The following is a 57,671-nucleotide window of genomic DNA, read 5'->3' on the forward strand; positions in this document are numbered from 1 at the left end:
CGGAGTGTCTGGCAGATACTCACTTACTATTAAACCTTTTTGAGCAATCTGTTCCTGCACATGACAATTTGTCATAGGATAAAAATGATTTAAACCATTACCTACCACCGCTATTGTTTGACCATGATATTTTAATGTTGTTTTGTGAGCCATTACATCTACGCCTTTGGCCAAGCCACTGGCAATAACATAGTTATTCTTTATTAAATTAGGTACAATCTTATTCAAAACAATACTGCTGTAACTGGTAGCCTGCCGAGAACCGACTATTGTCACAATGTTTTTCTGCAGCAATTGCACATTACCCTGTAAAAATAAAATTAGCGGTGGCTGGTATATTTGACGTAAGTTCTCAGGGTATTCAGAATCAAAAAAACTGATAATTTGACATTGCTTTTCTACTCTTTTAATCATTTTGTCTGCACGCATGTCATTATAAGCATTAATGCAGGTTTTAATCAAGCTGTTTGTCAAGTCCAAATTTCTGATAGTTTGAATAGAGATGTCTTCTTCATTTAACTGACTCGCAACTCGTAACATCTTAACATATCCAATGTTTTTTTGTAATTTCAGGCGCAAAAGAAAGTTGGTAATTCTCATAAAAAACCTCCTAAATACAAATACGTAAAAAGGAGGAATATTTTTTATTGATAAAAAGAATTTACAGGCGCAAAAGTCTTGCGGTGAATAGGACATGGCCCGTATTTTTTAAGAGCCTCAATATGAGTCTGAGTGCCATATCCAGCATTTTCATCAAAATGATATTCAGGATAAATTCGGGCATAATCTGCCATCAATTTATCCCTGAAAACTTTTGCTATAATCGAAGCCGCAGCAATAGAGTTTGATTTAGAATCTCCCTTAATTAATCGAACTTGGGGTAAATTGACCGGTACCTGCATGGCGTCAACCAGCAAAGCATCAGGTTTTACATATAAGTCCTTTACGGCTTCGGCCATTGCCAACCGGTCTGCCTCGTATATGTTTACCTCATCTATAATTTCAGGACCTTTAACTCCAACCGCCACATCAACTGCTTTTTCTAAAATTAATGGATATAATTCTAAACGCCGACTGGCGCTTAATTTTTTAGAGTCATTGACCTCAACTAAATCAAAACTGTTATCAATCACTACAGCCGCTGTCACCACGGGACCCGCTAATGGACCTCTGCCCACTTCATCTACGCCTGCAACTATTTGCTTTTTTGCCCAAAAAGTTTTTTCATAGGTAAATCTTTTTAAAAAAGCCGCTTTTTTCTTGGTTAATTTTTGCTGACGATTATTGTAACTAAGCAGAAGTTTCTGCACACTAACACGCGTATCATTTTTCAAGATACTCAAATCTTCAGGACTAACTGTACCTTTAGCAAGTAATTTTTTAATTTCTTGAATCGTCATATGCGATCTAATGTAATCCTTCCTACTTTTCCCTTGCGCAGCCTTTGTAGTAGGTACATGGAAAAGCGATCATAATCATTACGCATGCCATATTCTTCAGTTAATGCCAATAACAAATCCGTATCATTAATTCGTTCAATTTCAGTTTTTGGTGTGCGGGCAAACTTACTTAGACCGTTTAAATAGTGTTTGCGCAATTTTGATAAAACAAATAAAGCTACATCATCGGCACTAAAAACGGTATCCTTAATGGCACCAAGAGCTGCAAGCTTTAATCCAACTGTTTGATCTTCAAACTTAGGCCATAAAATACCTGGGGTATCTAAAACTTGAATATTTTCAGTAGTTTTTAACCAATTTTGTCCCTTGGTCACTCCCGGTTTATTACCAACTTGAGTCACATTTCGGCCCACAAGCCGATTAATAATGGTTGACTTACCACAATTAGGTATACCTGCAATAGCCACTCTAATCACTGGGCTAATTGCTCCTTTTTGCGTCAACTTATTAATTTTATTAGCAGCGGCTTTTTTAATCATTTTCACTAATATCTGCATATTAGTGTTATGAAGAGAATCCAAAGCCATAACATATTTTCCTTTGGTGGTGAATTTCTTTTGCCATCTTTTAGTCATTACTGGATCAGCTAAATCTGCCTTATTCAAAATAATTAAATGTGGTTTATCTCCCACCAATTTTTCGATCATTGGATTACGTGATGACTGAGGAATTCTTGCATCCAGAACTTCAACGATGACATCAATCAAACTCATTTTATCTTCAAGTTGATTCCGAGCTTTATTCATATGTCCCGGATACCATTGAATATTAACCATTCTCTGCCTTTCCCAAACTAAAATGGCTTCAAATTTCAAAGGAAGCCTTAAATTAATACGTCATCTTTTCACGATACATTTGATATGCTTTATCAAAAATGCTCATACTTGGTAAATAGCCAGCATTGAGCTCAAGATAATCAGATAATTTTTCATAATTCTGTTCTTGTTTAGGAAAAGTCTGATCATTTTGTGCGTTATTTGCAAATTGCGCAACTTCATCATTTGAATCAGCATTACGCTGAGTCATCAAATAACGATAAAAGCTTTCTCTATATGCCAATTTCTACTCCGTATAATACAAAATTGCATAAGCACCCATCCCTGCGTGTGTAGCAATAATAGGACTGGTTTCTCTCACCAAAACATCTATTTTTGAATTGATATCTTTTATTTTCTGGGCCAAATCAAGGAGCTTCTGCGGTGTACTACCATTAGCGACATATGATATGCCAACTTCTTTAATTTTTTCTTTATTAGCCTCGATCTCATCTAAAACTCGCTTATCAAAAGCTAAAGAGAACTTCTTGCCTCGACCTTTTTTAGCAATCTTCAAATGACCATTAGGCATTTGCAATTCAATTCTGATATTAAGCATATTAACAATTTTGCCGGCTAAGGGACCCAAACGTCCACCTTTAACCACATTTTCTAAATTGACAATAAGTAAATGCAAACGCTGAGTTTTTTTAATTCTTTCAATATGAGCTAAAATTTCAGGAACGGTCTTGCCTGCAGCAATGTCGCGCGCAGCAGCCAAAACCTGAAAACCTTCAGAACGATCCGTCAATTCAGAGTCAACAATATGAACCAGATCAGATTTACCCGTTATTTTCACAGCCTGACGAGCAGCATCAATTGTTCCGCTTAATACTTTGGCTAGAAAAATGCCGATCACTTCACTGCCATCTTTAGTCAGCTCATTAATGGTGTCAACTATTGTTCCGATTGGTGGTTGACTGGTGGTTGGCAACTTTTTAGACTCACTCATTTTTTGGACAAATTGCTGTCTGGTTATTTCTACCCCATCAATATAGGTATTGCCGTCAATTGTGACCGACAAAGGCACAACGGTAATATGATATTTTTTTATTTCTTCTGGCGTTAATTGCGCGGAAGAATCAGTCAAAATTTTAATTTCTGACAACGTACTCGCCCTCAATTCTGCTTAGATGTTCTCATTTTATGATAGAATGTGAACTGTATTAATTATAAATTATTATAGCAAAAAAACTTGTAAATAAAAGAAAGCGAACAAACTGTTTCATGATGAAATTGCAAAAATTGTGGCAGGAACCTGCTCAAAGATCTAAAACTTACTACTTAATAGATAACATTTTAAGTGCTGTCACCCATGGTATCGGCTTCTGTTTAGCAGTAGCAGGTCTGGTTCTATTAATCATTAAAGCAGTTTCAACTCATAGCCTTTTAAGAATCGTAACTTTTACTATTTATGGTTCCTGTTTGCTTCTTCTTTATTTATTTTCAACACTTTTTCATAGTTTAATTTTTACCCGCGCCCGCAATGTTTTTCAAATTTTTGATCACTCATCAATTTTTCTACTAATTGCGGGTTCATATACCCCTTTTTCACTAGTCGCCATTGGTGGCAAATGGGGTATTTTACTGTTTAGTTTGGTTTGGATCATCGCTATATTTGGTATCATTTACTATATTTTTAATAGGGGTAAGCATGTAATACTTGATACCATTTTATATGTCGCAATGGGCTGGCTTGTAATTTTGGCTGGCAACTACTTGTATGTTCGACTAAGTCCCACGGGATTCTGGCTTTTAGTCGGCGGGGGCGTAGCTTATACAGTTGGTGCCCTTTTTTATACAATGAAAGGTATTCCTTTTATTCATGTAATCTGGCATTTGTTCGTTATTTTAGGCTCAACCCTAATGTTTTTTTCTGTGCTGCTGTACGTCTGAATTACTTAATTTGCTCTAAATATTCTTGAATATCATCTTCAGAGTTGACTAATTCACCGGTAATGACTTTTTGCTTTATTTGATTAAGTATTTGTCCTAAGTTTGGTCCTGGCTTTACGCCATTAGCTATTAAAAATTGCCCGTCAATGGCAAGTTCAGACATTGATTTAATCGGCAATGCTGTATAACGATCTACTAAAGCTTCGGAGTTAATTGGTTGTCCTAAAATATGAGCTACATCAATAGTGTTAAGGAGAGTCTCCTTACCAGCATTGAATAATTCAAGGTCAGAAGGAGATTTTGCAGAAATTAAGTCAAACAAATTTACAATTTTTTTAACTTTTTCCGTCATAGCATTTGAATTTTTCCAATCACGCATAAACTGAGTTATCTGATTATCCGTAATTTTCAATAAAATGATTATGATAGCCCACAAACTAGTTTCCATACTTGGGTTAAATTTCAATTTGGGATAGATTGCCAGCAATTCACTTTTACCAGCAAAATCCGGCACACCTTCACTTAACTTCGTCCGTAAAAAAACTTTAAAAGCTGCGCGTGAGTTGATTCCAGTACCCATTTTAACAAATTCATCACGAATTCTTTCGACTGAAATTTTGGGCAATAGTTGATGCATATCCTTTACGGCTTTTTCAGTTTGAGGTTCAAGATCAAAACAAAGCTGACTCATAAAGCGAACTGCCCTCATCATTCGTAAGGCATCTTCATGAAACCTCTTCATTGGATCCCCAACTGCTTTAATGAGGTGCTTTTGTAAATCTCCTATGCCGTTGAAAAGGTCAATTATTTCACCTTTTCTATTCATCGCTAAAGCATTAATGGTAAAATCACGCCTTTTTAAATCTTCAGCTAAATTTTGCACAAAAGTAACATGATCGGGCCTGCGAAAATCCTGGTAACCTGATTCTGTTCTAAAGGTAGTTATTTCATAGCTTGAACCGCCATTCAAAACGGTAACTGTACCATGCTTAATTCCAGTATCAATTGTTTTAGGAAAAAGCTGTTTAACTTCTTCTGGATAAGCACTCGTGGCAATATCAATGTCGTGTATCGGCCTTTTTAAAAGCAGGTCACGAACAGAACCACCAACAAAATATGCTTCATAATTTGCTTGTTCTAGCTGTTGAAGTACCGGAAAAGCTGCTGTAAAAATAGCTGGTAAATTATTTATTTTCATCATTATTAAATCAACTCATTTATTAGTTTTTTTGTTTTTAATTTATGGTAGGCTAAAGGTAATGGTTTAGAAAAGAAAGTTTTTATTATGCAAAAAATTAACAAAAAAAGCATCATGGAACTGTTAATGATTATGATCGGCTGTGCTATTTATGCTCTCAGCCTTGACATGATTTCAGTACCAAATAAACTCACAGACGGTGGTATTAGCGGTATTACTTTACTATTACGACACTTCTGGGGCATTAACATGGGCCTGTCGTCCTTGCTACTTAATATACCGCTAATTATCCTAGGATACCGTTTTATGGGCAAAAGACTATTGGCCTATACTATATGGGGAACATTATGGTTGTCCTTTTTCCTATGGTTCTGGCGCTTAATTCCTATTATATCTCAATTAAACCTAGAACACGACCTCTTCTTATCAGCAATTCTGGCGGGTACCCTTTCCGGCATTGGTCTGGGGTTAGTTTTTCGTTTTAATGGCACTTCAGGTGGGACAGATATTATCGCCAGAATTATGCAAATGAAATATGGCATATCTTCTGGCAAAGTTTTGCTGTTTTGCGATACCATTATTCTATTATCTTCTTTAACGTACCTTGATCTTAAACATATCATGTATACCCTAGTTGCTGCATTTATTCTGTCACGTGTTATGGACGCGGTTCAACAGGGTGCATATTCTGCACGTGGTCTTCTTATTATCTCTGATCATTATCAAGAAATTGCAAAAATGATTGATTTAAAGCTGGATCGTGGCTTCACCTATCTTGAGGCTCGTGGTGGTTATAAAAAAACTAAAAGACCGGTAATTTACTTAGTAGTTTCTCCCAGAGAAATTCCCCTGGTAAAAGAGTTAATAGCTGCTGAAGATCCCAAGGCATTTGTCAGCGTTATTGAAGTTCATGAGGCTTTGGGCGAAGGCTTTACTTATAAACAAAAAAGCCACCACCTGCTGATTAGGAAATAGCTTTATAAATACTAAAATCCTTCTAAAAGATTAAAAATAAAAAGGCAAATAATTCAAGTTTTACCAACTAGTTTATTTGCCTTTTTAACTTATAAATTTAAAGTGAAATAATTAAAAAACTATTTTTTAAAAAATCCAAATACTTACATTAATTTGGCAATTATGATAGTAATTCATCATACATTTCTTGCATCTCAGTATCTTCGGGTTCGAGTTTTAGATACGCTTCTAATAATTCTTTTACGATATTTTGAGAATTGGGTTCGGTATTAAAGAATAGCAACATTTGCTTTAAAAAAGCACTATTATTTTTAAATTCAGGATAGGCTAATAAAAACTCACTTTTTGCTTTTGCACTTTGATCCAAATTTTGGTATGAAAGAGCTAAATTCCAGTGAACCTGTGGTTCCAAATCTTCATCGTCAACCTTGGCAAAAAGAGCAATGTTTGCTTCATTGTCGTTTTCTCTAACATAAAGATTAGATAACTGCAAACGCAAATCAAAGTTTTCAGGAAGTTTTTTTATTCCTTTTTGTAATAAATTTCTAGCTGTATCTAAGTCATTCAACCTAACGGCTGCTTGTGCTCCTTTTTGATAAAGAACGGGGTCAAGTTCGTTATATGCAATTCCTAATTGAGCTGAGCGTAATTCTTGTTCGCTATCATTTTTATGCTCATACGCTGTAGTCAACAACCTATAGGCATTAACATAATCAGGACTTTGATCGATTACCTCATTCAAATACTTAATTGCCTGGTCATCTTTATGCAGAGTTAACATTACTAAGGCAGCCTGATACTTACTGTCAATATCAAGAATATCATTGCCATTTTTAGCAATTACTTCCCCTGCCTCTTCATAACGACCTAATTTGGCTAAAGTTTGAAACAGACGGTCATTTAAATTGATTTCACTAAATGTTTGATGACGTTTCAACAAATCTTGGTATCTGGAAAGTGCTTGTTCATAATGGCCACTTAGATAATCCAATTCTGCCATGCCAAACTTCACGACATCTTCATCAGGTGCAATTTTTTCAGCTTCTAAAAGTTTTTTATAGGCCGTTTCAAGCAGACCGTTAGTCTGATAATAGTCAGCTTGAACAAGTAAACTGTCGAGATAGGCAGAGGAGTCAGGAGTAACGCTATAAAGCAAAGTTAAACCATCATCATCTTGACCGTCATTTAATAATATCTCAGCTAAATAAATCTTAAACAAGTCTTCTTTTGGAAAACGGGCAATTAAACTACGATAAATTTCCTTTGCTAGATCGGTAAATCCTAATCCTACCAAGTTCTTAGCTAGTGATGCTAAAATCTCTGGTTCATCTTTGTCCAAGGCTTTTTGCAATAATGATTTTTCTTGAGAAAAATCTTGCCGCTCAATTGCGTCAAGCAGCTTTTCAGAATAGCTCATTTTTCATTCCTCCATTATTTTTATTTTAGCCGATCAGATCAATTACACCTATAAATAATAACAAACAAAAAAGATGATGGCGAATTAAGCCACCATCTTTTAAATAAAGTCATTGAGCTATTTAACAGCTTCCTTAAGAGCTTTACCAGGTCTAAATGCAGGTACAACACTTGCTGGAATTTGGATTTCATCGCCTGTTTGTGGATTACGTCCTTTACGAGCTGCGCGCTTACGTACTTCAAAAGTACCAAAACCAATTAACTGTACTTTTTTGCCTTTAGCAAGATCTTCTTGGATTGAACTAAAAATTGCATCAACAGCTGTAGCTGCATCTTTTTTAGTTAACTTTGCTTTTGCTGCAACTTCAGTGACTAATTCTGCCTTATTTGCCATTGGGAATTCACCTCCTGTAACTTGAATCTCTTAGTAAGATCCTTATTTAATTCCTCAATAGAGGAACAGGGAATAAATGATTATTGGGATCACTTTTTTCCTTGATTTCAAAATAGCACAAAACCCTTGATACAACAAGCAATTACCTCTAAAAATGTGATTTTTGTGTCTTTGGTAGATACAAACTATTTTCTTTTTCGAGCAATAATTTTTATGGGAGTTCCAGAAAAGTCAAAGTTCTCCCTTAACTGGTTAATTAAAAAGCGCTGATATGAAAAATGCATTAATTCAGGATCATTGACAAACACGACAAAAGTTGGTGGATTAGTAGATACCTGTGTCATATAGTAAACACGTAATCTTTTACCTTTAATCATAGGTGTCGGAACTAACTTGCTAGTTTCTAGTAAGAGGTCATTTAACACGCTAGATTTAATTCTTTGTTGCTGATTATGAGAAACTCTTCGAACCAATTCAGGAATTTTAGCCAGATTTTGTCCCGTTTTTGCTGAAACAAATAAAATAGGAGCATAATCAAGATATTGAAATTCTGCACGAATAATTTGTTCAAAATCCTTGCCACTGTTGCTTGTTTTTTTAGGCAAATCCCATTTGTTGACAACAATAATAATCCCTCTGCCAGCATCGTGGGCATACCCAGCAACATGCTTGTCCTGCTCTCTAATGCCTGTGCTAGCATCAAGTACTAGGCAGACAACATCAGAATGCTCTATTGCACCCATTGCTCTCATTACTGAGTATTTTTCAGTCTTTTCGTAAACTTTTCCCCGTCGCCTAATACCAGCTGTATCAACAATTCTAAATTTAGTACCATCTGTTTCAAAAGGGGTATCAACTGCATCACGGGTCGTTCCCTCTTCGTTATTAACAATTACACGATTTTCACCAACAAGACGGTTGACAATTGATGATTTTCCTACATTAGGACGACCTATTACACTAAAAGAAATTTGCTCCTTATCATTTTGCTCCAAATCTTTAGGCAGACTTTGCACTATTTGATCCAGCAAATCTCCAATACCCGTGCCATGCACGCTTGAAACAGGAATAGGTTCGCCAAAACCTAAGCTATAAAAATCATAAATGTCCATACGCTGCTCAGGATTATCAGCTTTATTTACAGCTAAAATCACTGGCTTCTTAGTTTGATAAAGCATTTGGGCAATGCGCTCATCAAGATTTGTTACGTGATTAGCTACGTTAGTTAAAAAGATGATTACATCAGCTTCCTCAATTGCTATTTCAGCTTGAGCTCTTATTTCTTCTTCAATATTACTATTTTCCCAGGTTATGCCACCAGTATCAATCAAATCAAATTTGTGCCCTAACCATTCAGCTTGTGCATAATTACGGTCTCGAGTCACACCAGGTTTATCTTCAACTATTGCTAAACGTTGATTAATAATCCGGTTGAAAAGCGTTGATTTACCAACATTAGGCTGTCCTACAATTGCAACTACGGGTAAAACCATTTTTCAGCCTCCTTTTACAAATAAAAAAACCGACTTAAGAGTCGGCTTTTTTATTAAATTAACGACGATCTTTTAATTGGTCACCTATGATGTCACCTAAAGCAAAGCCGCTGTCATCATTGTTCATATATTTTTTATTTACTGAATTACGGTTATATGAACTGTGTGAACGGTTGCCTTCATTTTCAGAATTCTTAGGCTCAGCAGCCTTCATAGAAAGTGAAATGCGACGCTCACCAGGGTCAATGTTTAAGACCTTGACTTTAACTTTTTGACCAACCTTTAAAACATCACTTGGCTTGTCAACGTGTTTATATGATATTTCAGAAACGTGAACTAAACCTTGAATACCATCAGCAACTTCAACAAAAGCACCGAAGTTAGTTAAAGATTTAACTTCGCCTTCAAACACATCGCCTTCGTGTAAGTCAGCTGTAGCTTGTTCAAAAGGAGAAGGTTCAGTTTGCTTAATTGAAAGGGAGATGCGATGTCTATCATCATCAATACCAATTACTTTAACTTTAACATCTTGACCAGCCTTTAAAACATCGCTTGGCTTATCAACATGTTTGTATGAGATCTCAGAAATGTGGACTAAACCATCAACACCACCAACATCAACAAAAGCTCCAAAATTAGTTAAGCGGGAAACCTTGCCTTCAACAACATCACCCACAACTAATTGTGATGCAACCTTGTCAAAAGCTTCTTCGCGTTCTTCTTCAATTAAATCTTTGTGAGAAAGGATTAAGCGGTTCTTACTTGGATCAATTTCAGTAATTTTAAGTTTCATAGTTTTGCCGATAAATGGCTTAAGATCGGAAACATAGCGGTTTGAAATTAATGAAGCAGGCAAAAATCCTCTAGTGCCTACATCTACTAACAAACCTCCACGAACTGAAGAAGTAACTGTACCTTCAATGGTCTTTCCGGCTTCAAAATCTTTTTGCAGTTCATCATAAGCTTCTCTTTCCTTTAAACGGGTAACTGAGAAGAAGAATTCACCATTCTCTTTATCTCCGCCGGCTTTTCTTAAAACTAAAGCTTTGAGCTTATCGCCTGGTTTAACTGCTTCACGTAGGTCAACGTTGCGATCTGAAGTGTATTCACGACGAGGAATTACACCCTCAATACCGGCATTTTCAACACCAACATCGATTTGACCTTCTTCAACGTCTAAGACTTCAACATCTACAATATCTCCGACCTCAACTCCTTGCATTTGCTTTAATGCATCTAAAAATTGATTACTGTTTTCTGACATTATTTACCTCCCAATATCATACTCTAATTCTAAATGAAAGTTTGATATTTTTCTACTGTTTTATACCCTTTTTTTATAGTTTTTTTGACTTTTTTTAATTTCAGATAAGATTGCATTAACTACCTGGTCTATAGTCATAGAAGTTGTGTCTATTTCAATAGCATCAGGTGCCTTCTTTAATGGAGAAATTTTACGATGAGAATCTTTATAATCCCTTTCCGATATGTCTTGCTCAATTTCTTCAAGAGATTGGTTAGTTTTAATTCCTCTTTCTTTAAAATCAAGCATCCTTCTTTTGGCTCGAGAATGAGCAGACGCAACTAAGAAGATTTTAACTTCAGCTTCAGGCAAAACCGTGGTCCCAATATCCCGACCATCCATTACTACATTCATTTGACCAGCCATTTGTCTTTGCAAACTGACCATTTTAGCTCTGACAGCTGCCAAAGCTGATACTTGAGAAACGTGAGCAGAAATATCAGGTGTACGTATATCTTGAGATATATCTTTTTCGCCGGCAAAAACTTTTTGTTGGCCATTTGCACTTTTCAATTTGATTTTTTCCTGATCAATGGCAGCTAATATGCCTTTTTCATCACTATAACTAAGTTTGTGTTCACGTGCTAACCAGGTAGAAGCGCGGTACATTGCTCCCGTATCAATATACGTAAAGTTCAATTTTTGAGCTATAATCTTCGCTACTGTACTTTTTCCAGCTGAAGCTGGTCCATCAATTGCTATTTGCATTCAATAAAAAAGGGACTGCAGTCCCTATCCTTTCTAAATTATTTGATACGCAGTACTTGTCCGATATCCACCTGACTGTTAGGGCCAAGTTGATTTAACTCAGCTAATTGACCAACAGAAATTTTAAAACGGCGAGCAATACTACTTAAAGAATCTCCACTTTGAACTATATATTGTTTAGTTTTTGCGTGTTTCTTTTTACGCTTAACCTTAGGTTTCTGTTCTGCTTTCGGCTTGCTCTTAGTTTTATTTTCGACAAGTTTGTTTTTTGCAGGAGAAGCTTTAATGTTTGCTTTTTTAGCAGCTTTTTTATGGGTTTTGCGTACTTCAACTATTTTATTACTTGAATTATTATTCGCTGCTAAATGATGAACTACCGGAACAAGTCCAATTAGTATCATTATAAGTAAAACAATGAGTACAATCCAACCTTTAGAAACAGAGCTATATGTTTCAACTCTTGTTTTTTGCGGACGTTTATAATGTTGATATGGTCCCTTGGGATTATTAGTCATCTTAAAAAGCCTCCTTACCTAACCTGTTTAATTTTAGCATATTTAACATTTAAGTGGATAAAAAAATCGGTCATTTAATAGACCGATTTCATAATTTTTTATTTTAGTTTTTTAAATTAAAGTTTTTCCTGACAAATGGTTTGATTGTTCTCAAAACAGTTTCAAACAGTAAGTAAACAACTGTACCATTTATTGCGCCTTTTAATAAATTAAACGGCACAATAATGCCAAAGATATAAGCACTCATTGAAGGAATGTGTAGCAATTTGCCCAAGTATACTTTCTCAGTAAATGCCAGTAAACCTGAATAACCATGAATAGTTGGCAAATTGGGTACTGTAGTTGCTGCATAAAAAGGTGTTAGAACCAGCGCATTTAAAACTGACAGAACAAAAGCCATCGCTATAATTCCAAGGACTATACCTAGGATTGGTTTTAAATGTTTTTTAGTAAAACTCTTTTCATCCTTATTGATATTTCTAGTCAAATAATAAAACGGTAAAGCAAATGAAATTGATGCTAAAAAGGCCGCAGATTGACCCACTAAACTTGGTAAAGCAAAACCTTTATATATTAAATTAATTAGCATTCTCACAAAAGCAATGAAAATGCCTGGTAACGGACCGAATAAAAAAGTACCAATAGTAATTACAACATCAGAAAAATCAAATTTTAAAAAGCTGGTGACAGGTAATGGTATTTCCAAAAGCATTAATACATATGCAATTGTTCCAATTAAAGTATAAGCTACTATATTGACTAAATTATTTCTGCCTTTTCTTTGCAAAATTCTTACCTCCAAAAAACTCGGTCTGCTGCTTCTAGCAACAGACCGAGTAAAAGTAAGCTAAAGATCTTGGCTTTTAGTTTAGTCTGTCTTCTTTCATCTAGACTATAACTATCGGTATCACAATAGATTCCACCACTTTCGTGGGTCGCGGACTCTCACCGCCGGTCGGGATTTTCACCCTGCCATGAAGACAACAAACTTATTATTTAATTTTCAAATACCATCTTAATCTACGTCTTTTAATCTGTCAACTTCCTCATGGGATAATTCGCGAAAGCTTCCGGAAATCAGAGAATCCAGGGTTAAAAAGGCATATCTTTCACGTGCTAATTTTTTGACCTGATGATGAACGGCCTTAAACATTCTTTTTACTTGATGATATTGCCCCTCATGAATAGTTAACTGTACTATTTGGCTGTTTTTTTGGCGGTCAGTTCTAATTACTTTAACTTTCGCTGGAGCACATCTATGACGATCAATTTTTACTCCGTGAGTTAGCTGACTAATTTCTGCAGGAGAAAGTACACCCGTAATTTTAGCAACATATACTTTGGCTACATTATTCCGTGGATGCATTAATAAATTTGCAAGTTCTCCATCATTAGTCATCAAGAGTAAACCCGATGTGTCATAATCTAGTCTGCCAATTGGATATAAACGGTAGGGTAATTCTTTAAAGTAGTCAACAACGGTTTTTCTGCCTTTGTCATCGCTGGCAGTTGATACCACACCACGCGGTTTATAGAAAAGATAAGTGTGCAAACTTTCCCGCTCAATTGGTTCACCGTCAACAGTAATATTACTGAATGTATCCACCTTAGTGCCTAATTTTGTAACTACATTACCATCAACTGTCACCCGACCTTCTGTAATCATTTTTTCAGCCTTGCGTCGTGAAGCAATTCCAGCTTCAGCAATTACTTTTTGTAATCGTTCTAGCACCATTATGATTCTCCTTTTTGAGTTTTAGCAATATTCTTATCTGCTTGACCCTTAGCCGCAAATAAATCGATTTCTCCTTCAGCATTTACACTATCATCTTCAAAATCTTCAATTAGAGGTAAATCGGCTAAACTTTGATAACCAAAATACTGCAAAAAATAGTCAGTGGTAACATATAGATTAGGGTGACCTGGTGCTTCTTTTTTGCCATTTATCCTTACAAGACCTCGCCAAATTAATGTTTGTAATGCACCAGATGAATTTACCCCTCTAATTTCATCAATTTCAATACGAGTAATCGGCTGCTTGTATGCGATGATTGATAATATTTCCAAAGCGGACTGACTAAGACTTTTAGTTAAATCTTTTTGAAAAAAGTTTTCAATTGTTTTGCTTACTTCCGGCCTTGTTGTTAATTTATAAGAATCGTTCAGCCGCTGTATTTGCAGACCTGAATCTGGATTTTTCTGTAATTTTTCCTGTAAGCTTTTTGTTAATTCACGCAGTGCAGGCTTGCCAATCTGCAATAGTTCACACAAATTAGTGCTTTCAATGCCATTATCACCGGCCACATACAATAGAGCCTCTAACTGTGCAATTTTAGTCATCATTGCTATCAATTCTTTCCAAGTTCAGATCACCGAATGTTCTATTTTGTGTTACCCGCAATTCTTGCTTTTTACAAAGTTCAAGCAATGCTAAAAACAGGCCAATAATGTCAGATAAAGTGTTCATTTTTTGACAGCATGCAAAAAAACTGACCTTTTTACACTTTGCCAATTCGTTTTGCAAAAAAGTACCCATTTCTTTAACAGATGTCTCTTTCACTTCAACCGAAACAATATCAGGCTGTCTGATCTTCATTCTTTGTAGCACTAAAATAAATGTATTGGCTAATTCAGTGGAAGTAATTTGTCCCAGAGGTAACGGCTGAATTTTTTTACTAAGTGGCACACTTTCCTCTTTAGCAGCCGTAATTGGAACCTTTTCGTTGCGCTTTTTAAAGTAAACCGAGATTTTTTTGAATATTGAATAGGTAATAAGCTGCTGTATAAGTTCATCTCTAGGATCTTCCTGTTCCTCATCATTTTCAGTGAAATCATTACGCGGAAGTAGAGACTGTGATTTTATGCGTAATAACAATGATGACATGACAAAGTATTCACCGGCAATTTTCAAATTAAGACTTTGCATTTGATGTAAATAAGCTAAATATTGGCTGGTAATTTGGGCTATCGGAATATCATAAATATCAATTTTCTGTACTTTAATTAAGTGCAGCAATAAATCTAAAGGGCCTTCAAAATTGGGCAATTCCAAAGTAAGATTAGCACTCATATTTTTGAGTCCTTTTTTAAATATTTAATTAGATCAATATATTCTGGAACAGCCGTAATTCTTTTTTGGGGATTACTTTGAGCCAGTTCTTGCACTGCCTTAGCCTCATATTTAGCTTTGCGAAAATCAGGAGCAAATGAAATGTAACGAATAACAACAAATTGTTTATTCGCTTGCGTGCCAATTACACCAATAAAATTAGGGTCCTTAGACCGATAAAGGTATAGACAAAATTCAGCACTATTTTTATTTAATTGAATTTCATCCTTAAGATTTGCGAGATTTTTAAAATCTGGTAAATAGGATAATAAGCCCATTGCTACTTTTTCCGTATCATTTTTACATTCAATTAACATTTAATCACCTTAAATTCGAGGATGAGTTTTCTCGTAAACTTGTATGATATGTTTTTGGGACAAATTGGTATAAATTTGTGTAGTACTAATATCCGAATGCCCTAAAATTTCTTGAACCACACGCAAATCAGCCCCATTTTCAAGTAAGTGAGTTGCGAATGTATGTCTTAAAGTATGAGGGGTAACATTTTTCTGAATACCTGCCAGCTTGCAGTAGTGCTTGATAATTTGCCAAACAGCTTGTCGAGTTAGAGAACCTCCGCGGCTGTTAAGAAAAATAAAATCCGTATTTTTTCCCACTTTTAATATCAGAGGATCACGTACTTTTTCTTTGTAACTATCAATCCAGGACAAAGCAACTTTACTAATAGGAATCAATCGTTCTTTTGAGCCTTTACCAAAAACTTTAACTAATTTCAATTCTTCATGCAAGTCTGTAAATTTAAGGTTTATTAATTCGCTCACCCTTATGCCCGTTGCGTACAACGTTTCAAGTAAAGCACGGTCTCGTAAACCCAGCTTCTTTTTAATATCAGGTTGCTTAAGTAAATCAGTAACTTCAACTGTGGTTAAAGCAACTGGTAAAGGTCGACGTTTTTTGGGTGAGTCTATTTCAAGCATAGGATTCAATTTTTGAATATTTTGTCTTACCAGCCACTGGTAAAATTTCCGCAGACTTGATATTAGACGACTAATAGAACTTGTTGCTTTCTTTTGATCACGTTGCTCAGCCAAAAAAGCATCAATATCGATTGCTTTAGTCGGCCAAGAACTTAATTTTTCCTTTTGCAAAAAATTAATGAAAGAGCTTAAATCCTGCTTGTAAGCAGTAATTGTATTAGCACTTAATCCTCGCTCAATTTGACTATACCTTAAATAGTCCTCAACTTGTTCTGTTAAATTATTCATTTTTGTCTTCTTCGGGGTCATTAAGTAATGAAATTGTTCCAGTAGTTTTATCTTCCACTATGTATTTTCCCTTCAACAAATGTCCTAATGCTCGTTTAAAAGCAGATTTTGATATGCCAAAATAGCTTTTTATATCCTCTACATCAGATTTATCATAAAAAGGTAATGTTTTATCTTTTTTTCTGCGCAAACTCATCAAAATCATCTGTGCATCATCATCTATTTCTTCAAATGATCGCGGCAGGCTGCTCAAATTTAAGCGGCCATACTGACTGACACCAACAACTCTACCCTTAAACTGTTCACCTAAACGTAATGGCCGAGCCATTTGTGACGGATGAACAAAACCTAAATAATATTCTTTAGTAATTACAAATGCCCCTACTTCACGGGCTGAATAAACAGTCCCAAAAACATCTTTATTATTCATGCCGTCGGGAAAATGAGCTGAAAGTTGTTCAAAAATATTTTCATCCGCCATTTTTGCCCAAATACGATCTTTTTCATCAGTTTCAAGATGAACTAGCAGTTGATCACCGACTTCAGGCCAGCGCTCTTTGTCATAAGGGAGATCATCCAAGGAAATCACTATATCTTTATCTGGCAAACCAATATCTACAAAAACACCTAAGTTATACTTGACTTCAGTCACTTTGCTCCAAGCATATTGATCTTCTTGAGCAAAGGGTAGAAACTGGGTCATTTCACGATTATGCTGTTTATTATCGTACAGAAATCCTTTGATTTGATCTCCCAATTTTGGCTTTTCTTCCTGAGTAATTTCCTTTCTTTTCAATTCGTAAGTCAAACCTTCGACTTGAACAAAAAAAGAATTTTCATTTTGATCTATTATTTTTCCAGTTGCAATAGTGCCTAGCATGATTATTCTCCTAAGTCTAGATATTGGATCTGATAACAAGTATATCATTTTAATGGATTAAATTGATATCAGTCAAACCAAATTAACTAATGATTTTCATTTAATTCACCAAGATTAAAAGCAAACAAAAATAGCCAGTACTAGTTACTGGCTATTTTCACATTTTACTTTAATTAAAGATTTGAAACCTCACCTTGGTAAATAGCACCACGACGAGCATCAACAGTAATAGTAATACCACTGCCAATCTTTTCAGTAGCACCAGTAACACCGACAACAACCGGAATTCCTAATGATAAACCGACAACTGCAGCGTGTGAAGTCAATCCAGAAGCTTCAACAACTAAACCTGAAGCCTTCTTAATAGCAGGCATGTAATCAGGATCAGTAGTTCTAGCAACCATGATGTCTCCCTCTTTAACCTTGCTGATAGCTTCTTCAGCACTATTAACAACAACTGTCTTACCAACAACTGAGCCATTACCAACACCCAGCCCTTGAGCCAGTTTGCTACCAATGATTTGTAGTTTCATTAAGTTGGTTGTACCAGAGTCACCAACAGGAACACCAGCAACAATGATTACTAAATCACCATCTTTAACATAACCTTGTTCCTTGGCAACATTAGCTGCTACTTCAAACATATCATCAGTAGAAGCTGGTTTGTCAGTAAGCAAAGGTTGAACACCCCAAGAAATGCCAAGTGAGTGTTGGATCTTTTCGTCAAAAGTTAAGGCCAAGATATTGGCGTTTGGACGATATTTAGAAATCATTCTGGCAGTATAGCCTGAATTAGTTGCCGTAATAATGGTCTTAACACCTAATTCTTGAGCTGTCCGCACAACAGATTCACCAATAGCTTCAGTAACGTTTGAACCCTTGTATTCTTCAAATCTTTGAAGAGCCAAAGTATTACGTTTAAGAAGCTCTTGTTCAGTTCTTTCATCAATTTCAGCCATTGCAGAAACAGCCTTAACTGGGTACAAGCCGTTTGCGGATTCACCAGAAAGCATAGTTGCATCAGTACCGTCAAGTACAGCGTTAGCTACGTCTGAAACTTCAGCACGAGTTGGACGAGGATTTTCTTGCATTGAGTCAAGCATTTGGGTAGCAGTAATAACTGGCTTACCAAGTGCATTTGCTCTCTTGATTAAATCTTTTTGAACAAATGGCACATCAATAAATGGAATTTCAACACCCATATCACCACGAGCAACCATTAAACCATCTGAAACTTGCAAGATTTCATCTGCATTATCAATACCTTCTTGTGATTCAATCTTAGGATAAATCTTAACATAATCACAACCAGCATCTTCACACAGCTTACGGATATCAAGTATATCCTGCGCCTTACGTGCAAATGAAGCAAAGATAAAGTTAATGCCATGAGCTAAACCAAACTTGATGTCATCAGCATCTTTTTCGGTAATTCCTGGCAGGCGAATTTCAACTCCAGGTGCATTAACACCCTTTTTAGAACCTATAACACCAGTGTTTTGAGCTTCACAAACTAACTCTTTCTTTTCTTCGTCTTTTTCTTTAATTAATAAGTCAACTAAACCATCATCAATTAAAACATGACCGCCAACGTGGGTATCACCATAAAGACCTTCGTAAGTAACATGGATCATGTCCTTGTTACCCGGTTTGGAATCATCCATCGATACACGAATTTGGTCTCCAGTATTAATGGTAAACTTGCCACCTTCTTGATCAGTGGTTCTAATCTCAGCACCTTTAGTATCCAATGCGATACCAAGTACTAAGCCAGTTTCTTTTTCGACTTGACGAACCATTTTCATCCGTGACAGATGCTCAGCATGATCACCATGTGAAAAATTGAAACGGAATACATTTACGCCTGACTTAGCCAAAGCTGTAATAGTTTCAATATCATTTGAAGCTGGCCCTAAGGTGCTAACAATTTTAGTTTTCTTCATTATTTAAAAATCTCCCCAAAATCGACTAATTATTTAGTCATTTCTTCATTAATATCAATTAACGACTCTTCGCTGGCATGTTTTTCATCAAATAAATCCAGAATATCGTGGGTTTCCAGTTGGCCATTCTCCATGCCGACAGCTAAACCGCCTTTACCATCAAGAAGTAACTTAACCGCATAATTGCCCATTTTTGTAGCATTTATTCTATCCAAAACTGTAGGTGATCCGCCACGCTGCATATGACCAATAATATTGGCTCTGCAATCGAAATCGCCGTATTTTAAAAGTTCAGTTCTAAAATCAGCAGCATTCATGACACCTTCAGCCAAGATGATAATACCATTGTCTTTGCCGTCTTTGAAACCACGTTTTAATCTGTCCGCAATTGCTTTAATATCAAATTGCCGTTCAGGAACGACGATAGCATCTGCGCCACTGGCTAAACCAACGCGCATAGCAATGTCACCACAATCACGTCCCATCACATTCACAACAAAAACACGGTGATGACTGCTGGCAGTATCACGAATTCTGTCGATGGCCTGCATGGCAGTATTGCAGGCGGTATCAAGACCAATTGTATACTCAGTGTAAGGAATATCATTATCAATGGTACCTGGTAAACCAATAGAATTAATTCCCAAACGGGTTAATGCCAGCGCACCATGATATGAACCATCACCGCCAATTACAATTACAGTATCTATGTCATGCTTTTTTAATTGCTCTACTCCCTTTTCTTGCACTTCTTTTTGTGCAAATTCCGGGTAACGGGCACTGTAGAGAAAAGTACCACCTGCATTAATCATGTGATCAATATTTTCAGCAGTTAATGTTACAAAGTCACCAGCTACAAGCCCGGCAAAACCATAACGAATACCAACAACACCAAGTCCATGATGAATAGCGGTTTTAGTTACTGCCCTAACAGCCGCATTCATGCCAGGAGCGTCGCCGCCGCTCGTTAAAATTCCAATTCGCTTCATGAATTCACCTCATCAAGATTTATTGTGTAATTTCTCACATCCACTAAATTTTAACATTCTTTCACGAAAAAATCTCACAAAAAAGGATTAAAATTCTTGATTTGACGGTCTTTTTTGATGTTAGCGGTAACATCACTTATTTGTTAACGCTTAACCAAAAACTCTAGTCTTGTAAATTAACAACCTTTAAATTTGTTAAAATATATTGTTTTTTACTCGAATCGAAGCGATTATTCTGAACTCTTATGCCTAATAAATAAATATTACCCTCCTTTAAATTCGATTGAATTTTATCATAAACACCAGGAAAAATTACAATATCCTGCTTACTAGTCGTATCGGCAAAATTGCCAAAAGCCATGGTTTGACCCTTTTTAGTTCTGACTAACTTTAGTGACATTAATTTTCCTACAGCTATGCCGCTTTCATGAATTTGAAATTCACTTAGTGCTTTTGCATTAAATTTTTGCGCGTATTTTTCTACTGTTATTAACGGTGATGTTAACGTGGAAAAGCCCAAGGACTCTACCTCCATGACTGCTTTTTCCTGTTTGCTTGGTTCAGGGGCATCTTTGACAGGTATACCTCCCAACCCTTCTGATAAAGCTAAATTTTCTCCAGTCAATTTAACGTTTTCAATAGTTTCAGGGCAGTTCTGCAATAATTCGTTACGATTTTTGTTTATCCGGTCAAAACAGCCTGCTTTGATAAGGGTTTCAATGACATTTGTAATACTATTGGCATTAATAAATTTAATATCAATTTGCCGTAAAAAGCCTGCTAAAGAAGTAAAAGGTTTTATCTTGCGTTTAGCAATTATTTCTTTAAGAAAATCAATTCTGACACCTTTAATTGCTCTGAGACCAACTAAAATCTGACCATCAATTACCTGATACCATAAAGAGCTTTTATTAATATCAGGTGGCAAAATTTTAACGCCGTCTTCTTGTGCTCGCATTATATATTCACTTGCTTTATTTTGATTTCCGATATTGGAATTAAGCATAGCCGCATAGAACTCGGCGGGATAATGAACCTGCAAATAAGCCAGCCAAAAAGCAATCATAGTATATGCCACAGCGTGTGAACGGTTAAAGCCATAATTAGCAAATTGTTCAATATAGTCATATACCCGAGTGGCAACTTGAATACTATGGCCCTTTTTTACAGCACCAGAGATAAATTTAGATTTTTCCTGTTCAATAACTTTTTGGTCCTTTTTTGACATTGCCCTGCGTAAAATATCTGCTTCGCCTAAAGAGAAGCCCGCCAAAACCTGAGCAGTCTGCATAACCTGTTCCTGGTAGACTAAAATTCCATATGTTGGAGCCAAGATTGTTTTTAAACTGGGATCAGGATAAGTGACTTTTTGTTTACCCCTTTTACGAGCAATAAAAGTGTTAATATTCTGCATTGGACCTGGACGATAAAGTGCATTGACTGCTACCAGGTCTTCAAAATTATCTGGGTGCAGTTCACGAAGCACATTACGAATCCCAGCAGATTCAAATTGAAAAACAAGTTCTGTTTCGCCTTTTTGAAAAATATTTAAAGTTGCGGGGTCATCCAAAGGAATCTGATTAAAATCGATTTTTTTACCTTGTTCACGAATCATTTTTGCTGTATCACCAAGGATAGTCAAATTTCTCAACCCTAAAAAATCGATCTTTAATAAGCCCAGAGCTTCAACGTATTTCTTAGTTTGCTGCGTTAACGGTATCCCTAGTTGGCCAGCCTGTAAGCCTGCAATGGCAGCAATAGAATTATCACTGACAACTAAACCAGCAGCATGAATTGAATAGTGTCGTGGTAACCCTTCTAAGCCACTGGCAGTTTCAAAAAGCAATTTGTTGGTATCACTAGTATTTACCAACATTTGCATTTTTTTAGATTCCTTATAGGCTTGAGCAAGACTAATTTTACCTTTGGCAAAAGGCACACTTTTCGACCATTCACTCAATTGCATTTCCCGCAAGCCAAAAACCCGTCCGGTATCACGCAAAACTTGTTTGGCCGCTAACGTACCAAAAGTAAGAATTTGAGCCGAGTGATCCATACCATATTTAGTAAACATGTACTTAATGACATCGTCACGGCGATTGTCTGGAATATCTAAATCGATATCGGGCATTTCGTGGCGAGCTGGATTAAGAAAACGCTCAAAAAGCAAATGATATTCAAGCGGATCAACTTCTGTAATGTACAGTGCATATGAAACTAAAGAACCACATGCCGATCCTCGTCCAGGACCCATCACAATATCACTTCGATGACAATAGTTTACAACATCCCAAACAATCAAAAAATAGTCGTTAAAGCCCATTTGATCGATCACCTGCAACTCATAATTGAGCTGCTTTTGATAACTTGCAGGAACTTGGCCCTGCTTAAAACGACTCTTTAAGCCATTTTCGGCTAAATACCTTAGGTAATCCTTTGAACTTGTATATTTTTTTTGTTTATATTTAGGTAAAACTGGAGTTTGAAAAATAACTTTAGCATTACATAAGGAGGCTATCTTTCCAGTATTACTTAAAGCGTCATCCAAGCCTAATTCATGGTACCGCTCACTTAATTTCTGAACGGATGGTAAATAATGTGAGCCTGACTGTTTTGCTAATTCTGCAGTATCTTGTAACACTTCTCCTTTTTTAATGGCCTGTAAAGTTTTTCGTAAAAATTGATCACGCGGTTTTAAATAGCAAGTATCTTCAACGCTAACTAATGGTATTTCAAATTGCTTTGACAAAGTCTTAACATATTGAATGTATTTTTTTTGCTTTTCGTTACCATAAACACCAATATAAAGAGAACTAGACTTAGGTACTAAACTGATTAATTGACGCAAAAAATCTGTACCTAAATTTTCATTTTGTAATTGCAGATTCAACAACTCACTGTGAGAATTTGCAGGTATTATCAAAATCAGTTCATTCAAATCCTTAGTCAAATCTGTTAAAGTCAAAATTTTTTGCTTATTGCCATTATCCGTTAAAAGGTTAATTCTACTTGATAAACGCAAAATGTTACGGTAACCCTCATCAGATTTTGCCAGTGCTATTAGATCATATTGGTGAGCACTGTCAATTAAGCCGTTTAATCTTAATTGCATCCCTAAGAGAGGTTTAATACCGACTTTTTGGGCTACCTCAAAAAAGTTAACCAGACCGTATGTAACATTCACGTCGGTCAATCCGATAGCTTCATAGCCTAACTTTTTGGCAGTAGTAACCAAGTCAAAAATTTTTACTGGACTTTCTAAAAGTGTAAAAGAGCTAAGATTCTGTAATGCAGCGTATTTCATTTTTCGGGTCACCCTCCATATAATTTAGTATACCAAAAAGCTATCTTTTGGATTGAAAACCTGCATAATATTTGTTAGAATTCAAGGGTATGAAAGAAGGAAACGCTATGGGTCGATATATTGTAACTATTTGCTGGAGCGTTGTTTACATGCTAATTGTAGGCTTTATTGCAGCTCCGTTAACCCAACATGTTTTTAATTTTGGCGAGGCTGCTATTGTAGGCTTGATCTTCGGCTTGCTATTTGCAGCAATTATTCCTACAATTACAGCACATTCTCATAAAGACAAGAGCAAATATTCAAAACTTAAGTAAACAAAAGTCATTAGCTTACCCGCTAATGACTTTTTTCTTTATTTAAAATAATAGTTATGTGTTACTTTGCTCTTAGGTCGACCTTTGGTTAAGTATTCCTGAAGCATTTCTATATAATCTTTATCACCAATTTGCTCAATTTTACTAATACTGTATTCTGGATAAAATCCTCCACCCATAGCACGATAGTTATTAACAGCCAAACGATATGTTTTGTTTGCTAAAATTGCTCGTCCGTGTAATTCAAACTTTGTCAAACGTTCACCTTCTGGCTTTTTGATATCAGCTTCATAAACAAGCGGATAAAACAAATCAAAATTAAAAAGTTGACCACGATATTGAGGGGCAAAGCTAACATTGCCTTTTTGGTCTTTAGTTAAAAATTTAAGTGAGTATTCAACAATATGGCGTAATTCTTTACCGATTACTTTAACAACACATAACTGATTAGCAAAAGGATAATTTAACAAGATATCGCGCATTGAAACATTTTTGCCAAAGCCCTTGGCAGTTTCACTCATTAATGCAGTTGCTGAAATATCAGCGTGGGTAAAATAAAGCTGCATATTTTGCAACAAATTAATAAAAGAGGAGCCCTCAATTCTTGCCTTATTAGCATTTGCTACAGGTGCAGGATTATCTAAATGAGCAATTGGCTGATCAAACCATTTTTGCGACTTTTTTTCTAAAGATAGGCTGACTGAATTAATTTCGGCAGCAGGCTTATAATCACTTGCATCAATTAACTCAGCTGACATAGCTTTAATCTTCTTACTTTGTTTGTCAATCTCCAGCACTATCTTGCCAATGGCTTCTCCACGATAACCCGGCTGGACAATCGCAGTTTTATTTATCACCGCGTTCATTTTGCGATGCTGATGCCCAGTTAACATTACATCTATTTCCGGAATTTCTTGTAAAAGGCGGTAGCCCTCATTTTCTCCAGTAGCTGGTTCAGTTTTACTTCCTGATTCAATATCAGCCTCGAAGCCACCATGATAAAGAACAGCTAAAACAGCGACTTTTGGCCTTAAGAAAGGTATTAAACGCTTAACCTGTGCAAAAGCAGACCTAAATTCTAAGTTTGCAACATGTTCTGCCGGTTCCCAAAATGGTATTCTCTGCGTAGCAATTCCAATAATTCCTACTTTTATACCATTTTTATTTATAATGATATAATCTTGACCAAAAGCTGGTCGACCAGTTTTTCTAGCCAAAATATTACTGTTTACAAATGGCGCTCTGCTATATGAGAGATACTGTTTTAAATAATTCAAGCCAAAATTAAAATCATGATTACCCAAACAGCGCGCGTCATAGTTAATTAGATTGTAACACTCTGCAAACTTTTTTAATGCGGAGTTATTTTTGCTCTCGTGAACATAAGCTGCTAAAGGTGAACCCTGCAAACTGTCGCCTGCATCAGTAACTATCACGTTTTCAGGACCATATTTTCTTTTTTGTTCTTCTACTATGCTTTTTAGTCGGCTAAGTCCGAAAGGAGCTGAATAATCATTCTGGTTTTGATAGTCAGTAGGCATAATAAAGCCATGGATATCGCTGGAGTGTAAAATTACTAATTTCATTTCGTCTTTTTAATCTTTCTAATCAAACCATGCAAATAAAAATCAGTATCTTTTTGCATAAAAAAAGACACCGCTTCTTGGTGCCTCTTAATTATTGATTGTCATTTGAGTTAGTTTGACTAACAACTTGACGACCCTTGTAATATCCTTTAGGTGAAACGCGGTGGCTTAAACGATATTCACCAGTAGTTGCATCATAGTGCATTGCTGGCACAGTTAACTTAATATGACCACGACGTGAACGTTTCTTTTGCTTAGAAGTATGTCTTTTAGGAACTGCCATTGAACTGATCTCCTTTTTTGTAGAATTACGATTTTAGGTGCTTTTAGTCGCCCAAAATACTTCACGCTTGTTAATGATACTATTGTATCCCAAATAAATCAAGCTATATTAGTTATTCTTGTCTTGATTATGACCATAGGAGCCCCAGAAGTAACCAATCAAAACTCCAATTATGATCATTAATACTAAAACAATGATCAAAGGTAACTTAAGTTTGAATAAACCAAAATTAATAGCCACATTGTTAGTATTCAAAACAACGAATATAACTGCCAATAACGTTAAGATTAACGTGAAAATAAGTTTAATCTGACTAGTTTTACTTTTCATAATCCGCACTACTTTCTGGAAGCAAACTTAAGGGACAGCTTATCACCAATCTTAGGAAACAAGTTATATAATTTTGCTAAAACAGCCAGACTGACAGGCAAATTCAGTTCCCGTTTATTACTACCGAAGAAATGAACTACTTGCCAAGCAACATCATCGGGATCAAGCATAAATTTTTGCACGTTGTCGACATAATGGCCACTGGTATCTGCAATATTGAAGAAATTGGTGTAAACAGGACCAGGATTAACCGTCATCACCTTAACACCAAATGGTTTTAGCTCCAAGCGCAACACATTTGAGAACTGAATCACTGCAGCTTTTGACGCGCTGTAGGCTGCAGATTTCACAGTAGGAATTTTGCCGGCAATCGAACCAATATTGATGATTTGACCCGATTTTTGTTCCATCATTAGGCGACCCACTAAACGACTAAAATACATTAATCCTAAAACGTTAACTTGAAACATCGCAGTAACTTCGCGCCGATCTGATTCCACAAAGTTTTCAAATTTACCAAAGCCAGCACAATTGACTAAATAATCAATATGCTTAGCTAATTTAATAATTTCAGTAAATGCAGCATCAATTTGGTCACTTTGACTCATGTCCGTAGCTATTGTATAAGAAGCAGCTCCCGACAATTCATGGGCTTCAGAAGCCACTTTTTCCAATTTGGCTTGATTTCTGGCAATTAGAATAACCGTTGCACCTCTACCAGCACTTTCGAGCGCAATAGAGTGACCTATTCCACTGGAAGCGCCAGTAATTACCACTACTTTATTTCTAAGAGAATCACTCATTTTTTTCCCCTTTCATAGGAATTACAATCCGATCAAAATCGTTAGCTAATTTAGTGTTTGAAAAAACTTTTTGTGCCTGATTTTCTAATTTTTTAGCCTTAACACCCAAATACCTGGCAGAAATATGATTCAAATATAAATATTTAACATTATTATCACGTGCAATCTTTGCTGCTTCAACGGCTGTGGAATGGTAGTACGAATGGGCTAAATTAGTTTCATTACCTGCAAAAGTTGATTCATGTACCAAAACATCCGCATTTTGTGCCAACTGCGCTATTGCAGGAGTTGAGCGCGTATCATAGATAATAGTAACTATTCTGCCCTTTTTATCAGGTCCTAAAAAGTTCTTACCATCTAATATAGTACCATTTTCTAGAGTTATTTCTTCCCCATTCTTAAGTTTACCAAGTAATGGACCATTAGGTACATTATATTGCGCTAATTTATCCATTAAAAGTTCTCCCGGTTTATCGTCTTCAACTACACGATAACCAAAACTAGGTATTCGATGGGCTAATTTTTCTGTATAAACTCTAAAACCTTTTCCTTGATAGATTAATCCACCTTCGTCCAAAACGACAAATTTGATCGGATAGCTAATTTTTGTACGAGAAATTTTCAAAGCCGTCCGCACGAATTGCTCTAAACCAGCAGGACCATAAATAGTAATTGGACCCACATCACCTTGAAAAGATCTCGTTGCTAGTAATCCTGGTAACCCAAATATATGATCGCCATGATTGTGGGAAATAAATATTTTGGTTACTTTACGCAACCTAATATTAGTTCGCAGTATCTGATGTTGCGTTGCTTCACCGACATCGAATAACCAAATTTCATTAATCTCATCGAGCATTTTTAAAGCAATACTTGATACATTACGTTTCTTTGAGGGTTGTCCTGCTCCAGTTCCTAAAAATTGTAACTCCATCTTATTCCTATCTAATACTTAGCATTTTCAACTATTTTTTTAACTATTAATACACTATAATGCTTCGATCCCAATGGCGTAGGGTGAGTTTTATCTTCATAAAACCAGTCAGGATGTTTTTCTGCATAAGCGTGCCAATCAATTACTACAAAATTATGATATTTTTTGGCAGCTTTGGCTAATAAGCCGTTAACCTCATTTTGCCACGGTTTAGCAGGTACATAGGTATTAATCCAAAATACTTGTCTTTTATTTCCCAGTTGATTCATTAAATCATCTATATCGGACATTTTGAAAGGCCCATTGGTTCCTAAGCCGATTAAGACATTTTTACCTAAAACTTTTTTATTTTGATATTGTTTTAATAAGCCAAACGAAACATTTAGCTGACGGGAAATTGCGGCATCAATCACAGCTTTGGGCAGCAGACGATTCAAATCTGCGCTTGAACCCGCCATGACAGAGTCACCAATAGCAGTTAATTCTACTTTTCTTGCCAACTGTAACTCTGTTTGTGAAATACCAAATTTTATAAAAGACTTATTAACGGGATGTTTTTTGGCAGCTCGCTCAGCTTCTTTTAATAGTTTAGCCTTTTTTTGTTCTTTAGGTTTGATTTTTTGGTATTTTGCTATTAATTCATTATTATCTCTTTTTTGCTGTTTTCGATTAGCTTTAATTCTGCGCGCTAATTGGCTTTGATTAAAGTTTTGTGCTTTAACAGCCGGTGAAATTAAAATTGCAATACTTCCTGTTAGAAAAATTAAACCTGCCAGTACAGCTTTTGCCTTAATTAGATAATTTTTAGTGTTTTTATCACAAATTTGTTGCCAGCATTTTTTAACTTTTTGCCATGAAATTCTTCCGCATGGTTTTTCTACCAGTCTATATGCAGCTTCACTTAAAAAAATGATTAGACCAATCTCAATTAAATGGTAAAGTTGCACATGATCGGCCATGTCAAAAACCTTATCTTCAAAAAATATCATTACGGGAAATTGGTAAAGATATATTTCATAGCTTCGGGATCCAATCCAATTAAAAATTGGATTGGTTAACCACCTGTTCCAGCGACTTGCTGGATGAGCAATTATACCGACAAGCACAGTTACAAGGAGTGTATATAAGAGCATTCCCCCACAATATGTAAAGGGCTTTTCAGCAGCCATTAACGGGTTAAAAAGAAAAGTTACTATGCCAACAAGACAAATCATCCCGATGGTGTCCATAATGATTGAATCATTATGCTTTATAGTGGTTTTTAATTTATCCATTGGCCAAATAACAGCCAAAGCTGCACCTAAACCCAAAGAAAAAAATCTAGTGTCGGTGCCATAATATATGCGATTGATATCGGTACCAGTGCTATACAATACCGTCATTTCAAGTGCAGAAAGTAAAGTGAAAAACAAAATAATTTTAAAAATGTTTTTCCGCTTTTTACCGTACTTCACTAATAAAAAAATAACTAGCGGCCATAATATGTAAAACTGACCGTTAATGGACATTGTCCATAAATGAACAAAAGGTGATTCATTAGCTGCAAAACGTTCAAAATAACTTTGTCCGTTTAAAATCTGCCAAAAATTATAAATATTGAGTAAATTAGTCACAACTATTTGACTCAACTTGGCCAATAAATTGCGCTGAAAAAGAATTATATATGCCGCAGACAGCCATAATACCGCAATTAATGGTGGATAAATCTTTTTTAATCGGCTCAAGTAAAATTTTTTAGTATCGTAAAAGCCACTTTCTTCATATGACTTAAGCATCTGACACGTAACTAAATATCCTGATAGTACGAAAAAAATCGGTACACCAAGATAGCCACCTGCAAAAGTATTAGGGTCAAGGTGATAAAGTATTACACCGATTACCGCTAAAGCCCTAAGTCCAGAATATCCTGTAATGTATCGATTTTTTGCCATATTTTTCAAAACTTTTCTATTTTTTATTGGACAAATTCAAAATTGAATGAGCCAATGATTACATCATCGCCGTCAACGGCTCCTTTTTTACGCAGAGCGTCATCTACTCCTAGATTTTTAAGCTTTCTAGCTAATCTCATGACACCATCCTGGTAATCGAGATTGGTTCGAGCTACTAATCTTTCCAGACTCTCACCTTTAATTTCAAAAACATGGTCTTCCAGTTTTGTGACTGTAAAAGTGTTCTTTTGCTGCGTTTGATACTTATATTCTTTTACAACTTGCTGAGATTGTGGTTCTTGCTTCTGCTGCTCTTTTTCTACTTGCTCAATTAGGGATGCTGTATCCTGCATTAACTGATCAACGCCTTGATGTGTCACACTGGAAACTGCATATATAGGTTTTTTAATTTGCTTATCTGCTAAGTCGTGTTTAAATTGCTGCAATTTTTCAGCAGAACCCGGAAGATCCATCTGAGTAGCTACAATAATCTCGCGCCTATTTTTTAGACTTTGATCATATTCAAGTAGTTCTTGCCTAACAGTTTGGTAGTCTTTGATTGCATCACGCTCATTGTTAGGATCCATGCTCACTAAGTGCAAAATCACTTTTGTTCTCTCAATATGACGCAAAAACTGTAAACCGAGCCCGACTCCCTGACTGGCTCCTGCAATTAAGCCGGGTAAATCAGCCATTGAAAAATCACGACCGTCAGGTAAAATTACCATGCCCAAATTTGGTGTTAAGGTAGTAAAAGCATATGCTGCAATCTTGGGCTTAGCCTTAGTTACGACTGATAATAATGTTGACTTACCAACTGAGGGAAAGCCCACCAGTCCAACATCAGCCAAAACTTTCAATTCCAGGCGTAAAACACGATCTTCTCCCGGCTCTCCATTCTCTGCAATTTCGGGCGCAGTATTGACACTCGTTGCAAAGTGAATGTTGCCTCGACCGCCACGGCCACCGCGAGCTACAACTAATTCTTGTTTATTCTTAGTTAAATCACCAATTTCTTCATTAGTGTTGAAATCATAAACAGTCGTTCCAATTGGCACTTTTAAATATAAGTCCTTAGCTCCGCGTCCGTATTGGGACTTAATACGACCATTTTCACCATTTTCTGCTTTAAACTTACGGCGATAGCGAAAATCCATTAAGGTTCTAAGGCCACTATCGGCAACAAAAATAATGCTTCCACCCCGGCCACCATCGCCGCCGGCAGGGCCACCATTCGGGACATATTTTTCATGGCGGAAAGCGACCATGCCGTCTCCGCCTTTACCAGCTTGGACTTCAATCTTAGTTTGATCGACAAATGTAGGCATATAGAATCTCCTTCCGTCTTTCTTAACTACATTACTATACCACACTATTATGTTTAATATCACTTGTTATAAGGTTAGCTTAACTGTTTGCGCCTGGGGCAGAGTTAAACCAGCAGAACGCAACTCGTCAATTGAAGCTTCCTTAATCTTCTTTAGAGAGCCAAATTGTCTTAAAAGCTTATTTCTACTTTTTGGACCTATTCCTTTGATCGCATCTAATTTACTGGACAAAGCATTTTTAGCATGTGTTCTTCTGTGAAAGGTGATTGCAAATCTGTGTACTTCATCTTGAATTCTGGTCATTAAATAAAAGCCTTGAGATTTAGGATCTAAAGGAATTAATTTTAATGGTATGCCGTTAATAGGATCACCATAAAGTAAATGATTAGTCCTGTGCTTGTTATCCTTTACCATACCGGCAACAGGAATATTAAGGTTTAATTCATTGCGTAAAATATCCTCACAGGCATCTACTTGGATCTGGCCGCCATCCATCAAAATCAAATCTGGCATGGGTTTGTGTTCTTTAAGTAGTCTGCTGTATCTTCTGCGCACCACTTCACGAGTATTGCGCACTTCATCACCACCATTTTGGTGTTCTACTTCACCCTTTAGTTTATATTTACGATAGGAATTTTTATCTGGTTCACCGTCTTTAAAGACAACTAAAGCAGAAACGGGATCGGCTCCCTGAATATGCGAATGGTCAAAGCTTTCAATCACATGTCCATATGGCAACCCTAAAGAATCGAAAATTTCTTTTTGTGCTCCTTTAGTTTTCCTATTGCCCAGCTCTAAGAGACGAAACTTTTCGTCTAATTTAAGTTTGGCATTGTCCTTGGCCATATTTAATAAAGACCGTTTCTGTCCTCTCTTAGGCGTCCTAACCGGTACATGCAAAACTTCACTTAGAGCTTCATTATCAATCTTAGCAGGTACTAAAACTTCCTTAGGCACTATTCTGTTTCTTTGCCCGTAAAATTGAACAATAAATGAGGAAAACGTATCTTCGGGGTCATTAGTATCGGTCAAAGGATACATTCTGGTTTCACTTCTAAGCAATTTTGCCTGCCTTAAAAAGAAAATTTGAATAGCTATCCATGATTTATCAACGTAGAAATTGAAAATATCACGTTGAGTATTATCATGAGAAATAATTTTCTGCTTTTCAACTGTTTCTTCAATGTAATTAAGTTGATCACGAATTTCGGCAGCACGCTCAAATTCAAGATTTTTAGATGCAACAGCCATTTTTTGATTAAGATCTTTTTTAACCCAGCCAATATCTCCGTTTAAAAAGCTTTTGATCTTTTTTATTTGAGCTTCATAAACAGACTTTGGTACTATTTTAAAACATGCACCTAAACATTGTCCCATATGATAGTACAGGCAAGGCCTGCCCTGTTTACCATGACAGCGCCTTAAAGGGAAAACTTTTTGAATAAACTTAAGAGTTGCCTGTGCAGCGTAGACATTTGGATACGGTCCGAAATAATAGCCTCCGTCTTTTCTAATTATACTAGTTAATTTGGTCTGGGGATCCCGCTCGTTAGTAATCTCAATATAGGGATAGCCAGTACCCTGCTTTAACTGCACATTATAATACGGTTGGTATTTTTTAATTAATGTTACTTCAAGTAGAAAGGCCTCTTTATCGGTTGAAACAGTGATAATATCATAATCGCGGATATTTTCAACCAGTTCTGCTCGTCTGCCAACTTGGGTACTTTTAAAATATGAACGTACACGGCTTCTAAGATTTTTCGACTTACCGACATATATTACCTTACCGTTAACGTCTTTCATTAAGTAACAGCCAGGTTTAGCCGGCAAAAGTTTTAATTTGTTTTCAATTAACTGAGTTGCCAAAAAATCACTCCTCCAAATTCGCTATCATATTTTAACATACAATTCGCAATTTGAAATTTGCTTTTGCTTAACAAAACAGATCATGCAAAGGATAAAAAAATTCTTCATAGATTATTTTACATAAATTTAATTATTTCAAGTTAATTAACACATGTTTTTCTAGCTTGTTAATTCTATTTTTAATATAATAAAAATAGAAAGGAAAATTATTATGGGTTTAACTTTTAAAAAACAAGATGAATTAGAAAAATTATTTGATAAATTCGCTACTATTCCTGAAGATAAAAAGAAGAAAATATCTAAAAACAATCAAAAAGTCAAAGATAATAATAAATAAAAATGGTTCTGCAATGAGAACCATTTTTTCTTACAAATTTACAGATTTTCTTCTATCCATTGCCATACTTCTTTTACATGCAACTTTTGGACAGAACTAAAAGTAATTACACTTACATTGTCATAATTTAAGTTAATCTTTTGTTTTAAAGTATTAATAACTTGATTTTGTTGATTTTTCTTTACCTTATCAATTTTGGTACAGATTATTAAAATGGGTAAATTAAGATAAAGTGCATAATTATACATGGCCACATCATTTTTGGTAGGTTCATGTCGTGAGTCCATTAAGATAATTAACCCTTGCAAGTTTGCTCGCGTTTCAAGGTAATCCTGAATCATAGTTCCAAACTGCTGTCGCTTTTTTTGCGAAACTTTAGCATAACCATAGCCAGGGACATCAACTAAGTAAAACTCTTGGTTTATCAGATAAAAATTAAGTGTTTGTGTCTTTCCTGGCTGTGCAGAAGTTCTTGCCAAGTTTTTACGATTCAGTAGTGTATTTATTAAGCTGGATTTACCTACATTTGAACGACCTGAAAGCGCAATTTCAGGCAAATTATCTGCTGGATACTGATCTTCACGTACGGCACTAATCGCATACGAGCTATTTTTAATGATCATTGGCTGCCTTAATTTCTTCTCCGTCATCTTGTTCATCATTTGAACGGCGAGTTACTACCGGATCGGCATTGTCTTTTATCACTTCTTTTGTAACTTTAACGCTCGCAATATCAGGTTCACTGGGTGTTTGATACATAATACCCATCATTGCATTTTCTATAATGGTTCTTAAACCACGGGCACCCATATTGCGTTCAATTGCCAAATCTGCAATAGCGTTCAAAGCACTTGGTGTAAAGTCCAAATTAACTTGATCAAGTGACAGCAATTTTTTATATTGTTTTACTAAAGCATTTTTTGGTTCGGTTAAAATTCTTACAAGATCGTTTCTGTCAAGTTTATCAAGGGTCGCAATAATCGGAATTCGTCCAATAAATTCTGGAATCAAACCAAATTTGACGAGATCTCCAGTTGTAAGGTGTTTCATCCAGGAATCATCCTGAACTTTGTTTAGTTCTTTTTCAGCACTGAAACCGATTATTTTTTTGCCCAGACGACTTTTTACGATTTGCTCAATACCATCAAAAGCTCCACCAACAATAAATAAAATATTAGTAGTATTTATCTGAATTAATTCTTGTTGAGGATGCTTACGCCCGCCCTGAGGAGGAACAGAAGCAACAGTTCCTTCCAAAATCTTCAGTAATGACTGTTGAACGCCTTCACCTGAAACATCTCTTGTAATTGAAACATTCTCAGATTTTTTGGAAATCTTATCAATTTCATCAATATAAACGATTCCTCTTTCTGCACGTTCAATATCGTAATCTGCATTTTGCAATAGCTTAAGCAAAATATTCTCGACATCTTCACCGACATAACCGGCTTCAGTTAAAGTGGTTGCATCAGCAATCGCAAAAGGCACGTCCAAAATCCGTGCCAAAGTTTGTGCCAAATAAGTTTTGCCGGAACCGGTTGGCCCTATTAAAGCGATATTCGATTTTTGTAATTCTGTTGAAGAGTCAACATCCATTTGAGTAATCCGTTTGTAATGGTTATAAACAGCTACTGAAAGAATCTTTTTGGCACGTTCTTGGCCAATAACATATTGGTCAAGCTGCTTTTTGATTTCCATTGGTTTAGGTAAATCTTGTGCTTTTTTTAAAGAATCAGATTTCAATTCATCATCAATTATTCTTTTAGACAGATCAACACATTCATTACAAATATAAACCCCATTACCCGCAATCATCTTTTTAACTTGATCTTGTGTTTTGTCACAAAAGGAACATCTAATTTCCTCTTGATCAGTAAATTGTGATGCCATTCTTATCCTCCCTAATATCTACAAGTCCTAGATTAGCATAAATTGCGCTGTGTATATGAATTATTTGCTCGGAGAAAAATAAAAAGGCAGTTTGACACCACCTTTTTACTTAGATAAATTAAAATCCTATTTTTCGTCAGACTTTTTTTCATCTTTTTTTGTTTTGGATTTTGCAACTTGCTTTGCGCTGTCAGCCACAATTTTAATAGCCTTACGAACATTGATATCATGTGAAAGCATATCATCGGTCAAAGTATTGCGCACAGTTTTTTCATCCATGTTGTATTCGGCTGCCAAGTCCTTAATTTCCTTGTCAATTTCTTCTTGTGAAGCTTTAATATCTTCTTTCTTGACAATGGCTTCAAGGACAAGGTTAGTTTTAACCCTTTCTTCGGCATCCTTAGCAAATTGTGAACGCAATTGTGCTTCTGTCGTATTAGTTATCTTGTAATATGTTTCAGGGCTGATGCCTTGGCGTTGCATATTGCCTAAATACTGATTCATTTGCGTATCGATATCTTCTTGAATCATAGCATCTGGAATCTTATCAATAGTAGCATTGGCAACTGCGCCTTCAATAGCAGCTTGCTCAATTTCGTCTCTTGCAGCCTCTTCTTTTTGAGACTTTAAGTCCTTCTTGATTTTTTCCTTTAAATCATCAAGAGTATCAACTGAATCATCCACATCTTTAGCAAATTCGTCATCTAGCTTAGGCAATTGCTTAGATTTAACTTCATGAATCTTGGTAGCAAAATGAGCTTCTTTACCAGCCAAGTCTTTTGCACCATAATCTTCAGGAAATGTGACAACAACATCAACTTCGTCACCGGCTTTATGACCAACCAATTGATCTTCAAAACCTGGTATAAAAGTATTTGAGCCTAAACTAAGTGAATAATCATCTGCTGAGCCGCCTTCAAATGCCTTACCATCAATCGTACCCTTATAATCAATAGTAACAGTATCTCCGTTAGCAGCTGCGCTCTTCTTCAATACTAATTCAGCGTTCTTTTCACGCTCTTCTTTTAATTTAGCATCAACATCTTTAGCATATACACGAGTGTTTTGTTTTGGAACTTCAACTCCCTTGTATTCACCCAATTTTACTTCTGGCTCAACAGTCACAGTGGCTTTCATTTGCCAATCTTGGCCTTTTTCCATTGAAACCGGCAAAATTTGGGGTTGACCTACAGCAGCAATACCAGCTTCTTTAATCGCTGCAGAATAAGCATTTGGCAGCACAATGTTTAATGCATTTTCATATAAAGATTCCTCACCGTAATATTGATCAAAGATCACACGAGAAACATGTCCCTTTCTAAAGCCGGGAACGCGCAGGCTGCCCTTTACCCTTTTAAAGGCTTGATCTAGCCCACGCTTTACATCAGCTTGGGGAATATCAAAAGTAAGTTCACCGGTAGTTTTATCGGTTTTATTCCATTTTACAGACATTAATTAAATACCTCCAATGTCAAGTTAAATTGCATCGTTACATACTAAATTATCTTACATTAAACGCTCGCAAAAAACAAACTTAGGCAAAAAAAGATGTACTTCTATGAAGAAGTACATCTTTTTAAACTGTTTTTAACGAACTAGTCAAGAATTTCAGTAACTTGACCAGCACCAACAGTACGACCACCTTCACGGATAGTGAATTTAGTACCCTTTTCAATGGCTGCTGGTTTAATTAATTTAACAGTAAATTCTGTGTTATCGCCAGGCATAACCATTTCAGTACCTTCTGGTAATTCAATTTCTCCAGTAATATCTGTAGTGTGGAAATAGAATTGTGGACGGTAATCTGAGAAGAATGGGGTATGACGTCCGCCTTCCTCTTTCTTCAAAACGTAAACTTGGCCTTTAAACTCGTGGTGAGTTTGAATTGAGCCAGGTGCAGCCAAAACTTGTCCACGAACAACTTGGTCACGGTCAATACCACGAAGCAATACTCCAACGTTGTCTCCAGCTTCACCTAAGTCCAAAGTCTTGTGGAACATTTCCAAACCAGTTACAACTGATTTAAGAACTTTATCTACCAAACCGACAATCTCAACTTCATCACCAATCTTAACTGTACCACGATCAATACGACCAGAAGCAACAGTACCACGACCAGTAATAGTGAAGACATCTTCAACTGGCATCAAGAATGGCTTATCAGTTTGACGTTCAGGAGTTGGAATGTATTCATCAACTGTGTCCATCAACTTCATGATAACTTCTTCTTGTTCCTTGTCACCTTGTAAAGCTTTCAATGCTGAACCACGGATAACTGGAATGTCATCACCAGGATAATCGTATTCAGTCAACAAGTCACGAACTTCCATTTCAACCAAGTCAATTAATTCTGGGTCGTCAACTAAGTCAGTCTTGTTTAAGAAAACAACAATGTAGTTAACACCAACTTGACGAGCAAGTAAAATGTGTTCACGAGTTTGTGGCATAGGACCATCAGTTGCGGCAACAACTAAAATAGCTCCATCCATTTGTGCGGCACCAGTAATCATGTTCTTGATGTAATCGGCGTGACCTGGGGCATCCATGTGGGCGTAGTGGCGATTTTCAGTTTCGTACTCTACGTGAGCGGTATTAATAGTAATACCACGTTCCTTTTCTTCTGGAGCTGCATCGATTTCTGAATAATCTTCTGCCTTAGCCAAGCCCTTTTCTGATAAAACTTTAGTAATAGCCGCTGTTAAAGTGGTCTTACCATGGTCAACGTGACCGATAGTACCAATGTTTACGTGTGGCTTTGTTCTAACGTAATGTTCTTTTTCTGCCATTAAAATGACCCTCCTGTAAATTTGCAAGAAGTCCGTTGAGTAAGTAACGGATAGTTCTCTGTTGAATATTGTACTACTTTCATAGGCAAATGCCTAGTATTTTAATGCATAGAGCCATGCCTAATGAAAACGTCCTTTGCTATTATACTAAATACTTTGAAAAAGTAAAGACATTTTATCCAATTTTATTCGGATATATTATGATCGATTTTCTCAAACAGTTTTTGATTGCTTCGGCCATCATGATTTTCAATATAAGAAGCAATATCGCTGGCAAAACTGTCGGGATTATCAACATACTTATATAGTTTAGGATAAAGACTGCCTAAAATCAAATTTACTTCACCTAAAACTGCAGGAAGTTGGCTTGGTTTATGATAATACCGAGAGCCGATGCCTGATACAACTTCTCGATATATCGCATCTTTTTCGAGTAAATTTATTTTTTGAGGAATAAATTGCTCTTCCTGCCCCAATACCAAAACCCTAAATGTTTCCTGAAGTCCCAGTCGAAACAAATCCTCAATTAAAACCAGACGAATTGCAAAGTTTAAACTGGGATCCAGCAACAAACTCTGAGCAAAATTTTTAAAATTTGGTAAATCTAACTTAAATAATTGTTCGTAATCAAATTTTGTCGGCTTGCTTTTTTGCTTGAAAGTAACCATTATTTGCTGCTGCTTCGTCTTACTAACAGGTTCAACTAAATCCGGTAACTCGTATGAGGTAATATTTTTTACCTCTAATGCTTCAATAGAAAAGTGATTCATTTTCAGAATTCTACTGTATTCGCGAAAAATTTTAGGATTAGTAAACAAGTCTTTTTCTTCTTTAATTAGCTCATAAGCTGAATAATTTTGTTTATCTTTGAGATAAAGCTCGCAAAGACTAAGTATGACTTCATTACTTGGTCCGTCTCTTAGTGCTTCTTCAAGATTTTGTATTGCTTGAGCAAAATCTCCTTTTGCTGCGGATTTTTGGGCTAAACTAAGCAGATTTTTTTGACTTAATGAGGTCATTTATTTATCTTTCTTGATAATTCTTTGACCAGTTTTATTGACATCAACAGGATGATGAGTTTCTTTCTTGGGCAACTCGCTCTTGCTGTTTCTCTTCTGCATAGCACGATGGCGGTTTTGGTTAACCTCCATTACTACTGGTAAAACTACTGGGCGTCTATTCGTTTTGCGGTAGAGAAACTTTTCCAAATCATTTCGAACATCCTGCTTAATTTCAGTCCAATCAAATTTTTTATGTTCAAAGTTATTAGTGATAGTTTTTTTAATCAGTTCAATGCTGTCACGCATCAGTTGCTGATTGGCCTTAATGTAAACAAAGCCTCTACTGGTAACTTGTGGTTGAGCAATAATCTTTTTCTTACGGCGATCAATTGTGACAACAGCAATAAAGATACCATCATCTGATAATACTTCTCGGTCGCGTAAAACAATATTACCAACATCCCCGATGCCAGAACCATCAATCATCGTATCCTCACCTGGTACTGGATCTGTTAAATACAGGCGCTTTTGATTGAAATCGTAGTTTAAGCAATCACCATTCTTGGTAATAAAAATATTATCTTTATCCAGTCCTGCCCTAATAGCTAAGTCTTTGTGTACTTCAAGCAGTCGATATTCACCAATAACGGGAATTAAAAATTGCGGCTTCAAAATATCAATAAGTAGTTGTAAGTCACGACCTGTTGCGTGTCCACTCGTATGCTTTGCCTTACCTAATTGAATAACGGTTCCACCAGCACGATAAACCAGATCACTGGTTTGTGCCACAACCGTTTCCACAGAATGAGAAGGTGTAGTCGCAATAAAAACTAGGTCTCCCTTATGAATTGTGATCATGCTGTGACGGTTCTTAGCCATTTTTTGCAATGAATTTAAGGGCTCACCCATTTGACCAGTTTCCAAAATAACTGTCTTTTCATCTGGAGTTTCTTTTAAATTCTTAACCCTCATTAGTAAACCTTTAGGGACATTTAAATAACCCAGATTCATTGCGGTACGAACTATTTTAGCTAAATCTCTACCTGTTAACAAAACATGCCTACCCGTTTGATAGGCCGCGTTTAAAACTTCTTGAATTCTAATTAGATTAGAGGCTTTTGCAGCAACAATTACCCGACCATTTGCATTACGAAAAACATTTGTAACATAGTCTCCAATGTCCTGTTCAGCAACATTTGGTAAAGATGCCTCTGCATTTGAAGAGTCACTTAACAAAGCCAATACTTTTTTTTGACCAATTTCAGCTAATCGATCTAGATCAGTACGGTATTTGGGAGCAGCGGAAGGGTCAAACTTAAAGTCGCCTGTGTAAACAACCTCTCCAGCTGGAGTATGCACATCAATGCCAAGAGAATCAGGTATGGAATGCGTAGTTGGGAAAAAAGAGATATTAGCATTTTTAAATTCAATCTCTGTTTCCGCATCGATCACATGAAAGAGACTGTTTTTACACCGCTTGTTCTCACGTCTTACTGTTATTTTGGCCAATTCAATTGTTAATTGGGAGCCAAAAACCGGAATATCATATTTTCTTAAAATATAAGGCAAAGCACCAATTGAATCTGCATGTCCATGTGTTAAAAAGATGCCGACTACCTGATCACCATATTGCTCGAAAAAATCAAGATCTGGAATAACCAGATCTATTCCAAACAACGTACTGTCGGGATATTTAAGGCCGGCATCAAGAACAAAAATTTCATCATTAACTTGAACAGCGAACATGTCTTTTCCTTGCTCACGAACACCGCTCAGAATCATAATTTTAACTTGATCAGTCATTATATTTCCTTTTCTTTAATTGCTATTCAGTTGTTATTTATGGATCAGATGATCACAACGTAAAAAGTATCTTTTTTTATTCTAGCATAAAATGGTATTATGACAAAAATAAAAAAGCCGATTCAATACTCGAACCAGCTTTTTTAGATCTCAATTAAAATTAACGACGTAAACCTAACTTCTTAATTAATTCACGATAGCGATTAATATCTTTGTTTTGTAAATAACGAAGCAAGTTACGACGGTGACCGATTTTCTTCAGCAGGCCAACATAAGAATGGTGGTCATGTGAGTGGTTTCTCATATGCTCAGTCAGATTATTAATATCTGTAGTCAAGATTGCCACTTGAACCTCAGTTGAACCTGTATCACCTTCGTGAGTCGCAAATTTTTGAATGATTTCATCTTTTTCAGCTTTTGAAATTGCCATATTATTTTCACCTTTCACTAAAATAATTGCCGTTAACAACGTTAACCGTCAGGTGTGAGCGTGCAAACAGCGTTAACGGTTCACAACAATAGTATAATACAGACAATTTTTTTAAAAAGCAAGTATAATTTATCTTGCATCTGCAATTATCTTTCAGTATAATCTATAAAGTAGAATTACGATCAATGGAGGTGAATTTTATGCCACAAATCAAATCAGCTATTAAGCGTGTTAAGACTCAAGATGCTGCTAGAAAGCGCAATGCTGCTCAAATGAACAAGTTAAGAACTGCCGTTAAGAAGTTTAAGACTGCTCAAGCTGCTGGTGCTGATAACGCCTCCGAATTACATGTAGCTGCTGCTCGTGCTATTGACAAGGCAGCTTCAAAAGGACTTATTCACAAGAATAAAGCTAGCCGTGATAAGAGTCGTTTAGCTAAACTTGCAAAATAATAATTTTGATTAAATGATAATCAAAAAGACAGAAGTGAAAATCATTTCTGTCTTTTTATTTACCAGAATTTTTACATAATCAGACATTAAGAATAAAGAGCTTCAAAAAATTATCTGCTCGATATTGACCGTTTTTATACTTATAATCCAGCTTAATTGCTTGCTCTAATAACTGTGCTACTTTTTCTTTTGCTAACTTATTTTTAAGGGCCAACTTAACACGATAAGGATGAACACCTAGTTTTCTTACAATTTCAGCTTCACTTCTTCCTCTTGCTTTAAGTATTTTAACTATCAAGATCATTTCTAATTGATTTTCAAAAACGGCAAGTATTTGAACTGGATTATTCCCATTTTGAAGCTGATTATTTAACCGAGCGATAGCTTCTTGGTAATTTTGAGCTAAAGCTGAATCTAAAATTGCAAAAATATTTTGTGCCAGTGATAAATCAACATTCTTTTCAACTAATTCACTAGTAATATTTCTGTCAACAGCTACCATCTTCAGCTTATTATAATTACTTAAAACAATATCTAAAACTTGGTCACTGCGTTCAAGCAACAATGTGGCAGCAGTATTGGTAATATGATAGCCTTCAGTCGTTATAATTTCTCTAACTATTTTATTCAAATCATACGGTCGAACTTGAGTACCAACAACGTTAAAATTTTGCGTAATGCTCTTCGTTATTTTTTTGCGCCGATCTAATTTTTCATAAGAGGCGACAATAACTATGACATCATCAAGTTCTGTTGTATTTATAAAAATATTTTGCAGTTGAGTGACCTGCTTTTGATATTTTTTGGGAACTTTTGACGTTAAGAAAAATGGGTTCTTAATTGTTATTACTTTTTTCTGGCTAAAAAGACTTGATTCAGTGAGATCTGCAATTAATTCATCTAGCCCCTCTGCTTCGCAATCAACGGATACTTTTTCATAATCTGCGAAAATTTTATCATGTATATACGAGTTAGTAAGATATTCATTTAAAAAACTATCATTTCCATTAATTAAAGTATTCAAATTTTTCTTATTTGAGTTTTTAAACAAAGAAAGCAATGTCATTTCTTAATCACCGGTAAAAATCTTTTAAATTTTGGTTTTATTAAAACACCATAGTTCCAAGTTATCATACCACAGTCTTGAGTTGAAGCCCATGGAATATGTTGACTTCGAAGAGTGGCAATAGTTTCTGGATGAGGGTGGCCAAAGCGATTCTTACGGCCAGCAGAAATAAAGACTCTTTCTGGTTGCAAAGCTTGCAAAAATTCTTTATTGGAAGCGGTTCGACTACCATGATGCCCTAACTTAAAATAATCAGCATGTAAATGATAACGGCTCAATATTTCCAGTTCCCCTTTTTGTCCCAAGTCTCCAGTAAACAGCCAGCTTTTGTTTGCTAATCTAAGTAATAACGAAAGTGAATCCTCATTTTTACCAATACCTGGCTTAAAGGGGTATACAACTTTGAAGGAAATTTGTGGCTCATTTATTGTTTCATCGGCTAACAACTGTACAATCTGCCCTTTTTGAATCAGACCTATTATTCTTTTACGAAATGAAGGATTTCTTATCAATCCTTCTGCCATATACAATTTCTTTACTCGAATTTGACTCAAAAGTGGCCTTAAGTCCCCTACGTGATCGGCATCCTGATGGCTGATAAAAATGCCATCAATTTTATTTATTCCTTGTGCTTTCAAAAAAGGGACAGTAATTTTATTGATCTGTGGGGTTATTTTTTTACCATTAAAATTCAATTTTCCACCAACATCAATAAGATAAACGTGCCTAAAAAGGGGCGTAGAAATTAAGATACTATCTCCCTGTCCTACATCAATAAAAGTTACTTGACCTTTGAGAGGGAAGTGAATCGTTAAGAAGATTAGTCCATACATAATTAATGTAAGGTTAAAAAAACGTATAATTAATTTTTGACTTTTAGGCTTTTCATTTATTAATAATAACAGTATAGAGGTTAACAATAATAAAAGCAGGCATTGCCACCAATTAATTTTTCCGAATGTTAAAAGACCAATTTTACTATTAGAAACTCTCGCAATTACTTTCTCACCTTGTTCAAGTATCTTTTCAAGAAAGTAACTGCATCCTGGACTAATGTTAAAGATAATTAAATTAAAAAAAGTTAAAGGCATAACAACCCAGTTAAAATATGGTACAACCAGCAAATTAAAAAAGACCGTTAGAAGATTAAACTGAAAAAAATGAAATAAAAGTAGTGGCAATAATAAATTGTTTAAAGCCCAGGACTGTCTAAACCTAGTCAGGCTTTTAGTCATCTCAAGGCCCAAGGCCAAAATGTAACTTAAAAGAGCCCCGGTACTCATCATGAGCCGAGGATTGACAGTCAAATGCAAAACAGCCGTTAATCCTAGTAGATCAGACTTATTAATCTTCAGCTTATTCAACGAAAAAATTTGCCCCAAGACATAGGTTAAGCTCGCTCTAATAAATCCAGCTTGACCATTACTCAGACAAATACCGACTAACAAGATAAACAAGCAAAAAATAAAAGTTTCCTTTTCGGTTAATTTACAGTAATAGCACATTGTACTTATTACTAGTGTGTAAATACCAACATGCAAACCGGAAATGCTTAGAATGTGAATTACCCCGAGGTCACGATAATTACTTAGTATATTCTGAAACTTCTGATCGGGACTTTCTCCTAATATAAGTTCATTACTAAAAAAAGATAAAATTGGTGGTAACTTTTGCAAAAATTTCTTTAACTGAAAACGCCAGTAATGCAGGTAATTTGATAATCCTCCTTTCTTAATTTGGATCTTAAAGCTCATTAATTTAATTTGCCGAGTAATCTTTTTACTTCGATAATATTTTTGCTGGTCAAATTCACCATAATTCGAAGCTGGTTCAATTGGATTAACATCACCAGATAAATCATATAATACGACCTTATAGCCATAATTTAATTGCTTTAGCTGACCCGGGCTCAATTTGCCAGAAACTAAAATTTTACTGCCAGCTGTATGCCCTTCAACCGTGAACCAATCATCGGAAATCTTCATTTTGTCTGGAAAAAAGGTAATAAGTGTATTGGGTTTAAGTACAAAGTCAGCTTTCCGCATGTCAAAGTGAAACCTAAGAACAATTGCAAAAAGAATAATAAGAATTAGCCATTTTAAAGAATTAAATTTACATAAAAGTAAAAAACCTAAATAAAAAACTATTAAAAAGCAAGTAAATTTTTGTACAAAGGTATAGCATTGATATTTCAAAAAGCTTAAATTAATTAGTAATAAGGCAAGTAACAGGAAAAACCCTGGTCGCAATATATCAAATTTCCAATTGGTCTTTAAGCGCCGCAAAAGTCTTTTCTCCAATTCCCGATACCTGCATTAAATCTTCAAGAGATTTAAATTCACCGCTTTTTTGACGGTAAGCAATAATTTGTTGAGCCTTTTTTTCACCGATACCATTTAGTTGTTGCAGTTGGCTTACGTTTGCAGTATTAATATTCACCTTGTTACTGACATTAGTTTGGTCACTTGTTGTCTCAGGGGCAGAAGTAGAACCATTGGAAGAAACCGATTCAACAACTTGCTCTGCTTTAAGTTTTTCACCTTTGTATGGAATGTGAATTTTGTCCTGATCTTTCAATATTAATGCTCGGTTAACATTTTTTAGCTGAGCATTGTTCTTAATCCCCCCTGCAGCCGCAATTAAGTCGTTTAAACGTGCTCCACTTTTTAAAGTATAGACGCCTTGGTGGCTAATCGCGCCTGAAATATCACAGGTAACGTCTTTAGGCTTAGTCGCAGCCACTTTTTTGGTAACAGCTTCAGTATTTGACAACTTTTTACTTGGATTACTGCCAGCCTTATTTTCATTTTGCACAGTATTCTCATTTTCATAATCAAATTCGTCAAAATTGTCATTTGAGTTTGGCCTTTTAGACCAAACTAATAGAACAATGACCAAAAGAACCATTCCAATAAAAAGATATTGTTTGTGTTCTTCAATAAAAGCTTTAATTTTTCCCCAATTCATTTTTTCAACTCCCATTTATAAGTACGCAAAAAAAGCCCAAAAATTTGGGCTTTTAGTATTTAATGATAATTTTGTTTTAAATAATGGAGTGCATCATCAAAAGTACGAACGGGAACGATTTTCATTCTAGTTCCAATCTGCTTAGCTGTTTTTTTAGCTAGTAAATAATTGCTGGTGACTTTTTTCATTCCTGCAGTATCAGTCGGAGCAAAAAACACTTCAGCGCCAGCTTTGTCAGCAGCTACTACTTTTTTATCAACGCCGCCAATCATGCCAACTTTTCCACTAGGACTGATAGTACCGGTCCCAGCTATTTTATGTCCTTGAGCTAAGTGTTTACCTGAAAAAACTTCGTAACTGGTCAAGGTAAACATTAAACCAGCTGAAGGGCCGCCAATTGCGCCAGCATTAATCGTTACTTGAGGATTGGTTTCTACCTGTAAATGTTCGACCAATTGAATGCCAATACCTGGCTTACCAGTTCCTTCAACTTTAACGATTTTCCCTTTAAAATTTATTTTTTTCTGTTCACGCAGAGCATTAATCACAACTTCAGAACCAATCTTTTTCTTTTGAAAGTAATTGATCATTTCTTCAGTTGAGCGAAATTTATGACCATTTGCACCCAGCACGGTATCTCCGATTTGTAACTTATTTTTAAAACTGGAACCCTTTTGCACCTGCATAACATATACGCCTTTATAATGCAGTTTAGGCTTAAGGCCGGCTTTTTTAGCCGCACAATAAAGTGCATTTTGTTGACTTGTTTGCATATACCAATTTTGGAGTTCCTGATACTGGCTGTTACTTGAATTACCCAGTAATTCAGCTTTAGGGATTCGACTTGCATATTTTTGAGTATAACTAAAAAGATATTCCCACACAGATGCTGGCTGGCTAGTTTCACTAACTGTAACAAGATAGAAATTATTGGGAGCCTTGGCCTTGCTTTTCACAAATTGTCCTACTGGAACTGCGCTTCCCGGCATTTCAATATAATAATTTGTCGGCCAGTTCAACCCAATAAAAATTAGAAAAATAGTCAGAATAAAAAGCAGCCATTTACGTGTCCTACTATTTTTTTTAGTATGTTTTTCTACTTTATTCATAAGAACTTTTCCTTTAAAGCCTTGGCAGCCTCGCTGGGCAAGAAACTACTAAAATCACCATTAAATTGTGCAATTTCTTTAATAATACTAGAGGCAACATAACTATTTTCCGGTTTAGTAAAAAGTAATACTGTACTAATGTCATTTGCCATTTTTCTATTCATTTCCGCAATCTGTTGTTCAAATAAAAAGTCTGTAGTGTTTCTTACTCCCCGAACAATAGCATTTGCGTGTAAATCTCGTGCTACATTAACTGTCAGCTGATCAGGCTTTAGCAGAACTTCAACATTCGGCAAGTTTTTAACAGCAACCTGGCATAATTTTTGCCTTTCTTTTTCTTTAAAAAGATATTTTTTTGCCGTATTAACCATTACCACAACATAAACTTTATCAAAAATTGCAGCTGCCTGCTCAATAACATCAACATGACCATTAGTAACAGGATCAAAACTGCCAGGAAAAATTGCTACACTCATTATTTTCTTATTCCTTTCGATAAAAACGGATAATGGTTTTACCCAGGTGCTTTTCTTTAATAAGCTCAAAACCCGCAACTGCTTCTAAATCCGTTTGATCATCTGTTTCAGCTACTATTATTGCTCCTCGATTTAGCAAAGCTAAATCACGCATTTTTGCCATATCAGACGCAATTTTTTGCCTAGCATATGGTGGATCCAAAAAAACTAAGTCAAATTTCTGTTGATCTCCAGCCAATTTACTTAAGGCAGCTTTACTGGACATTTTATATACAGAAAAACGATTTGGCTCTTTGGTCAAGGCAATATTTTTACGAATAATCGCTACGGCCTGGTAATTAATATCTATTATCACAGCATGCTGACAACCGCGAGAAACGGCTTCTATTGCTAAAGCACCACTTCCGCCATACAGATCAAGAACCTCACCACCGGAAAAAAATTGACCTAATGAATTAAACAATGACTCTTTAACTTTATCACTAGTTGGTCTAGTCTTTTGACTCTTTAAAGTAAATAAATTTCTTTTTGCGTATTTTCCAGAAATGATTCTCATAATAGTTGTTCTGTATTTTCCTGACGTTCTTGTAACTTTCTTTCAGCATCTGCCGCTAAAGCTGTAATTTGTTGTTCAATATGATCACTTGAAAGATCAATTTGATCCCATTTTGATTTTTCAACCCTGTCGACAAAATCAAGTGCATTCAGATTCTGAATAACTTGGTCAATCTCATTTTGATTTACATATAAAATACAATAACCTAATTTCTTAGAAAAATATACTATATCACCATAATGCCTTAGCTTATATTGGTTGCTGACTGAATTTAAATAAACAATAATGCTCATCCTTTGAGTAATATTTTTATTGCTTAAATCTTGCTTGACGCTCATTTAAAACTTCCTTCTTGTTCGATTCGTTCATTTGCTGATATATTCAGTACAATCCCAATAGCGGCTGATAAGATAATTAAAGAAGAGCCACCATAGGAAATAAAAGGTAATGTTACCCCGGTTATAGGCAATAGACCGAGCACGGCGCCTACATTAAACAGAGTTTGCGTAAAGATAATTGTAGTAACTCCAAAACATACCAGAGCATTAAATTGAGAACTGGCATGGATACCAACTTCCATGATACTCCATATAAGATAAAACATGAGACTTAGTACGATTAAAGCACCAATAACACCAATTTCTTCTGCAATTATGGCCAAAATAAAGTCTGTGTACGGTTCCGGAAGATATCCCCGTTTTTGCATGCTGTTGCCTAAACCTACTCCGAGCAAACCACCGTTATGAATAGCATAATACGAATTAACTAGCTGTGCACCACCCTTTTGCTCAAGTTCAAAAGGGTGCAGAAAAGACATAAAACGGTGATATTGATACTTATTTTGTAAAAAAGCAGGATTCAATTTGATAACCAGGAAGACAAACAAATATATTCCAACTGCAATTCCAATTAAGCATAATACTGCATTTTTAGCAGGAACACCAGAAACAGAAAACATGATAATCACAATCATGGCTAAAATAGCAGTACCACCAAAATCCGGTTCAAGTATAACCAAAAGCATCATAAAAGCAGCTAAAATTGCTGGCCTATACAAATTATGAATAATTTGGCCTTTTTTGAAGGCTCCATCATGACGGTCTAAAAAAAATGCTAAATATATTATCAGCGAGAGCTTGGCAATTTCTAATGGTTGAATCTTTATTATCTTTAAATCAATCCAGCCAACAGAACCATTTACGGCTGCGGCAGATCCCTTAAAAATTTTTAAGAGAATTAGGTAAATGAGCAGCAAAAAACTAAGTCCTAAAAACCAGATAACAAATTTGCGACTCTTAAAAATTTCAAGTTTTAAGAAAAAGCACAGAGCACAGCAGACAAAAACAGCAAAGAATGCATACATGGCTTGGCGAATACCATATATTGCAGGATTAAAGCCATTGACCAATAAAATATCAGAACTGGCCGAATAAACCATTACTATTCCAAAAACGACTAGTAGAATATAAGGTATGAAAATATTGTAATTTAAATGGTGAAGTTTTTGCCGCACAAGCCGACCTCTCCTTCTGTAACTTAATCTACCTTTATTATAAGCATTATAAAACAAAAAGAGCACCACTTCATTAGTGAGTGCCCTTCTAAAACATTTATTTATTTTTTATTACGTTTCTTATCAGCTTTTTGTCTTTCTGAAGTATTGAGAATTTTCTTTCTTAATCTAATTGAATCAGGAGTTACTTCACAATATTCATCATCATTTAAAAATTCAATTGCCTCTTCAAGTGTTAAAGTCTTAGGAGTTCTGATTGCGGCAGCATGATCTTTACCAGCAGCACGAGTGTTAGTTAAGTTTTTACCTTTAATAACATTGACAGCAATATCACGATCACGGGAAGATTGGCCAACAATCATCCCTTCATAAACTTCTACTCCAGCACCAATAAATAATTCACCACGTTGTTCAACAGTCTGTAAAGAATATGTGGTTGATTTACCCTGGCTAATCGATACTAAAGCACCATTTTGCCGTCCCGGTTCCCAATTTTTGACAACTGGCTTATATGAATCAAAACTGTGGTTCATAATGCCGTAGCCACCTGTTTGGGACATAAATTCGTTATTATAACCAATTAAGCCACGAGAAGGAACCAAAAAGTCTAAACGTGTTTGATTATTACCGGTTGAAGTCATATTCTTCATCTCACCTTTTCTTTGTGAAAGAGAATCAATGACAGAGCCAACATATTCATCAGGAGTATCAACCTGGACAGCTTCAAATGGTTCACACATTTTGCCGTCAATTTCACGATAAATTACCTTTGGTCTTGACAATTGTAATTCAAAACCTTCTCGCCGCATTTCTTCAACTAAAATTGAAAGATGCAATTCACCACGTCCAGAAACAGTCCAAGCATTTAATTGGTCTGTCGGCTCAACTCTTAATGACACATCAGTACGTGTTTGCTTAATTAGTCGATCCTCTAACTTCTTAGGCGTAACTTTATCACCTTCACGACCAGAAAATGGTGAGTCATTAGCAACAAAGTCCATTTGCAAAGTTGGTGGATCTATTTTAAGAAGAGGCAAAGCTTCTGGATTTTCAGCAGAAGCAATAGTCTCACCAACAAAAATATCGTTAATACCGCTGATGGCAATGATATCCCCTGCTTTAGCTTCAGTAATTTCATTACGCTTCAAGCCAAAGAAACCGAACAATTTCGTAACCCGAAAGTTTTGTGTAGAACCGTCTCGCTTCATCACAGTGATATTATCGCCAACTTTAACTTTACCGCGATAAATGCGTCCAACTCCAATTCGACCAACATAATCATCCCAGTCAAGCATAGTAATTTGGAACTGCAAAGGCTCATCAGCATTGTCAATAGGTGCAGGAATAGCCTTAATAATAGTGTCAAAAATAGGATTCATCGTTTCTTCCTGCTTAGCAGGATCTGGATCATAGGATGAAGTACCATTCAAAGCAGATGCATATACGACTGGAAAATCAAGTTGTTCATCGTTAGCGCCAAGTTCAATAAATAATTCTAAAACTTCATCAAGAACTTCTTTGGGACGAGCACCTGGACGATCAATTTTATTGATAACCACAATGGGCTTAACTCCAGCCTCCAATGCCTTTTTTAGTACGAAACGAGTTTGCGGCATAGTTCCTTCATAAGCATCAACCAGCAATAAAGCTCCATCGACCATATGCATGATTCGTTCAACTTCACCACCAAAGTCGGCATGCCCTGGAGTATCCAAAATATTGATGGTAGTGTCACCATACTTAACCGCTGTATTTTTAGATAAAATAGTAATACCACGTTCACGCTCAATATCGTTGGAGTCCATTGCCCGATCTTCCAGAGCCATATGTTCAGGGAGAGTGTCGGATTGCTTCAATAATTGATTAACCAAAGTAGTTTTACCATGGTCAACGTGCGCTATGATAGCTATATTTCTAATATCGTTTCTTCTTTTTTCTGACAAAAGTATTCCTCCTCCACTCCTCAATAAAAAAACTGTGACGTGGTCACAGTTTCGGCGGCACGTCAAAAACATGCTGATCGAAGTGTTTCATATCTGTATATTTACGCTCATTGATTTTACCACCTAACTGTTTAAGGGTCAACGTTTATCCCTCTTTTTCAAATTAAAAATTTAGTATAGAATAAAAAGCAGACAAATTAGTTTATTTTATGTTACAAATATATCTATAAACTTTTATGAAAGAGTGAATGTAATTGATTTTAATGAAAGATATTATCCGCGATGGAAATCCGGTATTACGCAAGGTAGCTAAACCACTAACTTTTCCTTTAAGCGAGCATTATCAAAATTTAGCAAAAGAAATGATGGAATATCTGGTTAACTCTCAAGATCCTAAAATTGCAAAAAAGCACCAATTACGTGCTGGTGTTGGTTTAGCCGCACCACAGGTTGGTGAGAGTGTCCAGATGGCTTCATTATTAGTACCAAATGATAAGAATGAAATAGTTTTCAAGGAAACTTTTGTTAACCCGGAAATTTTATCCGAATCTGTCAGACAAGCTTGTTTAAGTGAAGGTGAAGGTTGTCTAAGCGTTGATAAAGTAATTGATGGTTATGTGCCCCGACCTGATAAATTGAAAATACATTATTATACTGTTTCAGGTGAAGAAAAAACAATTCGGTTAAAGGATTATCCTGCAATCGTAGCTTCACATGAAATTGAACATTTGCGGGGTCACCTTTTTTACGACCGGATCAATAAGCAAGACCCATTTAAATTAGATGAAGATACCGTAGTCATCTATTAATTTTTCACAGATATTTATGTCACAAGCTGTCGTTTTGACGGCTTTTTTAATAAAGCTAGCAAAACTTGATTCTATACTTGTTTTTGCATGTATGGTAGAATTTTACTAGCTATTGGAAGCTTAATGCTGTCCAAAATTAGAACGTTTTATTAACTGAATAAGGAGAATACAAATATGATCTACAAAGTTTTGTATCAAAAAGACAAGGTTGTCAATCCTAGACGGGAAACAACTAAAACTCTTTACCTTGAGGCAGAAAATTTGGTCGCCGCAAGGACTATGGTTGAGGAAAATACCCCCTATAATATTGAACTCATCCAAGAATTAGCCGGCAATTCACTGACTTATGAAAAGGAGCATGCCGATTTTAAGCTAACTTCTTTTGAAAGTAAGAAGTAATATCTGTGCGAATAAAAAATAATGAAGTTGCCGTCGTTGCAATCGGGGGGTTGCACGAAATAGGCAAGAATATGTATTGTGTACAATACCAAGACGAAATTATTATTATGGATTGTGGGATTAAGTTCCCTGAAGATGATCTTCTTGGTATTAATTATGTCATTTCTGACTACTCATATTTAGTTAAGAATCGTAAAAAAATTAAAGCACTTGTTGTTAGCCACGGACATGAAGATCACATTGGTGGCATACCATTTCTGCTTGAAAAGATTCCGGAAATTCCCGTATATGCCACCCCATTTGCTTTAGCTTTAATTAAGGGCAAACTTGAAGAACACGGTATTTTACGAACAACAGAATTACACGAAGAGCATGAAGACACTGTACTTAAATTCAAGAAACTAACGGTTACTTTTTTCAGAACCACTCACTCTATTCCGGATACTTTAGGCATAGCTGTGCATACCCCACTAGGTGCAGTCGTGTTTACGGGAGATTTTAAATTTGATTTAACACCAGTAATGAACCAACCTGCTCCAGATTTTCAAAAGATGGCTAAATTAGGTAACGAAGGAGTTTTGGTACTATTATCCGATTCAACTAACGCTGAAGTTACCCAATTTACTAAGTCCGAGCGTTTTGTAGCTAAATCATTGCATGACATTATTACGGGAATCCATGGTCGCATAATATTTGCTACCTTCGCCTCTAATCTTTACCGCGTATCGACTGCTATCCAGGCAGCAATAGATACTGGACGTAAAGTTGCCATTTTTGGACGTAGTATGGAAAATGGTGTGCAAAATGGCATTGATTTGGGCTATTTGAATGTTCCTGATGGTCTGATTGTAGATGCTAATGAAATAAATCACACACCAGCTGAACAAGTAATGATTTTATGTACCGGCTCACAAGGCGAACCTTTAGCTGCTCTTTCCAGAATAGCAAACGGAACCCACAGACAAATTAGTCTGCAACCCGGTGATACTGTGATCTTCTCTTCCAACCCAATACCTGGCAACACATTAAGTGTCAATCATTTGATTAACAAGTTGATGGAAGGTGGAGCCAGCGTGGTTCATGGCCGAATTAATAATGTCCACACTTCTGGACATGGTGGTCAAGAAGAATTAAAGATGATGGTTCGTTTAACAAAACCTAAGTACATGATTCCGGTTCACGGTGAATACCGCATGCAGGTCATTCATACCGAACTGGCACAAGCAGCAGGAGTTCCAGCCGCAAACACATTTGTTTTGGAAAATGGTGAAGTCATTTGTTTTGGACCAGAAGGCTCCCGCATAGCTGGTCATATTCCAGCAGGCGATGTCTATGTTGATACATCTGGCACGGCCGATGTTGGCAATGTAGTTGTTCATGATCGGCAGGTCTTATCCGAAGACGGTTTAGTAGTTGTGGTTGCAACAGTTGATTATAAGCACAAACGCGTTTTGGCTGGACCCGATGTTTTGAGTCGTGGCTTTGTTTATATGCGTGAATCCACTGAATTAATCAACCAGGCACAAAAGCATATTTATCACTTTATAAAGTCTGAAATGGATAAAGCTGAACATCCTAAAGACAGTGTAATTCGCAATGCCATTATTGCTAACCTTTCTGATTTTCTATATTCTAAGACAAAAAGACGGCCGATGATTTTACCAATGTTAGTTGAGAAAAAATAGCGAAAGGCCCTTTTTAAGGGCTTTTTATGTACTGAATGAAATTTTATGGATAACAAATTAAAAATACATCTTTTGGTTAATGAAGTAGCTGGTAACGGTCATGCCAAAAAAGTACTCAAGAAGACCACGGCTTTATTAATCAATGAAAACATTAACTTTGACTTGCGAAAAAGTACTTATGCTGGGGAAGCTATTTACATTGCGCAAGAATATGGTGACAAAAAGCACTCGCCCGCGGAAATTTTGTTAGTAATCGGTGGTGATGGTTCTCTTAATGAAGTGCTAAACGGAATTAAAAGATCTAAAAATCCGAAAACCCCTATTGCCTACCTACCTGCAGGAACAGGTAATGACTTTGCGCGGGCTGCCAGCTTAACTAATGATCCGAAAGTTCTTATAGATCATATGAAACAAGAATTTAAACCAGATCGGATAGACTGCGGGACTTTTATTTTTCCTGACATTGCCCCTAATAAAAAGTATTATTTTGCCAACAGCTTTGGCATCGGCTTTGACGCATTTGTCAACCATAATAGTAATATTTCAAAATTGAAAAAAATACTGAATCATCTTAGTGAAGGCAAATTAATTTACGGCTGTAATGTTTTAGCCACTGTTACCAAACAAGATACTTTTATTGTAGATATTGAAAAGAACGGTCAGAAATTCCATTTTGACGATGCCTTCATGGTTACCACAACGAATCATCCTTATTTAGGCGGGGGGCTTCCCTTGTTACCCAGTGCTAAACTTGATAGTCATAAAATCGATACAGTTGTAGTGGAAAAATTTGGTTTGGCCAAATTGGTTAAACTATTTATTAATCTCCTAAAAGATGGCTCACATGTTAATGATCCTCAATTTCATTATTTTGAAGCTGATAAAGTTAAAGTAACAACAATTAAAAAAGAATATGCACAAGTAGATGGCGAAGAAATCAAACGCAATAAATTTAATATTGAATTCTCTGTTTCAAGTTTTAACTTATTACGCTGAAAAATTTAGTTTTGCTAATACTTGCAAAAGCAAAAATACCGAGCATTTGTTATGCTCGGTATTTTGTTTTTGACTACATTTGCCTTAATAAGATATATACTTTTTAATATCAGTCTTTTTTGCACGTTAGTTTTTTAAAATTTTATACTTATAGCAATTAAAACTCATATGATCAAGCAGTTGACTTAAACTACGTTTTTTAAAGTGTTTATCTGAACTTAAAATCGAATAGCGGCCTCCTTCATCAACTAAATTATCTTGAGTTAATTTGAAACCATTATGTTTGTAAAATAATAATCTATTGATCCTTTCAGAGTAGTTTTTTGCTGTTTTAGTAACTGGTTCAATGTCCAAAACAATTTCCTGACCTGGATGGTTTCTTTTCATTAGATTTAAAATCTCACTACCGTAGCCCTTGCAACGCCAGATTGGATCTACTGCCAAATAGCCAATATAAATGATTTGCTTCGCATACGTCCAGAAAATTAAGCCTATAAAATTTTTCTGATCATAAATGGCCTGAAAATTAAGCCTATAAAATTTTTCTGATCATAAATGGCCTGAAAATTTACTCTTTTTTGCAGATCCATTGCAAGCAAGCCAATAATTGGAAACCGCTCCTTTTTTGGAAATGCACTTAAATATAATTTTTTTACTTTAAAATAATTTTTCGTTCCCCATTTAACATTTTCAAACGTTAAAATAAATATCACCTTTCTCTAACTTAAAATGCGTCAAATGAACCGTTTTTGCGCTCTTTTTTTATACAATAATTGAAAATTAAAATGCCAAGCAAGAACCAAATTACATTTACCACTATAAATAACATCAGTTTCGACAATGAAACTCCATGGCCAAGAAATATTTGCCGCACTATTTCTATGCCGCCCACGTAAGGAATAACCTCCTGAAAAGCATTATATACTGGAAAATAAACATTTGACAACATTAGCAATAAAGCCTGCAAAATAGTAGCCCACTGTCCCATTCTTTTAAATCTAATGGAGCCAGAAGCAAAAATCATTCCGATGCCAAACATTCCTAAGTTGGAAATTAAGGAAAAAGCAAACGTCAATAATATAGCTTTTAATAATTCCGCTACTGTAAACATTGAAAAAAACGAGGCTACAAGTCCTATAATTAAGAGATAGATCCAAACAAATAAGTTTTCTGCCAAAGTTTGAATAAAGTATAGGACCCACAAGGGAAAGACGGATTGAGTTTCACTTTCAAGCAGACCAGTTCGCTCATCAGTCTCCACCCCATTACTACATCCACCCAATGAGGCAATACCAATACTCCAAAACAAAAAGCCAACAATGGTAAATAAAACCCCTTGTTTGGTACCATAGGCCTGACCCAATTGGGCAGGATTGGTGAAAAAAATAACAATTAGGAATGCACCGGCATATAAAACAAGCGAACTAATAGCAGAATTAACATAACGAATTTGTAGTTTTAGCTCTAAACATAATTGTATCCAAAAAATATTAAATAGCTTTTTGATTTTTTTCATTCTACTACCTACTTTCGCTTATAAATTCCACGGTATTCAGAAATTAGGTCATTTTCGGCCATTTTATGTTCAATATTTTTCTCTATTTGGCCATCTCTTAAGAACAGATAATGATCAACAACTCCAGAGAGCATCTGAGTGTCATGCGATGAAATAAAAATAATATTGCCATTCTTATTTTTTAAATCAAGAATAAAAGAGGCTAAATCCTCTTGAGCAGCTATGTCCAACCCGTTTGAGGGTTCATCTAAGAGTAAAACTTCTGTTCCCATTGCTGCTCCCACCAAAATAGCAGCTTTTTTCTTTAAGCCAGTGGACAAGTTCTGAAAAAAAGTATTAAGTTCATTTGAAAAATTAAAATCTTGAGCCATTTTACGAATATTATTTTCCGTTCTTTTAGTACTAATTCCCTTAAGTGAGGAAAAGTACATTCCGTTTTCAAGGGTATTTAGTCTATACATAAGACCCCTCTCTCCGGATGCAACAAAACTTGTGTGCAAGCAAGCCCACTTAAAATAGGATCCTTTCGTTTGATCATTCCTGATCGTGCCCTTAGTTGGTTCTAGTACTCCTGCAAGTAGTCTTAACATAGTCGATTTTCCCACACCATTAGGTCCAACCAAACCAATTACTGTAGGTTCCAAAGGGATTTTAATGTTAATATCATGTAAAACTGGCTTTTTACCGTAATTTTTCTTTACCTGATCAAACACTATTGCCATAGACTTTGCTTCCCCTCAGATTAAAATAAAATAATATCACTAATTTAACCATTATATTTTAAAAAAAGCAATGGAAATTATATTTGAAAAATATTTTTAATTAAGATATGAAATATTTACTTGTAGTTGCGCTAAACGCATTATGGTGTCGATTAAATTTTGTCTGTCAGCTTTAGCACTGATAACCCCATTTTGGAGATTAAAATCAAATTC

59 protein-coding genes and 1 riboswitch (2 of these 60 only partly in view) are annotated in these 57,671 nt (G+C 35.8%); of the genes, 9 read left to right on the forward strand and 50 right to left on the reverse strand.

What is annotated here, in order from left to right:
* The 5 genes in view from dprA to AAA915_RS01110 are tightly spaced (at most 52 nt apart) and all read right to left on the reverse strand, a layout consistent with a single transcriptional unit that may run on beyond the window.
* On the reverse strand, positions 1-600 hold the 5' portion of the coding sequence (gene dprA, locus AAA915_RS01090; protein ID WP_338199116.1) for a DNA-processing protein DprA. It extends 231 nt beyond the left edge of the window; 600 of the gene's 831 nt are visible here — the first part of the coding sequence; the start codon lies at positions 598-600; its stop codon lies beyond the left edge, outside the window.
* Positions 601-644: 44 nt separating this feature from the next.
* Positions 645-1,400 (reverse strand): ribonuclease HII, encoded by a 756-nt coding sequence (locus AAA915_RS01095; RefSeq protein ID WP_338199118.1) that lies wholly within the window; start codon positions 1,398-1,400, stop codon positions 645-647.
* The gene (gene ylqF, locus AAA915_RS01100) at positions 1,397-2,236 is read right to left on the reverse strand and encodes a ribosome biogenesis GTPase YlqF (RefSeq protein WP_338199120.1); all 840 of its coding nucleotides are present in this window, start codon (positions 2,234-2,236) and stop codon (positions 1,397-1,399) included. The genes AAA915_RS01095 and ylqF overlap by 4 nt, the downstream gene beginning before the upstream one ends.
* A gap of 52 nt (positions 2,237-2,288) precedes the next feature.
* The gene (locus tag AAA915_RS01105; protein ID WP_046324806.1) at positions 2,289-2,519 is read right to left on the reverse strand and encodes a YozE family protein; all 231 of its coding nucleotides are present in this window, start codon (positions 2,517-2,519) and stop codon (positions 2,289-2,291) included.
* Between the two features lie 3 nt (positions 2,520-2,522).
* Positions 2,523-3,383: a DegV family protein gene (locus AAA915_RS01110; protein ID WP_338199122.1), complete on the reverse strand. Its 861-nt coding sequence runs from the start codon at positions 3,381-3,383 to the stop codon at positions 2,523-2,525.
* A 122-nt stretch (positions 3,384-3,505) separates the two neighbouring features.
* On the opposite strand from AAA915_RS01110, the gene trhA reads away from it, so the two are divergent.
* On the forward strand, positions 3,506-4,171 hold the full coding sequence (gene trhA / locus AAA915_RS01115) for a PAQR family membrane homeostasis protein TrhA (RefSeq protein ID WP_338199811.1): 666 nt from the start codon (positions 3,506-3,508) through the stop codon (positions 4,169-4,171).
* Between the two features lies 1 nt (position 4,172).
* Here trhA and AAA915_RS01120 read toward each other — a convergent pair whose 3' ends face one another.
* Positions 4,173-5,372, reverse strand: coding sequence for a CCA tRNA nucleotidyltransferase (locus tag AAA915_RS01120; protein WP_338199124.1), 1,200 nt, complete (start codon positions 5,370-5,372; stop codon positions 4,173-4,175).
* 84 nt (positions 5,373-5,456) lie between these two features.
* Here AAA915_RS01120 and AAA915_RS01125 point away from each other — a divergent pair, with 84 nt between their 5' ends.
* On the forward strand, positions 5,457-6,344 hold the full coding sequence (locus AAA915_RS01125; protein WP_338199126.1) for a YitT family protein: 888 nt from the start codon (positions 5,457-5,459) through the stop codon (positions 6,342-6,344).
* 160 nt (positions 6,345-6,504) lie between these two features.
* Here the strand turns inward: AAA915_RS01125 and AAA915_RS01130 are convergent, their stop codons facing one another.
* The 16 genes from AAA915_RS01130 to AAA915_RS01205 form a co-directional block, all read right to left on the reverse strand.
* Positions 6,505-7,761, reverse strand: a complete 1,257-nt coding sequence (locus AAA915_RS01130; RefSeq protein ID WP_338199128.1) for a tetratricopeptide repeat protein — start codon at positions 7,759-7,761, stop codon at positions 6,505-6,507.
* Positions 7,762-7,878: 117 nt separating this feature from the next.
* Complete coding sequence (locus AAA915_RS01135; protein ID WP_046324801.1) at positions 7,879-8,154, reverse strand: HU family DNA-binding protein; 276 nt, start codon at positions 8,152-8,154, stop codon at positions 7,879-7,881.
* Between the two features lie 185 nt (positions 8,155-8,339).
* Complete coding sequence (gene der, locus AAA915_RS01140; protein ID WP_338199132.1) at positions 8,340-9,647, reverse strand: ribosome biogenesis GTPase Der; 1,308 nt, start codon at positions 9,645-9,647, stop codon at positions 8,340-8,342.
* Between the two features lie 58 nt (positions 9,648-9,705).
* Positions 9,706-10,911 (reverse strand): 30S ribosomal protein S1, encoded by a 1,206-nt coding sequence (gene rpsA, locus AAA915_RS01145; protein ID WP_338199134.1) that lies wholly within the window; start codon positions 10,909-10,911, stop codon positions 9,706-9,708.
* A 60-nt stretch (positions 10,912-10,971) separates the two neighbouring features.
* Positions 10,972-11,658 carry a (d)CMP kinase gene (gene cmk / locus AAA915_RS01150; RefSeq protein WP_338199136.1) on the reverse strand — a complete coding sequence of 229 codons (687 nt, stop codon included), beginning with the start codon at positions 11,656-11,658 and terminating at the stop codon, positions 10,972-10,974.
* Positions 11,659-11,696: 38 nt separating this feature from the next.
* On the reverse strand, positions 11,697-12,173 hold the full coding sequence (locus tag AAA915_RS01155; RefSeq protein ID WP_338199138.1) for a LysM peptidoglycan-binding domain-containing protein: 477 nt from the start codon (positions 12,171-12,173) through the stop codon (positions 11,697-11,699).
* Positions 12,174-12,276: 103 nt separating this feature from the next.
* The gene (locus AAA915_RS01160) at positions 12,277-12,963 is read right to left on the reverse strand and encodes an ECF transporter S component (protein ID WP_110446702.1); all 687 of its coding nucleotides are present in this window, start codon (positions 12,961-12,963) and stop codon (positions 12,277-12,279) included.
* Positions 12,964-13,044: 81 nt separating this feature from the next.
* Positions 13,045-13,159: riboswitch (FMN riboswitch) on the reverse strand.
* A gap of 29 nt (positions 13,160-13,188) precedes the next feature.
* On the reverse strand, positions 13,189-13,905 hold the full coding sequence (locus AAA915_RS01165) for a pseudouridine synthase (protein WP_338199815.1): 717 nt from the start codon (positions 13,903-13,905) through the stop codon (positions 13,189-13,191).
* 2 nt (positions 13,906-13,907) lie between these two features.
* The gene (scpB, locus tag AAA915_RS01170) at positions 13,908-14,516 is read right to left on the reverse strand and encodes an SMC-Scp complex subunit ScpB (protein ID WP_338199140.1); all 609 of its coding nucleotides are present in this window, start codon (positions 14,514-14,516) and stop codon (positions 13,908-13,910) included.
* Positions 14,506-15,243 (reverse strand): segregation and condensation protein A, encoded by a 738-nt coding sequence (locus AAA915_RS01175; protein WP_338199142.1) that lies wholly within the window; start codon positions 15,241-15,243, stop codon positions 14,506-14,508. Before AAA915_RS01175 ends, scpB begins: the two co-directional genes overlap by 11 nt.
* Positions 15,240-15,599: a hypothetical protein gene (locus AAA915_RS01180; protein ID WP_046324794.1), complete on the reverse strand. Its 360-nt coding sequence runs from the start codon at positions 15,597-15,599 to the stop codon at positions 15,240-15,242. The genes AAA915_RS01175 and AAA915_RS01180 overlap by 4 nt, the downstream gene beginning before the upstream one ends.
* A 9-nt stretch (positions 15,600-15,608) precedes the next feature.
* Positions 15,609-16,508 (reverse strand): site-specific tyrosine recombinase XerD, encoded by a 900-nt coding sequence (xerD, locus tag AAA915_RS01185; RefSeq protein WP_338199145.1) that lies wholly within the window; start codon positions 16,506-16,508, stop codon positions 15,609-15,611.
* The gene (locus AAA915_RS01190) at positions 16,501-17,388 is read right to left on the reverse strand and encodes a CvfB family protein (protein WP_338199147.1); all 888 of its coding nucleotides are present in this window, start codon (positions 17,386-17,388) and stop codon (positions 16,501-16,503) included. Before AAA915_RS01190 ends, xerD begins: the two co-directional genes overlap by 8 nt.
* 173 nt (positions 17,389-17,561) lie before the next feature.
* Positions 17,562-19,331 carry a pyruvate kinase gene (pyk, locus tag AAA915_RS01195; protein WP_110446053.1) on the reverse strand — a complete coding sequence of 590 codons (1,770 nt, stop codon included), beginning with the start codon at positions 19,329-19,331 and terminating at the stop codon, positions 17,562-17,564.
* A 29-nt stretch (positions 19,332-19,360) separates the two neighbouring features.
* Complete coding sequence (gene pfkA / locus AAA915_RS01200) at positions 19,361-20,320, reverse strand: 6-phosphofructokinase (protein WP_294601564.1); 960 nt, start codon at positions 20,318-20,320, stop codon at positions 19,361-19,363.
* A gap of 163 nt (positions 20,321-20,483) precedes the next feature.
* Positions 20,484-23,624 carry a DNA polymerase III subunit alpha gene (locus AAA915_RS01205; protein ID WP_338199152.1) on the reverse strand — a complete coding sequence of 1,047 codons (3,141 nt, stop codon included), beginning with the start codon at positions 23,622-23,624 and terminating at the stop codon, positions 20,484-20,486.
* Positions 23,625-23,731: 107 nt separating this feature from the next.
* Here AAA915_RS01205 and AAA915_RS01210 point away from each other — a divergent pair, with 107 nt between their 5' ends.
* Complete coding sequence (locus tag AAA915_RS01210) at positions 23,732-23,938, forward strand: YjzD family protein (RefSeq protein WP_046324788.1); 207 nt, start codon at positions 23,732-23,734, stop codon at positions 23,936-23,938.
* A 38-nt stretch (positions 23,939-23,976) separates the two neighbouring features.
* Here AAA915_RS01210 and AAA915_RS01215 read toward each other — a convergent pair whose 3' ends face one another.
* From AAA915_RS01215 to uvrC, 8 genes are all read right to left on the reverse strand, one after another.
* Positions 23,977-25,524: a bifunctional metallophosphatase/5'-nucleotidase gene (locus tag AAA915_RS01215; protein WP_338199154.1), complete on the reverse strand. Its 1,548-nt coding sequence runs from the start codon at positions 25,522-25,524 to the stop codon at positions 23,977-23,979.
* A gap of 91 nt (positions 25,525-25,615) precedes the next feature.
* Positions 25,616-25,807 carry a 50S ribosomal protein L32 gene (gene rpmF, locus AAA915_RS01220; protein ID WP_034979275.1) on the reverse strand — a complete coding sequence of 64 codons (192 nt, stop codon included), beginning with the start codon at positions 25,805-25,807 and terminating at the stop codon, positions 25,616-25,618.
* 108 nt (positions 25,808-25,915) lie between these two features.
* A complete protein-coding gene (locus AAA915_RS01225) occupies positions 25,916-26,137 on the reverse strand; it encodes a lipopolysaccharide assembly protein LapA domain-containing protein (RefSeq protein WP_338199157.1) in 222 nt (73 codons plus the stop codon).
* A gap of 8 nt (positions 26,138-26,145) precedes the next feature.
* Positions 26,146-26,940 (reverse strand): SDR family NAD(P)-dependent oxidoreductase, encoded by a 795-nt coding sequence (locus tag AAA915_RS01230; protein ID WP_338199159.1) that lies wholly within the window; start codon positions 26,938-26,940, stop codon positions 26,146-26,148.
* Entirely contained in the window at positions 26,933-27,874 is a 942-nt protein-coding gene (gene rnz / locus AAA915_RS01235; protein WP_338199161.1) for a ribonuclease Z, read from the reverse strand. The genes AAA915_RS01230 and rnz overlap by 8 nt, the downstream gene beginning before the upstream one ends.
* 11 nt (positions 27,875-27,885) lie before the next feature.
* Positions 27,886-29,805, reverse strand: a complete 1,920-nt coding sequence (locus tag AAA915_RS01240) for an acyltransferase family protein (protein WP_338199163.1) — start codon at positions 29,803-29,805, stop codon at positions 27,886-27,888.
* Between the two features lie 23 nt (positions 29,806-29,828).
* Positions 29,829-31,133 (reverse strand): GTPase ObgE, encoded by a 1,305-nt coding sequence (gene obgE / locus AAA915_RS01245; protein WP_338199165.1) that lies wholly within the window; start codon positions 31,131-31,133, stop codon positions 29,829-29,831.
* Positions 31,134-31,199: 66 nt separating this feature from the next.
* Entirely contained in the window at positions 31,200-33,002 is a 1,803-nt protein-coding gene (gene uvrC, locus AAA915_RS01250; RefSeq protein ID WP_338199167.1) for an excinuclease ABC subunit UvrC, read from the reverse strand.
* A 211-nt stretch (positions 33,003-33,213) separates the two neighbouring features.
* On the opposite strand from uvrC, the gene AAA915_RS01255 reads away from it, so the two are divergent.
* A complete protein-coding gene (locus tag AAA915_RS01255; RefSeq protein ID WP_338199169.1) occupies positions 33,214-33,339 on the forward strand; it encodes an SPJ_0845 family protein in 126 nt (41 codons plus the stop codon).
* 38 nt (positions 33,340-33,377) lie between these two features.
* Here the strand turns inward: AAA915_RS01255 and yihA are convergent, their stop codons facing one another.
* From yihA to rpsO, 7 genes are all read right to left on the reverse strand, one after another.
* Positions 33,378-33,962, reverse strand: a complete 585-nt coding sequence (gene yihA / locus AAA915_RS01260; RefSeq protein WP_338199171.1) for a ribosome biogenesis GTP-binding protein YihA/YsxC — start codon at positions 33,960-33,962, stop codon at positions 33,378-33,380.
* Entirely contained in the window at positions 33,952-35,229 is a 1,278-nt protein-coding gene (gene clpX / locus AAA915_RS01265) for an ATP-dependent Clp protease ATP-binding subunit ClpX (RefSeq protein ID WP_338199173.1), read from the reverse strand. Before clpX ends, yihA begins: the two co-directional genes overlap by 11 nt.
* A 126-nt stretch (positions 35,230-35,355) precedes the next feature.
* A complete protein-coding gene (gene tig, locus AAA915_RS01270) occupies positions 35,356-36,681 on the reverse strand; it encodes a trigger factor (RefSeq protein WP_338199175.1) in 1,326 nt (441 codons plus the stop codon).
* A 143-nt stretch (positions 36,682-36,824) separates the two neighbouring features.
* Positions 36,825-38,015 (reverse strand): elongation factor Tu, encoded by a 1,191-nt coding sequence (gene tuf, locus AAA915_RS01275; RefSeq protein ID WP_045928030.1) that lies wholly within the window; start codon positions 38,013-38,015, stop codon positions 36,825-36,827.
* 185 nt (positions 38,016-38,200) lie between these two features.
* Positions 38,201-39,034 carry a tetratricopeptide repeat protein gene (locus AAA915_RS01280; protein ID WP_338199178.1) on the reverse strand — a complete coding sequence of 278 codons (834 nt, stop codon included), beginning with the start codon at positions 39,032-39,034 and terminating at the stop codon, positions 38,201-38,203.
* Entirely contained in the window at positions 39,035-40,819 is a 1,785-nt protein-coding gene (locus tag AAA915_RS01285) for a ribonuclease J (RefSeq protein WP_338199180.1), read from the reverse strand. It lies immediately after the preceding gene.
* 160 nt (positions 40,820-40,979) lie between these two features.
* A complete protein-coding gene (rpsO, locus tag AAA915_RS01290) occupies positions 40,980-41,249 on the reverse strand; it encodes a 30S ribosomal protein S15 (RefSeq protein ID WP_034979304.1) in 270 nt (89 codons plus the stop codon).
* Between the two features lie 200 nt (positions 41,250-41,449).
* Here rpsO and rpsT point away from each other — a divergent pair, with 200 nt between their 5' ends.
* The gene (gene rpsT, locus AAA915_RS01295; RefSeq protein WP_046324775.1) at positions 41,450-41,701 is read left to right on the forward strand and encodes a 30S ribosomal protein S20; all 252 of its coding nucleotides are present in this window, start codon (positions 41,450-41,452) and stop codon (positions 41,699-41,701) included.
* Between the two features lie 79 nt (positions 41,702-41,780).
* On the opposite strand, the gene holA is transcribed toward rpsT, so the two are convergent.
* From holA to typA, 9 genes are all read right to left on the reverse strand, one after another.
* Positions 41,781-42,767 (reverse strand): DNA polymerase III subunit delta, encoded by a 987-nt coding sequence (holA, locus tag AAA915_RS01300; protein ID WP_338199183.1) that lies wholly within the window; start codon positions 42,765-42,767, stop codon positions 41,781-41,783.
* Complete coding sequence (locus AAA915_RS01305; protein ID WP_420915097.1) at positions 42,764-45,052, reverse strand: DNA internalization-related competence protein ComEC/Rec2; 2,289 nt, start codon at positions 45,050-45,052, stop codon at positions 42,764-42,766. The genes holA and AAA915_RS01305 overlap by 4 nt, the downstream gene beginning before the upstream one ends.
* On the reverse strand, positions 45,021-45,734 hold the full coding sequence (locus AAA915_RS01310) for a helix-hairpin-helix domain-containing protein (protein WP_338199187.1): 714 nt from the start codon (positions 45,732-45,734) through the stop codon (positions 45,021-45,023). Before AAA915_RS01310 ends, AAA915_RS01305 begins: the two co-directional genes overlap by 32 nt.
* A 59-nt stretch (positions 45,735-45,793) precedes the next feature.
* Positions 45,794-46,843 carry a SepM family pheromone-processing serine protease gene (locus AAA915_RS01315; RefSeq protein ID WP_338199189.1) on the reverse strand — a complete coding sequence of 350 codons (1,050 nt, stop codon included), beginning with the start codon at positions 46,841-46,843 and terminating at the stop codon, positions 45,794-45,796.
* Positions 46,840-47,319, reverse strand: a complete 480-nt coding sequence (coaD, locus tag AAA915_RS01320) for a pantetheine-phosphate adenylyltransferase (protein ID WP_338199191.1) — start codon at positions 47,317-47,319, stop codon at positions 46,840-46,842. Before coaD ends, AAA915_RS01315 begins: the two co-directional genes overlap by 4 nt.
* A gap of 7 nt (positions 47,320-47,326) precedes the next feature.
* Positions 47,327-47,875 (reverse strand): 16S rRNA (guanine(966)-N(2))-methyltransferase RsmD, encoded by a 549-nt coding sequence (gene rsmD, locus AAA915_RS01325; protein WP_338199193.1) that lies wholly within the window; start codon positions 47,873-47,875, stop codon positions 47,327-47,329.
* On the reverse strand, positions 47,872-48,213 hold the full coding sequence (locus AAA915_RS01330; RefSeq protein ID WP_338199195.1) for a DUF2129 domain-containing protein: 342 nt from the start codon (positions 48,211-48,213) through the stop codon (positions 47,872-47,874). Before AAA915_RS01330 ends, rsmD begins: the two co-directional genes overlap by 4 nt.
* Positions 48,210-49,388, reverse strand: coding sequence for an FtsW/RodA/SpoVE family cell cycle protein (locus AAA915_RS01335; protein ID WP_338199197.1), 1,179 nt, complete (start codon positions 49,386-49,388; stop codon positions 48,210-48,212). Before AAA915_RS01335 ends, AAA915_RS01330 begins: the two co-directional genes overlap by 4 nt.
* A 101-nt stretch (positions 49,389-49,489) precedes the next feature.
* Positions 49,490-51,331: a translational GTPase TypA gene (typA, locus tag AAA915_RS01340; RefSeq protein WP_174794419.1), complete on the reverse strand. Its 1,842-nt coding sequence runs from the start codon at positions 51,329-51,331 to the stop codon at positions 49,490-49,492.
* Between the two features lie 254 nt (positions 51,332-51,585).
* On the opposite strand from typA, the gene def reads away from it, so the two are divergent.
* The 4 genes from def (at position 51,586) to AAA915_RS01360 (ending at position 55,220) form a co-directional block, all read left to right on the forward strand.
* Positions 51,586-52,140: a peptide deformylase gene (gene def / locus AAA915_RS01345; RefSeq protein WP_338199201.1), complete on the forward strand. Its 555-nt coding sequence runs from the start codon at positions 51,586-51,588 to the stop codon at positions 52,138-52,140.
* Between the two features lie 174 nt (positions 52,141-52,314).
* Complete coding sequence (locus tag AAA915_RS01350) at positions 52,315-52,539, forward strand: DNA-dependent RNA polymerase subunit epsilon (RefSeq protein ID WP_046324764.1); 225 nt, start codon at positions 52,315-52,317, stop codon at positions 52,537-52,539.
* Between the two features lie 5 nt (positions 52,540-52,544).
* Positions 52,545-54,224: a ribonuclease J1 gene (gene rnjA / locus AAA915_RS01355; RefSeq protein WP_338199203.1), complete on the forward strand. Its 1,680-nt coding sequence runs from the start codon at positions 52,545-52,547 to the stop codon at positions 54,222-54,224.
* A 45-nt stretch (positions 54,225-54,269) separates the two neighbouring features.
* Complete coding sequence (locus AAA915_RS01360; protein ID WP_338199205.1) at positions 54,270-55,220, forward strand: diacylglycerol/lipid kinase family protein; 951 nt, start codon at positions 54,270-54,272, stop codon at positions 55,218-55,220.
* Positions 55,221-55,346: 126 nt separating this feature from the next.
* Here AAA915_RS01360 and AAA915_RS01365 read toward each other — a convergent pair whose 3' ends face one another.
* From AAA915_RS01365 to AAA915_RS01380, 4 genes are all read right to left on the reverse strand, one after another.
* Positions 55,347-55,736 carry a GNAT family N-acetyltransferase gene (locus tag AAA915_RS01365; RefSeq protein ID WP_338199817.1) on the reverse strand — a complete coding sequence of 130 codons (390 nt, stop codon included), beginning with the start codon at positions 55,734-55,736 and terminating at the stop codon, positions 55,347-55,349.
* A 208-nt stretch (positions 55,737-55,944) separates the two neighbouring features.
* Complete coding sequence (locus AAA915_RS01370) at positions 55,945-56,736, reverse strand: ABC transporter permease (protein WP_338199207.1); 792 nt, start codon at positions 56,734-56,736, stop codon at positions 55,945-55,947.
* A gap of 8 nt (positions 56,737-56,744) precedes the next feature.
* Positions 56,745-57,458, reverse strand: a complete 714-nt coding sequence (locus AAA915_RS01375; RefSeq protein WP_294835152.1) for an ATP-binding cassette domain-containing protein — start codon at positions 57,456-57,458, stop codon at positions 56,745-56,747.
* A 96-nt stretch (positions 57,459-57,554) separates the two neighbouring features.
* On the reverse strand, positions 57,555-57,671 hold the 3' portion of the coding sequence (locus AAA915_RS01380) for a DUF1828 domain-containing protein (protein ID WP_338199211.1). Its footprint extends 273 nt past the window's final position; only the last 117 of its 390 coding nucleotides appear in the window; its start codon lies beyond the right edge, outside the window — the gene reads right to left on this strand; it ends in the stop codon at positions 57,555-57,557.

The organism is Lactobacillus rizhaonensis, assembly GCF_036246345.1.
GTDB classification, from domain to species: domain Bacteria; phylum Bacillota; class Bacilli; order Lactobacillales; family Lactobacillaceae; genus Lactobacillus; species Lactobacillus rizhaonensis.

What these genes read in the sequence shown, in the direction of transcription:
- tuf (WP_045928030.1), bottom strand. Translation starts at nt 38,015, where the DNA reads ATGGCAGAAAAAGAACATTACGTTAGAACAAAGCCACACGTAAACATT.
- AAA915_RS01230 (WP_338199159.1), bottom strand. Translation starts at nt 26,940, where the DNA reads ATGAGTGATTCTCTTAGAAATAAAGTAGTGGTAATTACTGGCGCTTCC.
- rnz (WP_338199161.1), bottom strand. Translation starts at nt 27,874, where the DNA reads ATGGAGTTACAATTTTTAGGAACTGGAGCAGGACAACCCTCAAAGAAA.
- ylqF (WP_338199120.1), bottom strand. Translation starts at nt 2,236, where the DNA reads ATGGTTAATATTCAATGGTATCCGGGACATATGAATAAAGCTCGGAAT.
- rpsT (WP_046324775.1), top strand. Translation starts at nt 41,450, where the DNA reads ATGCCACAAATCAAATCAGCTATTAAGCGTGTTAAGACTCAAGATGCT.
- AAA915_RS01175 (WP_338199142.1), bottom strand. Translation starts at nt 15,243, where the DNA reads ATGAGTGCTAATCTTACTTTGGAATTGCCCAATTTTGAAGGCCCTTTA.
- AAA915_RS01190 (WP_338199147.1), bottom strand. Translation starts at nt 17,388, where the DNA reads ATGCTAGGCACTATTGCAACTGGAAAAATAATAGATCAAAATGAAAAT.
- pyk (WP_110446053.1), bottom strand. Translation starts at nt 19,331, where the DNA reads ATGAAGAAAACTAAAATTGTTAGCACCTTAGGGCCAGCTTCAAATGAT.
- tig (WP_338199175.1), bottom strand. Translation starts at nt 36,681, where the DNA reads ATGTCTGTAAAATGGAATAAAACCGATAAAACTACCGGTGAACTTACT.
- rsmD (WP_338199193.1), bottom strand. Translation starts at nt 47,875, where the DNA reads ATGAGAATCATTTCTGGAAAATACGCAAAAAGAAATTTATTTACTTTA.
- AAA915_RS01360 (WP_338199205.1), top strand. Translation starts at nt 54,270, where the DNA reads ATGGATAACAAATTAAAAATACATCTTTTGGTTAATGAAGTAGCTGGT.
- AAA915_RS01155 (WP_338199138.1), bottom strand. Translation starts at nt 12,173, where the DNA reads ATGACTAATAATCCCAAGGGACCATATCAACATTATAAACGTCCGCAA.
- rpmF (WP_034979275.1), bottom strand. Translation starts at nt 25,807, where the DNA reads ATGGCAGTTCCTAAAAGACATACTTCTAAGCAAAAGAAACGTTCACGT.
- AAA915_RS01225 (WP_338199157.1), bottom strand. Translation starts at nt 26,137, where the DNA reads ATGAAAAGTAAAACTAGTCAGATTAAACTTATTTTCACGTTAATCTTA.
- pfkA (WP_294601564.1), bottom strand. Translation starts at nt 20,320, where the DNA reads ATGAAGCGAATTGGAATTTTAACGAGCGGCGGCGACGCTCCTGGCATG.
- AAA915_RS01205 (WP_338199152.1), bottom strand. Translation starts at nt 23,624, where the DNA reads ATGAAATACGCTGCATTACAGAATCTTAGCTCTTTTACACTTTTAGAA.
- yihA (WP_338199171.1), bottom strand. Translation starts at nt 33,962, where the DNA reads ATGATCATTAAAAATAGCTCGTATGCGATTAGTGCCGTACGTGAAGAT.
- AAA915_RS01285 (WP_338199180.1), bottom strand. Translation starts at nt 40,819, where the DNA reads ATGACTGATCAAGTTAAAATTATGATTCTGAGCGGTGTTCGTGAGCAA.
- der (WP_338199132.1), bottom strand. Translation starts at nt 9,647, where the DNA reads ATGGTTTTACCCGTAGTTGCAATTGTAGGACAGCCTAATGTTGGTAAA.
- AAA915_RS01370 (WP_338199207.1), bottom strand. Translation starts at nt 56,736, where the DNA reads ATGAAAAAAATCAAAAAGCTATTTAATATTTTTTGGATACAATTATGT.
- trhA (WP_338199811.1), top strand. Translation starts at nt 3,506, where the DNA reads ATGAAATTGCAAAAATTGTGGCAGGAACCTGCTCAAAGATCTAAAACT.
- AAA915_RS01330 (WP_338199195.1), bottom strand. Translation starts at nt 48,213, where the DNA reads ATGAGCGTCAAGCAAGATTTAAGCAATAAAAATATTACTCAAAGGATG.
- clpX (WP_338199173.1), bottom strand. Translation starts at nt 35,229, where the DNA reads ATGGCATCACAATTTACTGATCAAGAGGAAATTAGATGTTCCTTTTGT.
- AAA915_RS01135 (WP_046324801.1), bottom strand. Translation starts at nt 8,154, where the DNA reads ATGGCAAATAAGGCAGAATTAGTCACTGAAGTTGCAGCAAAAGCAAAG.
- obgE (WP_338199165.1), bottom strand. Translation starts at nt 31,133, where the DNA reads ATGCCTACATTTGTCGATCAAACTAAGATTGAAGTCCAAGCTGGTAAA.
- holA (WP_338199183.1), bottom strand. Translation starts at nt 42,767, where the DNA reads ATGACATTGCTTTCTTTGTTTAAAAACTCAAATAAGAAAAATTTGAAT.
- coaD (WP_338199191.1), bottom strand. Translation starts at nt 47,319, where the DNA reads ATGAGTGTAGCAATTTTTCCTGGCAGTTTTGATCCTGTTACTAATGGT.
- AAA915_RS01255 (WP_338199169.1), top strand. Translation starts at nt 33,214, where the DNA reads ATGGGTTTAACTTTTAAAAAACAAGATGAATTAGAAAAATTATTTGAT.
- AAA915_RS01120 (WP_338199124.1), bottom strand. Translation starts at nt 5,372, where the DNA reads ATGATGAAAATAAATAATTTACCAGCTATTTTTACAGCAGCTTTTCCG.
- AAA915_RS01350 (WP_046324764.1), top strand. Translation starts at nt 52,315, where the DNA reads ATGATCTACAAAGTTTTGTATCAAAAAGACAAGGTTGTCAATCCTAGA.
- AAA915_RS01375 (WP_294835152.1), bottom strand. Translation starts at nt 57,458, where the DNA reads ATGGCAATAGTGTTTGATCAGGTAAAGAAAAATTACGGTAAAAAGCCA.
- AAA915_RS01240 (WP_338199163.1), bottom strand. Translation starts at nt 29,805, where the DNA reads ATGGCAAAAAATCGATACATTACAGGATATTCTGGACTTAGGGCTTTA.
- AAA915_RS01280 (WP_338199178.1), bottom strand. Translation starts at nt 39,034, where the DNA reads ATGACCTCATTAAGTCAAAAAAATCTGCTTAGTTTAGCCCAAAAATCC.
- AAA915_RS01180 (WP_046324794.1), bottom strand. Translation starts at nt 15,599, where the DNA reads ATGTTAATTGAATGTAAAAATGATACGGAAAAAGTAGCAATGGGCTTA.
- AAA915_RS01130 (WP_338199128.1), bottom strand. Translation starts at nt 7,761, where the DNA reads ATGAGCTATTCTGAAAAGCTGCTTGACGCAATTGAGCGGCAAGATTTT.
- AAA915_RS01125 (WP_338199126.1), top strand. Translation starts at nt 5,457, where the DNA reads ATGCAAAAAATTAACAAAAAAAGCATCATGGAACTGTTAATGATTATG.
- AAA915_RS01310 (WP_338199187.1), bottom strand. Translation starts at nt 45,734, where the DNA reads ATGAATTGGGGAAAAATTAAAGCTTTTATTGAAGAACACAAACAATAT.
- cmk (WP_338199136.1), bottom strand. Translation starts at nt 11,658, where the DNA reads ATGCAAATAGCAATTGATGGACCAGCTTCAGCTGGAAAAAGTACAGTA.
- scpB (WP_338199140.1), bottom strand. Translation starts at nt 14,516, where the DNA reads ATGATGACTAAAATTGCACAGTTAGAGGCTCTATTGTATGTGGCCGGT.
- AAA915_RS01095 (WP_338199118.1), bottom strand. Translation starts at nt 1,400, where the DNA reads ATGACGATTCAAGAAATTAAAAAATTACTTGCTAAAGGTACAGTTAGT.
- AAA915_RS01315 (WP_338199189.1), bottom strand. Translation starts at nt 46,843, where the DNA reads ATGAATAAAGTAGAAAAACATACTAAAAAAAATAGTAGGACACGTAAA.
- rpsA (WP_338199134.1), bottom strand. Translation starts at nt 10,911, where the DNA reads ATGTCAGAAAACAGTAATCAATTTTTAGATGCATTAAAGCAAATGCAA.
- AAA915_RS01215 (WP_338199154.1), bottom strand. Translation starts at nt 25,524, where the DNA reads ATGAAATTAGTAATTTTACACTCCAGCGATATCCATGGCTTTATTATG.
- xerD (WP_338199145.1), bottom strand. Translation starts at nt 16,508, where the DNA reads ATGAATAATTTAACAGAACAAGTTGAGGACTATTTAAGGTATAGTCAA.
- rpsO (WP_034979304.1), bottom strand. Translation starts at nt 41,249, where the DNA reads ATGGCAATTTCAAAAGCTGAAAAAGATGAAATCATTCAAAAATTTGCG.
- AAA915_RS01210 (WP_046324788.1), top strand. Translation starts at nt 23,732, where the DNA reads ATGGGTCGATATATTGTAACTATTTGCTGGAGCGTTGTTTACATGCTA.